General features: G+C 42.6%; 55 protein-coding genes and 1 tRNA gene. 34 read left to right on the top strand and 22 right to left on the bottom strand.

Annotated elements, in window-relative coordinates; genetic code table 11:
- Positions 1-50: 50 nt before the first annotated feature.
- Positions 51-140: transfer RNA gene (locus BLS28_RS01080), tRNA-Ser, on the bottom strand.
- A gap of 83 nt (positions 141-223) precedes the next feature.
- Entirely contained in the window at positions 224-2,293 is a 2,070-nt protein-coding gene (locus BLS28_RS01075) for an HD family phosphohydrolase (protein ID WP_091162418.1), read from the bottom strand.
- Positions 2,294-2,407: 114 nt separating this feature from the next.
- Between BLS28_RS01075 and BLS28_RS01070 the strand changes: the two genes are divergently transcribed.
- The 11 genes from BLS28_RS01070 (at position 2,408) to BLS28_RS01020 (ending at position 13,390) form a co-directional block, all read left to right on the top strand.
- A complete protein-coding gene (locus BLS28_RS01070) occupies positions 2,408-3,265 on the top strand; it encodes an SPFH domain-containing protein (RefSeq protein ID WP_090526686.1) in 858 nt (285 codons plus the stop codon).
- A 4-nt stretch (positions 3,266-3,269) separates the two neighbouring features.
- Complete coding sequence (locus BLS28_RS01065; protein ID WP_143020666.1) at positions 3,270-3,797, top strand: hypothetical protein; 528 nt, start codon at positions 3,270-3,272, stop codon at positions 3,795-3,797.
- 1 nt (position 3,798) lies between these two features.
- Positions 3,799-3,969, top strand: coding sequence for a type II toxin-antitoxin system antitoxin (locus BLS28_RS01060; protein WP_091162415.1), 171 nt, complete (start codon positions 3,799-3,801; stop codon positions 3,967-3,969).
- A gap of 215 nt (positions 3,970-4,184) precedes the next feature.
- Positions 4,185-5,363 (top strand): acetyl-CoA C-acyltransferase, encoded by a 1,179-nt coding sequence (locus BLS28_RS01055; protein ID WP_091162413.1) that lies wholly within the window; start codon positions 4,185-4,187, stop codon positions 5,361-5,363.
- A gap of 309 nt (positions 5,364-5,672) precedes the next feature.
- Positions 5,673-6,593: a hypothetical protein gene (locus tag BLS28_RS01050; protein WP_143020665.1), complete on the top strand. Its 921-nt coding sequence runs from the start codon at positions 5,673-5,675 to the stop codon at positions 6,591-6,593.
- Between the two features lie 121 nt (positions 6,594-6,714).
- On the top strand, positions 6,715-8,193 hold the full coding sequence (locus BLS28_RS01045; protein WP_091162409.1) for a POT-type proton-dependent oligopeptide transporter: 1,479 nt from the start codon (positions 6,715-6,717) through the stop codon (positions 8,191-8,193).
- Between the two features lie 117 nt (positions 8,194-8,310).
- Positions 8,311-9,042: a polyprenol monophosphomannose synthase gene (locus BLS28_RS01040; protein WP_091162408.1), complete on the top strand. Its 732-nt coding sequence runs from the start codon at positions 8,311-8,313 to the stop codon at positions 9,040-9,042.
- A gap of 203 nt (positions 9,043-9,245) precedes the next feature.
- Positions 9,246-10,268 carry a Holliday junction branch migration DNA helicase RuvB gene (ruvB, locus tag BLS28_RS01035; RefSeq protein ID WP_090526672.1) on the top strand — a complete coding sequence of 341 codons (1,023 nt, stop codon included), beginning with the start codon at positions 9,246-9,248 and terminating at the stop codon, positions 10,266-10,268.
- Positions 10,269-10,294: 26 nt separating this feature from the next.
- Positions 10,295-11,491: a Gfo/Idh/MocA family protein gene (locus tag BLS28_RS01030; protein WP_091162406.1), complete on the top strand. Its 1,197-nt coding sequence runs from the start codon at positions 10,295-10,297 to the stop codon at positions 11,489-11,491.
- A gap of 17 nt (positions 11,492-11,508) precedes the next feature.
- Positions 11,509-12,387: a hypothetical protein gene (locus BLS28_RS01025; protein ID WP_091162405.1), complete on the top strand. Its 879-nt coding sequence runs from the start codon at positions 11,509-11,511 to the stop codon at positions 12,385-12,387.
- A 115-nt stretch (positions 12,388-12,502) separates the two neighbouring features.
- The gene (locus BLS28_RS01020; protein ID WP_091162403.1) at positions 12,503-13,390 is read left to right on the top strand and encodes a polysaccharide deacetylase family protein; all 888 of its coding nucleotides are present in this window, start codon (positions 12,503-12,505) and stop codon (positions 13,388-13,390) included.
- 126 nt (positions 13,391-13,516) lie between these two features.
- Here BLS28_RS01020 and BLS28_RS01015 read toward each other — a convergent pair whose 3' ends face one another.
- Together BLS28_RS01015 and BLS28_RS01010 are read right to left on the bottom strand one after the other, a co-directional pair.
- Positions 13,517-13,705: a hypothetical protein gene (locus tag BLS28_RS01015; protein WP_091162402.1), complete on the bottom strand. Its 189-nt coding sequence runs from the start codon at positions 13,703-13,705 to the stop codon at positions 13,517-13,519.
- Between the two features lie 9 nt (positions 13,706-13,714).
- Positions 13,715-14,083, bottom strand: coding sequence for a SpoIIAA family protein (locus tag BLS28_RS01010; RefSeq protein WP_218134327.1), 369 nt, complete (start codon positions 14,081-14,083; stop codon positions 13,715-13,717).
- Positions 14,084-14,261: 178 nt separating this feature from the next.
- Between BLS28_RS01010 and queG the strand changes: the two genes are divergently transcribed.
- Positions 14,262-15,200 carry a tRNA epoxyqueuosine(34) reductase QueG gene (gene queG, locus BLS28_RS01005; protein WP_091162398.1) on the top strand — a complete coding sequence of 313 codons (939 nt, stop codon included), beginning with the start codon at positions 14,262-14,264 and terminating at the stop codon, positions 15,198-15,200.
- Positions 15,201-15,333: 133 nt separating this feature from the next.
- Here the strand turns inward: queG and BLS28_RS01000 are convergent, their stop codons facing one another.
- Positions 15,334-16,359 (bottom strand): 3'-5' exonuclease, encoded by a 1,026-nt coding sequence (locus BLS28_RS01000; protein WP_091162396.1) that lies wholly within the window; start codon positions 16,357-16,359, stop codon positions 15,334-15,336.
- A 125-nt stretch (positions 16,360-16,484) separates the two neighbouring features.
- On the opposite strand from BLS28_RS01000, the gene BLS28_RS00995 reads away from it, so the two are divergent.
- Together BLS28_RS00995 and BLS28_RS00990 are read left to right on the top strand one after the other, a co-directional pair.
- Positions 16,485-18,458, top strand: coding sequence for a DUF3858 domain-containing protein (locus BLS28_RS00995; protein ID WP_091162395.1), 1,974 nt, complete (start codon positions 16,485-16,487; stop codon positions 18,456-18,458).
- The gene (locus BLS28_RS00990; RefSeq protein WP_091162393.1) at positions 18,458-20,368 is read left to right on the top strand and encodes a DUF3858 domain-containing protein; all 1,911 of its coding nucleotides are present in this window, start codon (positions 18,458-18,460) and stop codon (positions 20,366-20,368) included. The genes BLS28_RS00995 and BLS28_RS00990 overlap by 1 nt, the downstream gene beginning before the upstream one ends.
- On the opposite strand, the gene BLS28_RS31290 is transcribed toward BLS28_RS00990, so the two are convergent.
- The 5 genes from BLS28_RS31290 to BLS28_RS00970 all read right to left on the bottom strand — a co-directional run bounded on the left by BLS28_RS31290 (position 20,355) and on the right by BLS28_RS00970 (position 26,854).
- Positions 20,355-20,483 carry a hypothetical protein gene (locus tag BLS28_RS31290; RefSeq protein WP_256337313.1) on the bottom strand — a complete coding sequence of 43 codons (129 nt, stop codon included), beginning with the start codon at positions 20,481-20,483 and terminating at the stop codon, positions 20,355-20,357. The genes BLS28_RS00990 and BLS28_RS31290 overlap by 14 nt on opposite strands.
- Positions 20,484-20,604: 121 nt before the next feature.
- Entirely contained in the window at positions 20,605-21,171 is a 567-nt protein-coding gene (locus BLS28_RS00985; protein WP_176844331.1) for a C40 family peptidase, read from the bottom strand.
- A 198-nt stretch (positions 21,172-21,369) separates the two neighbouring features.
- Positions 21,370-23,979 (bottom strand): DNA mismatch repair protein MutS, encoded by a 2,610-nt coding sequence (mutS, locus tag BLS28_RS00980; RefSeq protein ID WP_091162391.1) that lies wholly within the window; start codon positions 23,977-23,979, stop codon positions 21,370-21,372.
- Between the two features lie 143 nt (positions 23,980-24,122).
- Complete coding sequence (locus tag BLS28_RS00975; protein ID WP_091162388.1) at positions 24,123-26,057, bottom strand: LTA synthase family protein; 1,935 nt, start codon at positions 26,055-26,057, stop codon at positions 24,123-24,125.
- Between the two features lie 233 nt (positions 26,058-26,290).
- Entirely contained in the window at positions 26,291-26,854 is a 564-nt protein-coding gene (locus BLS28_RS00970; RefSeq protein ID WP_091162386.1) for a KilA-N domain-containing protein, read from the bottom strand.
- Positions 26,855-27,114: 260 nt separating this feature from the next.
- Between BLS28_RS00970 and BLS28_RS00965 the strand changes: the two genes are divergently transcribed.
- Positions 27,115-27,885, top strand: coding sequence for an oxygenase MpaB family protein (locus BLS28_RS00965; protein ID WP_091162384.1), 771 nt, complete (start codon positions 27,115-27,117; stop codon positions 27,883-27,885).
- A 3-nt stretch (positions 27,886-27,888) separates the two neighbouring features.
- Positions 27,889-28,674 carry a DUF817 domain-containing protein gene (locus BLS28_RS00960; RefSeq protein WP_091162382.1) on the top strand — a complete coding sequence of 262 codons (786 nt, stop codon included), beginning with the start codon at positions 27,889-27,891 and terminating at the stop codon, positions 28,672-28,674.
- 148 nt (positions 28,675-28,822) lie between these two features.
- Here BLS28_RS00960 and BLS28_RS00955 read toward each other — a convergent pair whose 3' ends face one another.
- The 3 genes from BLS28_RS00955 to BLS28_RS00945 form a co-directional block, all read right to left on the bottom strand.
- Positions 28,823-29,374, bottom strand: coding sequence for a sugar O-acetyltransferase (locus tag BLS28_RS00955; protein WP_091162380.1), 552 nt, complete (start codon positions 29,372-29,374; stop codon positions 28,823-28,825).
- A gap of 298 nt (positions 29,375-29,672) precedes the next feature.
- On the bottom strand, positions 29,673-30,041 hold the full coding sequence (locus BLS28_RS30700; protein ID WP_176844330.1) for a hypothetical protein: 369 nt from the start codon (positions 30,039-30,041) through the stop codon (positions 29,673-29,675).
- Positions 30,042-30,074: 33 nt separating this feature from the next.
- Positions 30,075-30,641: a DUF6252 family protein gene (locus tag BLS28_RS00945; protein ID WP_143020664.1), complete on the bottom strand. Its 567-nt coding sequence runs from the start codon at positions 30,639-30,641 to the stop codon at positions 30,075-30,077.
- A gap of 164 nt (positions 30,642-30,805) precedes the next feature.
- On the opposite strand from BLS28_RS00945, the gene ppnP reads away from it, so the two are divergent.
- From ppnP to BLS28_RS00930, 3 genes are all read left to right on the top strand, one after another.
- On the top strand, positions 30,806-31,087 hold the full coding sequence (gene ppnP, locus BLS28_RS00940) for a pyrimidine/purine nucleoside phosphorylase (RefSeq protein WP_091162376.1): 282 nt from the start codon (positions 30,806-30,808) through the stop codon (positions 31,085-31,087).
- 534 nt (positions 31,088-31,621) lie between these two features.
- Positions 31,622-36,139 carry a glutamate synthase large subunit gene (gene gltB, locus BLS28_RS00935; RefSeq protein ID WP_091162374.1) on the top strand — a complete coding sequence of 1,506 codons (4,518 nt, stop codon included), beginning with the start codon at positions 31,622-31,624 and terminating at the stop codon, positions 36,137-36,139.
- A gap of 3 nt (positions 36,140-36,142) precedes the next feature.
- Positions 36,143-37,621, top strand: coding sequence for a glutamate synthase subunit beta (locus BLS28_RS00930; protein ID WP_091162373.1), 1,479 nt, complete (start codon positions 36,143-36,145; stop codon positions 37,619-37,621).
- Between the two features lie 117 nt (positions 37,622-37,738).
- On the opposite strand, the gene BLS28_RS00925 is transcribed toward BLS28_RS00930, so the two are convergent.
- Positions 37,739-38,164, bottom strand: coding sequence for an SRPBCC family protein (locus BLS28_RS00925; protein WP_091162372.1), 426 nt, complete (start codon positions 38,162-38,164; stop codon positions 37,739-37,741).
- Positions 38,161-38,499 (bottom strand): ArsR/SmtB family transcription factor, encoded by a 339-nt coding sequence (locus tag BLS28_RS00920; RefSeq protein ID WP_091162370.1) that lies wholly within the window; start codon positions 38,497-38,499, stop codon positions 38,161-38,163. Before BLS28_RS00920 ends, BLS28_RS00925 begins: the two co-directional genes overlap by 4 nt.
- A gap of 330 nt (positions 38,500-38,829) precedes the next feature.
- Between BLS28_RS00920 and BLS28_RS00915 the strand changes: the two genes are divergently transcribed.
- A complete protein-coding gene (locus BLS28_RS00915; RefSeq protein WP_129569773.1) occupies positions 38,830-39,123 on the top strand; it encodes a hypothetical protein in 294 nt (97 codons plus the stop codon).
- A gap of 7 nt (positions 39,124-39,130) precedes the next feature.
- Here BLS28_RS00915 and BLS28_RS00910 read toward each other — a convergent pair whose 3' ends face one another.
- A complete protein-coding gene (locus tag BLS28_RS00910; protein WP_091162366.1) occupies positions 39,131-39,598 on the bottom strand; it encodes a CYTH domain-containing protein in 468 nt (155 codons plus the stop codon).
- Positions 39,599-39,694: 96 nt separating this feature from the next.
- On the opposite strand from BLS28_RS00910, the gene BLS28_RS00905 reads away from it, so the two are divergent.
- The 7 genes from BLS28_RS00905 to BLS28_RS00875 all read left to right on the top strand — a co-directional run bounded on the left by BLS28_RS00905 (position 39,695) and on the right by BLS28_RS00875 (position 47,695).
- Positions 39,695-40,636 carry a hypothetical protein gene (locus BLS28_RS00905; protein ID WP_091162364.1) on the top strand — a complete coding sequence of 314 codons (942 nt, stop codon included), beginning with the start codon at positions 39,695-39,697 and terminating at the stop codon, positions 40,634-40,636.
- Positions 40,637-40,709: 73 nt separating this feature from the next.
- Positions 40,710-41,648 carry a hypothetical protein gene (locus BLS28_RS00900; protein WP_091162362.1) on the top strand — a complete coding sequence of 313 codons (939 nt, stop codon included), beginning with the start codon at positions 40,710-40,712 and terminating at the stop codon, positions 41,646-41,648.
- A gap of 75 nt (positions 41,649-41,723) precedes the next feature.
- The gene (locus BLS28_RS00895; RefSeq protein ID WP_143020663.1) at positions 41,724-42,665 is read left to right on the top strand and encodes a hypothetical protein; all 942 of its coding nucleotides are present in this window, start codon (positions 41,724-41,726) and stop codon (positions 42,663-42,665) included.
- 158 nt (positions 42,666-42,823) lie between these two features.
- Positions 42,824-45,547, top strand: coding sequence for a hypothetical protein (locus BLS28_RS00890; protein ID WP_091162358.1), 2,724 nt, complete (start codon positions 42,824-42,826; stop codon positions 45,545-45,547).
- Between the two features lie 171 nt (positions 45,548-45,718).
- Complete coding sequence (locus BLS28_RS00885) at positions 45,719-46,123, top strand: DUF1761 domain-containing protein (RefSeq protein WP_091162357.1); 405 nt, start codon at positions 45,719-45,721, stop codon at positions 46,121-46,123.
- A 194-nt stretch (positions 46,124-46,317) separates the two neighbouring features.
- Positions 46,318-47,181, top strand: coding sequence for an aldo/keto reductase (locus tag BLS28_RS00880; RefSeq protein ID WP_091162355.1), 864 nt, complete (start codon positions 46,318-46,320; stop codon positions 47,179-47,181).
- 115 nt (positions 47,182-47,296) lie between these two features.
- Positions 47,297-47,695 (top strand): hypothetical protein, encoded by a 399-nt coding sequence (locus tag BLS28_RS00875; protein ID WP_091162353.1) that lies wholly within the window; start codon positions 47,297-47,299, stop codon positions 47,693-47,695.
- Positions 47,696-47,829: 134 nt separating this feature from the next.
- Here BLS28_RS00875 and BLS28_RS00870 read toward each other — a convergent pair whose 3' ends face one another.
- Positions 47,830-48,120, bottom strand: a complete 291-nt coding sequence (locus BLS28_RS00870; RefSeq protein ID WP_091162351.1) for a YciI family protein — start codon at positions 48,118-48,120, stop codon at positions 47,830-47,832.
- Positions 48,121-48,299: 179 nt separating this feature from the next.
- Between BLS28_RS00870 and BLS28_RS00865 the strand changes: the two genes are divergently transcribed.
- A complete protein-coding gene (locus tag BLS28_RS00865; protein ID WP_091162349.1) occupies positions 48,300-49,466 on the top strand; it encodes a galactokinase in 1,167 nt (388 codons plus the stop codon).
- 113 nt (positions 49,467-49,579) lie between these two features.
- Positions 49,580-50,110 (top strand): RNA methyltransferase, encoded by a 531-nt coding sequence (locus tag BLS28_RS00860; protein ID WP_091162906.1) that lies wholly within the window; start codon positions 49,580-49,582, stop codon positions 50,108-50,110.
- 83 nt (positions 50,111-50,193) lie between these two features.
- Here BLS28_RS00860 and BLS28_RS00855 read toward each other — a convergent pair whose 3' ends face one another.
- Positions 50,194-50,871: a GNAT family N-acetyltransferase gene (locus tag BLS28_RS00855; protein ID WP_091162347.1), complete on the bottom strand. Its 678-nt coding sequence runs from the start codon at positions 50,869-50,871 to the stop codon at positions 50,194-50,196.
- 101 nt (positions 50,872-50,972) lie between these two features.
- Between BLS28_RS00855 and BLS28_RS00850 the strand changes: the two genes are divergently transcribed.
- The gene (locus tag BLS28_RS00850; protein ID WP_091162345.1) at positions 50,973-51,632 is read left to right on the top strand and encodes a YdeI/OmpD-associated family protein; all 660 of its coding nucleotides are present in this window, start codon (positions 50,973-50,975) and stop codon (positions 51,630-51,632) included.
- A 76-nt stretch (positions 51,633-51,708) separates the two neighbouring features.
- Here BLS28_RS00850 and BLS28_RS00845 read toward each other — a convergent pair whose 3' ends face one another.
- The 3 genes from BLS28_RS00845 to BLS28_RS00835 all read right to left on the bottom strand — a co-directional run bounded on the left by BLS28_RS00845 (position 51,709) and on the right by BLS28_RS00835 (position 53,596).
- Positions 51,709-51,924 (bottom strand): hypothetical protein, encoded by a 216-nt coding sequence (locus BLS28_RS00845; RefSeq protein WP_090526601.1) that lies wholly within the window; start codon positions 51,922-51,924, stop codon positions 51,709-51,711.
- A 140-nt stretch (positions 51,925-52,064) separates the two neighbouring features.
- A complete protein-coding gene (locus BLS28_RS00840) occupies positions 52,065-52,616 on the bottom strand; it encodes a GNAT family N-acetyltransferase (RefSeq protein WP_091162342.1) in 552 nt (183 codons plus the stop codon).
- Positions 52,617-52,651: 35 nt separating this feature from the next.
- Positions 52,652-53,596, bottom strand: a complete 945-nt coding sequence (locus tag BLS28_RS00835) for a hydroxypyruvate isomerase family protein (RefSeq protein WP_091162340.1) — start codon at positions 53,594-53,596, stop codon at positions 52,652-52,654.
- 224 nt (positions 53,597-53,820) lie between these two features.
- Between BLS28_RS00835 and BLS28_RS00830 the strand changes: the two genes are divergently transcribed.
- Both BLS28_RS00830 and BLS28_RS00825 read left to right on the top strand, forming a co-directional pair.
- Complete coding sequence (locus BLS28_RS00830) at positions 53,821-54,306, top strand: hypothetical protein (RefSeq protein ID WP_091162338.1); 486 nt, start codon at positions 53,821-53,823, stop codon at positions 54,304-54,306.
- A gap of 46 nt (positions 54,307-54,352) precedes the next feature.
- Positions 54,353-54,550 carry a hypothetical protein gene (locus BLS28_RS00825; protein ID WP_090526592.1) on the top strand — a complete coding sequence of 66 codons (198 nt, stop codon included), beginning with the start codon at positions 54,353-54,355 and terminating at the stop codon, positions 54,548-54,550.
- Between the two features lie 69 nt (positions 54,551-54,619).
- Here BLS28_RS00825 and BLS28_RS00820 read toward each other — a convergent pair whose 3' ends face one another.
- Positions 54,620-54,949, bottom strand: a complete 330-nt coding sequence (locus BLS28_RS00820; RefSeq protein WP_090526590.1) for a YbjQ family protein — start codon at positions 54,947-54,949, stop codon at positions 54,620-54,622.
- Between the two features lie 396 nt (positions 54,950-55,345).
- Between BLS28_RS00820 and BLS28_RS00815 the strand changes: the two genes are divergently transcribed.
- Together BLS28_RS00815 and BLS28_RS00810 are read left to right on the top strand one after the other, a co-directional pair.
- Positions 55,346-55,837, top strand: a complete 492-nt coding sequence (locus BLS28_RS00815) for a D-glycero-alpha-D-manno-heptose-1,7-bisphosphate 7-phosphatase (protein ID WP_090526588.1) — start codon at positions 55,346-55,348, stop codon at positions 55,835-55,837.
- Between the two features lie 175 nt (positions 55,838-56,012).
- Positions 56,013-57,533 carry a hypothetical protein gene (locus tag BLS28_RS00810; protein WP_091162335.1) on the top strand — a complete coding sequence of 507 codons (1,521 nt, stop codon included), beginning with the start codon at positions 56,013-56,015 and terminating at the stop codon, positions 57,531-57,533.
- The last annotated feature ends 138 nt before the right edge of the window (positions 57,534-57,671 follow it).

The following is a 57,671-nucleotide window of genomic DNA, read 5'->3' as shown; positions in this document are numbered from 1 at the left end:
GCCTGCAATCATTTGATTTGCAGGCTTTTAATGCACTTTGTTATTGAAACTGGCGGAGAGAGAGGGATTCGAACCCTCGGTACCGTTTCCAGTACGACAGTTTAGCAAACTGTTCCTTTCGGCCTCTCAGGCATCTCTCCGTTTTGTTTTTTTAACTGTATCCCTTTTTCAGGGACTGCAAATATAGTAATTCAAGTATCCCCGCAAAAAAAAATTACATTTTTTAATAATCTATCCTAACATGATAAATACTCATCAGCATGCGCTTAAAAATAGCCTTGATTGTTTCTATATCTTTCAAAGTTATATTACTGTCTTTCAACTGGTTTTGATCAAGCTTGTATTTCACAATACGGTCTACCAGTACACTGATGGATTCTTCATCGGGCTCTTTTAATGAGCGCGATGCGGCTTCAACAGAGTCTGCAAGCATTAAAACGGCACCTTCTTTGGTAAAAGGAATGGGGCCGGGATAGCGAAAAATGTTCTCGTTAATGAATTTTTCCGGAAAATTTTTCAATGACGACTGGTAAAAATAATCCACGCGGGTATTACCATGATGGGTACGGATAAAATCAATCACCACCTCGGGCAGGTTGGACTTGCGTGCCATTTCAATCCCCCTGCTCACGTGGCGGATAATGATTTGGGCACTTTCTTCATAAGGCAGTTTATCATGCGGGTTAAAGCCCGAACTTTGGTTTTCGATAAAAAACAAAGGGTTCTCCATTTTGCCAATATCATGATAAAGCGCCCCCGCCCTAACCAGCAAGGCGTTGCCGCCAACTGCATAAATAGCGTTTTCGGCCAGGTTGGCTACCTGCAGCGAATGCTGAAAGGTGCCCGGTGCGTTAAAAGCCAGTTCGCGCAGCAATGGCGCATTGGTATTGGTTAGTTCGATGAGTGTAATTTCGGAAGTGATGGCAAAAACCTTCTCGAACAAATAAATAAGCGGGTAAGCCAGCAGGGTAAGCAGTACGCTAACTACAAACGGCAAAAAGTCCATCCAGTCGATGTTCAGGAAGTCGCCTTCTCGGATAAAGGTAATCCCTAAAAATGCTACGAAATAAGTAAAAATGATAATCACTGCCGAGATCAGGAACTGCTCTCTCCGTACCAGGTTTTTAATGCTATAAATTGATACCATGCCGGCCGTAATCTCATAATAGGCAAACTCAAAGCTATTGGGCACAAAAAATCCTGCTATCAGCACCACCAATAAATGGATGTTAAGTGCCAAACGGGTATCAAACAATATGCGAATGATGATGGGTACTATGCAATAAGGGATATAGTATAAATTAGTAGGAAACTGCAATTTTATAGCCAGCGATAAAGTGGCCAGCATGGTAGTAATTACCAATAATATTAAACTTACCAACCTGTTATCGGCGTAAATATCCTTACGGAAAAGATACAGGAAAATCATGAGCAGCGATATAGCTATAGCCACCAGGAAAAATTGCCCCAAGAGCACTAAGTTCCTGTTACCGTTAACACGGGCGTTATCCTCAAAGGCTTTTTTAAATGACTCAAGTTTTTGATAAACATCATCATTAACTACCGAGCCTTTGTAAACTATCACTTCTCCTTTTTGTACCATTCCGCGTGTTACCGAAAGGCCATCTATAACTTCCTTCTCCAGCCTTGAAGTAAGATTATTATCATAGGCAAGATTATTTTGGAGGCGGTTACTGATCACATCGAGCAGGAAGGCTTTATCTAAATCTGTGTGCCTGCTCAATACCTTATCACAATAAGCCTGCGCTTTTTCTTTGGTAAACAGCTCACTGGTGTTTTTATCAGTGGCCACATTCTTATCCAGGATCCGTATGGGGTAATTTTCGGAGCTTTGCTGATATTTGGCATTGGGTTTAAAAACCCCTGTATGGTAAATTTCGGTCAATAAATCGGTACCCACAGCAATGTACTTCGACTTGAGTTTGTCATTGATACCGGCATTATGCCATTTAATTTCCAGGTCGGCCTTAAAACCATCAATCTGCTGGTTTTGCATGGCGGCATCCAGCTGGTATATAGGCGTAATACTTTCCAGGGCCGATTTCTGATCGGCCATGATTTCCTGAGGTGTTTTTAATATGGCGAAATTATAGGGCGATACCAGGTCTTTCTGGTTCCAGATCCTCCCCTTTTCGTGCTCGTAGCTAAATTTTGCCTGCTTCGGTAAAAAGTAAACAATAAGCACGATACTAATCAGCATCATCAAAAACTTAACATTACGGGCGTATTTGCGCAGTAAAGCCTTTTGGCGCGAAGTGGATAGTTTTGCCATTTAAATGATTAACCTGTCAAAAATAATATAAGTTTCTGTTATATGCAGTTTTTCTTGCTTTTGTAAAAATAAATTTGATATCTTTATGATATCATTTTAAAATCAAACTAAATCATGAATCCTGAAAAAACCATCAACCCGCCATCCGGCTTTGCTGTGCTTATTGTATTCCTTGCATTACTGGTAATAGCTGCCCTTTGCTTTTGGGCGGGTGAAGAACCTATTGGCGCTATGTTAGCTATCATCGGCTTCGTTTTTCTGCTCCCGGGACTTGTTGTCGTTAATCCTAACGAATCAAAAGTGCTTACCCTTTTCGGCAAGTACCTGGGTACTGTAAAAAAAGATGGCTTTTTTTGGGTGAACCCTTTCACCGTAAAAAGAAAAGTATCATTAAGAGCCTTTAACCTTAACGGCCAACAACTGAAAGTAAACGATAGCATTGGCAACCCTATTGAAATCGCAGCGGTTATAGTATGGCAGATAAAAGATACCGCCGCTGCCGTATTTGCGGTTGAAAATTACATTCAATATGTAAATATCCAGAGCGAAGCTGCAGTAAGGCACCTGGCCAACTCTTTCCCTTATGATAACCTGGAGGATGAAACTGCAGCCATTACTCTACGCGGTGGCGCCGAACAGGTAAGCTCAATGTTGGAGAAGGAGTTGAACGAAAGGCTTGACCGCGCCGGCATTGAGGTATTAGAAGCCCGCATCTCCCATTTGGCCTACGCTCCTGAAATTGCCCATTCCATGCTGCAGGTACAGCAGGCATCGGCCATAATAGCCGCCCGTAAGCTGATAGTTGAAGGTGCCGTTGGCATGGTTGAAATGGCACTGAACAAGCTATCCGAAAAAAACATAGTTGAACTTGACGAGGAACGCAAGGCAGCCATGGTAAGCAATCTACTGGTTGTACTTTGCGGCGATAAAGCCGTTAACCCTGTTGTTAATACCGGTACTTTATACCATTAATACCATGGACCAATTCAGAAGCTTTGACCAACTCCGCGTGTCGGAATTACCAGTATTGAGGCATGGTTTTTGGCGACCATGGTACGAACTTACCGACGGGCAGTTTAGCTATGGGAAGCTTACCTATACCGGAGCTTTAAAACGCACTTGCTTACTCGAAACAGCAAATGGAGACTGGGTAGTAAAACGCAAGAACTGGATAGGCCGAAAACTTGTTATTGAGCAACCCGATGGCATAGAAACAGGTTTGGTGACACCAGAGATCTGGAGCAGTAAGATAACGCTCAATTTAAACAATGGGCTCGTGGCTACTTTTTATAATAAAAAGGTCCTTTCACGCACCTGCACCTGGGTAAATGAGCAATTGGGCGATATCCTGAATGTAGAAACCAAAATATGGAGCCGGAAAAAGCCATTTATTGTAAAAATGGACCTCGACATGATCAAAAAAATACCAGAACTGCCTTTGCTGGCGTTACTGGGCATAAATTTAGTTTTGTTAAAACAGGCCCAGGCAGCGGCCGCAAGTTGATATGGCCGAAAAGAAAGCATTTGTATTACGTATTAATCCCGACATGCTGAAGGAGATTGAAAGCTGGGCAGCCGAAGAATTCAGGAGCACCAACGGCCAGATCGAATACCTCATGCAACAAGCCCTGCATGCGAGGAAAAAAGGAGTTAAAAAGAAAAAAGAAGAAGAGTGATCAGAGGTTGGAGGTTAGAGATTAGTTGAATACCCATTATATAAATGGACAAAATGCCAGATTCTTAAGTCTTTTAATTCTGGTTCGGATAAGCGAAAACCCTAATCTCTAACCTCCAACCTCTAATCTCTTGCTCAACTAATTTTATTATGCATGCATAGTATTTTCTTTCATCCAAATCACTAAATTTGGCCACCAATTTTAATGAGGGACACATGAAAGAAGTAGTAATAGTAGCGGCTACACGCACACCTATAGGTAGTTTTGGAGGCAGCCTGGCTGCTATCGGCGCCACACAGCTGGGCGCGGCAGTCATCAAATCGGCAGTTGAAAAAGCGGGGTTACGGCCCGATCAGGTTCAGGAAATTTATATGGGCAATGTAATGTCGGCCAATGTTGGGCAGGCGCCGGCAACACAGGCAGCTATTTTTGCCGGGCTCCCCTATTTGCCCGCAACAACCGTTAATAAAGTTTGTGCATCGGGTATGAAAGCCATTATGTTAGCCGCCCAAAGCATAGCCATAGGGCAAAACGATATTGTTGTTGCCGGCGGCATGGAAAGCATGAGCAACGTACCCTATTACCTGGATAAGGCCCGCAACGGTTACCGTTTAGGTAATGGGCAAATCATCGACGGTTTGGTAAAAGACGGTCTTTGGGACGTTTACAACGACTATCATATGGGCTCAGCAGCCGAGCTTTGCGCTACCGACTGCAACATCAGCCGGGAGGAACAGGATGCATATGCCATATTATCATACCAGCGCGCCCAAAAAGCACAGGCAGACGGTAAATTTAAAGACGAAATTACCCCGGTTGGCCTTAAAGACAAAAAAGGCGATATCACCATGTTTACTGAAGATGAGGAACCCAAAACAGTTAAGTTTGACAAGATCCCCTCATTAAAACCCGTATTTAAAAAAGATGGTACGGTTACGGCCGCCAACGCCTCGACCCTGAATGATGGTGCCGCAGCTGTAGTGCTTATGAGCCGCGAAAAAGCGGATGAACTCGGTATAACCCCATTGGCTAAGGTGGTTTCCTACGCCGATGCACAGCAGGCGCCCGAATGGTTTACTACCGCACCGTCAAAAGCCATTCCGCTGGCACTGCACAGGGCGGGCCTGCAAAACTCCGATATCGACTTCTTTGAGATCAATGAAGCCTTCTCTGTAGTATCAATAGCCAACAACCAGCTTTTGAACCTCGACCCGGAAAAAGTAAACGTTAACGGCGGTGCTGTTTCATTAGGCCACCCTCTCGGCGCTTCGGGTGCACGAATCATTGTTACCCTTTTACACGTATTAAAGCAAAACAACGGCAAATACGGCGCTGCCGGTATCTGTAACGGAGGTGGCGGTGCCAGCGCAATGGTTATCGAAAATTTACGTTAGTACTTTATAAGTAACGTCATTATAAGCAAAATGTATTTTAGTGATGTTGCGCGTGGGGCGCGTTAGGGATTGCAGTGAAAAGCCCACAGCGCGGGTTGGGTCGCGGGCATGCAACGCGAGGACTTGTAACGGAAAGCCCGGGCCTCAGGCAACGCCCGTATTTATAAAATAGATTATAAAATACAACGCTAACCAACGGTCTACTATTACGTCATTATAAGAAACGAAACAATCTCATTCTATACAAAGAAACTTGCAAAGCCATCTCGCAAAGACATAAAAAAAAGCTCAACTAATTAAATTAAAATAGTGACAAAAAAAATCCTTCTTACTATCTTCTCCATACTGCTTTGCATGCAAACTTTTGCGCAATACCATGACGAAGGTACAAGGCTCAAAAAACTTAACGAATACCAGGATAGTCTTACCCACCTGGGCAAAAAGATTGTAAATGATGAGAACGATATGGAGCGTAAAAATGCCAATTACCAATTCATTAAAATATTGGTACAGGCGTTAAAGATCAACAATTCCTTCCTGTTTCCGTTTGATTCGGTTAAGAGTGTCAGTATTATTAACTCGCCCGACAACCGCTTCCGCATCCTGAGCTGGCATGTGATGAACCTTGATGGCAGCTACCGTTTTTACGGCACGGTGCAAATAAATACCGGCGGCCCGCTTAAAATGTTTCCGCTTGAGGATTATTCACCATTATTGAAAAACCCTGAAGATTCGGTAACCGATAGTCATAAATGGTACGGCGCTCAATACTATAAGATAATGCCTGTTTATGGCCCCAAACCTTATTATGTATTATTAGGCTGGAAAGGCAATACGGTAAAATCGACGAAAAAAGTGATCGATGTAATTTCGTTTAACAATGGCGTACCGCAGTTTGGGATGCCAGTATTTAATGGTAACAGCAAAACCCGCAACAGGGTAATATTTGAATACGCCCGGCAGGTATCTATGCTGTTAAGGTTTGTACCCGAGCAAAACATTATTGTATTTGATCATCTTTCGGCTCCCGACGGCCGGAGCAAGGATAAACCTGAAACCTTTGGCCCCGACCTGAGTTATGACGGCTATAAATTAAAAGATGGTCGCTGGACTTATGTAGAAAACATCGATATGCGCAACATTACTGATGGTACCAGTACCGATAATCAATATATCGACCCTAAAAAACAAGCCGCAAAAGATCGGGCACTGTTACCGGTGAGGCACTAAGAAATTAAATAACAGCAATAATCAAAAATTAACCATTTTGTTACAGAAAGTATCTCATTTTCGGTATTAAATTTCGGTTTATAAGATTTATATTACCTTTAGCAAATTTTTAAGTTAACTGATGCAAGAAAAAACTGCTCCCCTAAAATCAAAATTCCCCAAGAGCGTCCCTTACATTATTGGCAATGAAGCCGCTGAACGTTTTAGCTTTTATGGCATGCGTTCGATACTTACCCTTTTTTTGGTAAAACAATTCTTTAACCCTGCAGGTAATCCCGCGTTAGCCCAACAGGCTGATGCCCATGCCAATAAGCTGAACCATTTATTTGTTATGGTGGCTTACGCTTTACCATTTGTAGGCGGCATGGTGGCCGACTGGTTTACCGGCAAATACAAGCTCATCCTTTATATTTCTGTAGTATATTGCTTTGGACACCTGTTGCTGGCGATGTTTGATACAAGCCTTAGTGGCTTTGAAATAGGTATGCTTGTTGTCGCCATCGGTGCGGGTGGTATCAAATCGTGCGTTTCGGCCAACGTAGGCGACCAGTTTGATGCCAGCAATCAGGATTTGCTCTCAAAAGTTTACGGCTGGTTTTACTTTAGCATCAATGCAGGCTCTATGTTATCAACGATTGCTATCCCTACCATTTACAAATATTACGGCCCTAAATGGGCTTTTGGTGTTCCCGGGATATTAATGGGTTTGGCAACTGTTATATTTTTTATGGGCCGCAAAAAATATGTAAAAGTGCCTCCGCAGGGCGTAAACCGAAATAACCTGGTGTTTATTACATGGTATGCACTTACCCATTTAAGTAAAAAGAAACCAGGCCAATCATTACTTGATATTGCCAAAGAAAGCTATGATCCGGAACGGGTTGAAGGAGTTAAAGCAGTATACCGTGTGATTTCCGTATTCTTTTTTGCATTGGCATTTTGGGCTGTTTGGGACCAGTGCCTTTCAGAATGGACGCTATATGCCGCAAAAATGGATCGAAACATCAATCTTGGTTTTACCTCATTCCAGATAGAACCAGGTTCAATGTCTACATTTAATACCATTTTCCTTTTGTTATTCATACCACTGTTTAACTATGTAATTTATCCCAATTTAGATAAGATCGGGTTAAAAACAACACCTTTGCGCAGGCTGGGTGCCGGTTTGGTTTTAACAGCATTATCGTTTGTAGTTATCGGTTTTACACATGTTAGTATTGATCATGGTGGCTCACCATCGATGTGGTGGCAGGTGCTGGCCTTTTTAATACTCTCAGCTGCAGAAGTATTAGTGTCAATTACCGGGCTGGAATACGCTTATACCCATTCTCCAAAATCCATGAAAAGTACCATGTCGGGAATCTGGTTCCTGGTTGTTTCATTTGGCAACCTGATCACAGCTCTTGTTAACGGACTTATTGAAGACGGTGGCTGGTGGGCCAAAAATCTTGCGGGCGCCAACTATGAGTGGTTTTTCGTAAGTTTTATTGGAGTGTTTATCATCATCTTCATGTTTGTTGCGCCTCGCCTTAAAGAAAGAAACTATATCACCGACCCTTATATAGAAAACGAGGTTATCGCCGACACGAATAACCTATAAAATATGACTTCGAAAAAACAGGACTGCATGTGCTTTCCTGTTTTTTTGTTTTGATGCTCTATAAATTGATTATTTTCGCAGCTTAAACATTTAACTCATTTTCTAAAATAACGTTCAGTGCCTGATAGCGTCGTAATCATACCCACCTATAATGAAAAGGAAAACATCGAGCGGATGATCCGCAAGGTATTCTCTTTGCCTCATGATTTTCATATCCTGATCATTGACGACGGATCGCCTGATGGCACGCCACAGATAGTAAAAAGCCTGCAGGCCGAATATGAAGGTCGTCTTTTCATGGAAGAACGAGCCGGGAAACAGGGATTGGGCACTGCTTATATACATGGTTTTAAATGGTGCATAACCCATCATTACGACTATATTTTTGAGATGGATGCCGATTTTTCACACAACCCAGATGATTTGTTAAAGCTAAGGCAAGCCTGTATCGACGGTGCCGACGCGGCAATAGGCTCCCGTTATGTAACCGGTGTAAATGTGGTTAACTGGCCCATGAGCCGGGTGCTGATGAGCTACTTTGCCTCGGTATACGTTCGTTTTATAACCGGAATGAAGGTGCAGGATGCTACCGCCGGCTTCATGTGCTACAAGCGTAAAGTACTTGAAACCGTGAGCCTGGATAAAATCAAATTTGTTGGCTATGCCTTCCAGATCGAAATGAAATATACTACCCTTAAACACGGTTTTAAGCTGGTAGAAGTACCCATCATATTTACCGACCGCACGGCTGGCACCTCTAAAATGTCAACCCGAATTTTTCGCGAGGCATTTTTGGGCGTGATCCAAATGAAGATCAACAGCATCTTCAGGAAATATCCGGAGGGGTGATTTTTTAAAGGTGAAAGGGTAAAGGCGAAAGGTTAAAGGTTACATAACAAAACTTTAACTTTTTGTATTTAAAGCAAATTAATCTATCGACTGAAAAAAAACCTTTCGCCTTTTAGCTTTAACCTTTCGCTTCCTCAAAAGAAACAAACCTTTTACCTTTAACCTTTCACCTTTAGCCTAAAAAATTACTAATTTCGTTGGCAATGAATGAGCATCTTGACCCTGAACGCGAACGTCTCAGTCCGGCCGAACGTGATATTGAAAAAGTATTACGCCCGCAGCAATTTGAGGATTTTACCGGTCAGCATAAAATATTAGCCAATTTAAAGATCTTTGTACAAGCTGCCCGTCAGCGCGGTGAAGCGCTTGATCACGTGCTGCTGCATGGCCCTCCGGGTTTAGGTAAAACTACCCTTTCGCACATTATCGCCAATGAAATGGGTGTAGGCATTAAGATCACCTCAGGCCCTGTTTTAGATAAACCCGGCGATTTGGCTGGTTTGCTTACCAATCTTGAAACCGGGGATATCCTTTTTATTGATGAAATTCACCGCTTAAGTCCGCTGGTTGAAGAATACCTTTACTCGGCCATGGAGGATTTTAAGATAGATATTATGTTGGAGAGCGGCCCCAATGCCCGTTCGGTACAAATTTCGCTTAATCCATTCACCCTGGTAGGCGCAACTACCCGTTCCGGCTTGCTTACTGCGCCTCTAAGGGCCAGGTTTGGCATCAACTCGCGCCTGGAATATTACGATGCCAAACTGCTTACCACCATTGTACTACGCTCGGCATCGATACTTAAAACACCTATTACTGATGAAGGTGCTTACGAAATCGCCCGCCGCAGTCGTGGTACCCCCCGTATTGCCAATGCATTACTTCGCCGCACACGTGATTTCGCCCAAATAAAAGGAAATGGCAAGATTGATACGGAGATTGCCCAGTACGCATTGAACGCTTTAAATGTAGATAGTCACGGACTGGACGAAATGGACAACAAGATCCTGCTTACCATTATTGATAAGTTTAAAGGCGGTCCGGTAGGTTTAAAAACCGTTGCAACAGCAGTTGGTGAAGACGAGGGCACAATTGAAGAAGTTTACGAACCGTTTTTAATACAGGAAGGCTTTTTAATGCGTACGGCCCGCGGCCGTGAAGCTACTGAGGCTGCCTACAAACATTTAGGAAAGATAAAGCTGGGAGGAAATCCATCCTTATTTTGAGATAAACGTATACATCGCCACCAATCATGAAAACCAAATTAAAACAACTGCTCACTACAACTACGCTCTTTTTAAGCTGCATAACTATCGCATCGGCACAAACAACACCACCGCCACCGGGTACAGCACCAGCCCCTTCGGTTACGGCACCTGCCGATTCAGTTAACAAGGCAAAAAAAGACACCATACCAGTGATACACAAGCCCGTACCGACACTAAAAGTAGGTATTATGGGCTTAAACCATGACCATATCCACCTCATATTAAGTGAGTACCGAAAAGGGAACGTAAATATTGTAGGCATTGCCGAACCTGATAAAAAGCTTTGGGAAAAATTTGGCAAAGCATATAACCTGCCCGATTCCCTGTTTTTTGATGACCTAAGGAAAATGTGCACCACCCGTAAGCCTGCTATTGTGTTGGGTTACAACGCTGTTGGCAAACATGTGGATATTGTGGAGACCTGCGCACCCTTAGGTATTTCTGTAATGGTTGAAAAACCGTTGGCCGCCACCCTTGAGCAGGCTAAACGTATGGAGTTTCTGGCCCTTAAATACTACGTCAAAGTATTAACCAATTATGAAACTACCTGGTACCCATCGTTCCAGGATGCTTATAACACCGTTAAGCAGGACAGCATAGGTTTGATCCGTAAAATGGTGGTACATGACGGGCACCAGGGGCCACGCGAAATTGGCTGCAGCGAAGATTTTTTGAGCTGGTTAACAGATCCTGTATTAAATGGTGCGGGCGCACTGAATGATTTTGGTTGCTATGGCGCTGATTTGATGACCTGGCTAATGAAGGGCCAGCGCCCGATAGCAGTAACCGCCATCGCAAGGCATTATAAACCAACCGTATATCCGAAGGTTGAGGATGATGCCACCATATTGGTTGAATACGCCAATGCCACCGGGCAGATTGAAGCCTCCTGGAACTGGCCTTTCAGTATCAAGGATATGGAGATTTTCGGTGCTAAGGGTTATATCCATGCCTTCGATAAGGATAGTGTTGAAATAAAAGTTAATAACCGTGTAAGAGGTTATAAAGCTGCCCCACTGGTAGCACCAGCTGATGCGCCGGTAGCCTATTTTACTTCAGCCCTCGCAAATCCGCTCAGGCACCCGGATGACCGTTCATCATTAAAATACAATATGATTGTTATGCAAATCCTGGATGCCGCCAAGCGGTCAATAAAAGAAGGAAAGCGTATAGTTTTATAACAAACACAACAGGGCCGATGAAATACATAACTTTATTACTGTTATTTTCCTCGGCCTTGTTAAGCTGCGGAACCAAAAAAGACAAAGCATCCGCTGAGGTTTACCCAACGGTTAGTTACTTAAAGATCAAACTTGATGCTGCCGGGCACTTGCCTGCCAATCCCTACATCTTAAGGTTTAAAAACGACAAAAAGGAGATTGTTTTTTGTGGCGTTAACCATTTGCCAGATAACAACGACACCGAAAATCCGATGTTTAAGGGGATCGAAAAGGCATTTTTTGAATTCAGACCTGATGTATGTGTTAACGAAGGAGGAGATGTTTCAAAAAAGGTTTTCGCCTCAAAAAAAGAAGCCATTCAAAAAGATGGTGAAATAGGGCTTACCAAAACCCTTGCAGATAGCCTTAAAATTATAACCGTTAACGGCGACATGACCGATAGCCTTGAATTTAAAGAGCTATTGAAGAGATACACTACCAGCGAATTTTTAGCTTATATAGTTACCGAACGTTTAATGTGGGGCCAACGGCCTCCTGTTACCGATAGCGCGACATTTAAAGCAAATTATGCTAAATTTATACAAGGCTATATCATGAAAACAGGTGGAGTAAAGCTTTCTCCGGCTGAGCAAACCCTGGATTATTTTGAAGCCGCCTATCAAAAACTGCTTAACCGCCCTTTTAAGCTCGAGGAGCTGGAACCTACCAATCCGTTTGACCCCAAAGGAAAATTTCAGGAAATTGGCAGAGCCTCCAAAGAGATCAGGGATCAAAGCCTGCTTCGCACCATTGACAATCTGCTTAAAACCCATAACAAAGTGTTTGTAGTTTTTGGCGGATGGCACCTGCTTACATGCGAGCCGGGCCTGAAGCAGATCATCAATAAAAGCGAATAATTATCCGGTTATCACACTTAAAGTCTTAATTAATTTTGTTTACATCGCAAGGCTTGCGTGTTATATAATTATTATTTTAGCTGCCGTTAATTAAGGAATAAAACCAACCTATAATATGATAAAACAAACGTTAGCCATGCTGGCCCTTTGTGCTTTCGGCGCTGTTTCATGCCAGTCGAAGCCATCAGATAAATCAACTACTGCTACCCCGGTTGCTGAAGTTCCGGCTGCCAATGCTGCTTCACAAGGTGATGCCGCTGCCATTTTAGCCCGCAAGCAAGTCCCTATTCTCTGCTACCACCAAATTCGCGACTGGAAGCCTACCGATTCAAAAAACGCCAAGGATTATATTGTCCAAATTGCTGCTTTTAAAGAACACATCAAAATGCTGGCCGACAGCGGTTACCACACCATACTGCCCGATCAGCTTTATGCATACCTTACCAAGGGCGCGCCGCTGCCTAAAAAGCCTATCATGCTTACGTTTGATGATACCGACCTTGATCAGTTCACCATTGCCAATCCTACCCTTAAAAAGTATGGTTTTAAAGCGGTTTATTTTGTGATGACCGTATCGTTAGGCCGTCCGCATTACATGACCAAAGAGCAGGTAAAACAACTATCTGACGAAGGTAACGTTATTGCCAGCCACACCTGGGACCACCACCGTGTTGACCGTTATTCACATACATCAACCCTTAAGATCATTGGCAAAAATGGTAAAATAACCAATCGCCCGGTGGACGACTGGGTTACCCAAATCGAAAAACCAACTAAAACATTGGAAGAAATCACCGGCAAAAAAATGGACTACTTTGCTTATCCATTTGGCATCTGGAACAAAGCTGCTTTGCCTGAGCTTAGGAAACGCGGTTTTAAAATGGCTTTCCAATTAGCTGATAAACGTGATCAAGCCGATCCATTAATGACTGTGCGCCGTATTTTAGATAGCGGATACTGGAGCACCAAAACGTTAAGCAACAGTATCAGGAACAGCTTTTAGCCCCCCTAAAGGGTGTGGTTGGATAGCATTATTAATCTCAACACATTTAAACAAGAACTGCCTGCTCAAAGAGCGGGCAGTTCTTGTTTAATATCACCCGTATCTTCCCTTTAGAAGACGGACGGCTCACAAATCCTCACCCGCCGGGCCTTGTCCCATATTTGATGAGGGCATTTTGCTGATATCTTTCTCGCCGGGTTTCAAATGAAGTATTTCAGCAATAATCGTATCATCGCCGGTATTTTCACCTAACTCATCATTGTGCAGATCTGAATCATCATTATTCATCGCTGCTGTTTTATGTATTGTTTCCATAATGGTTATTTATTTAACTTCTGTTACCCACTTTACGGCTTCGTGCAATTCTTCCAGCTTATAGCCCGCAAACTTGCCCGGTAAAATATATTTAAACAAATGACTGAACTCCCGAACACCGTCCTGATCGGTTACAACAGCAACTTTGTTCCACCGGGTAAAATATTTAAGGCCCAGCCTGATATTGCCGCACCAGGCACCTGCTGTAAAATTTTTTATATTAGTTTCCAGCACCAGTAAAAAGTTTATTCGCCCAGTTTGTTTTACCTGTTGCTCAAGCAATGGTCTTAAGGCCTTTTCATAATCGCCAATAGTAACGTGGCCGGCTGCATGCATTCCTAACACATGCGCAGGCAAGTATTTAATATGCTCAAGCATGCTATAAATCCCTTTTTTTATCAGATACAAAAACTGCACCAATAGTAAACTTATAGCAAAACGGAGTAAACTATAATAACGAATAATCTCCTTATACAAGTATACCATGATTGATTAAACCTTATTGAAGAGCATAACCGTTCGCGCACCAATTTCAATTTATACTATCTTTGCATAAATGCAGCAAAACAAAGCCATATACAGTCAACTCATTAAAAACGAGGCACAAAAACTTGGCTTTTTGTTTTGTGGTATTGCCAAAGCAGATTTTTTAGAAGACGAAGCCCCGCGTCTTGAATCCTGGCTCAATAAAAACATGCATGGCGAAATGGCGTACATGGAAAACCATTTCGATAAGCGCCTTGACCCGCGTTTGTTGGTTGACGGGGCTAAATCGGTTATATCATTAGGCATTAATTATTATACCGATCAGCAGCAGGATGATCCGTTATCGCCCAAAATCTCTAAATACGCTTATGGAATTGACTACCACACGGTGATTAAAGATAAGCTGAGGCTATTACTGCAAATCATTAATGATAAAATTGGTGAAGTAGGCGGCCGTGCGTTTGTTGATTCGGCACCGGTACTTGATAAGGCATGGGCACGTAAAGCAGGAATGGGCTGGATTGGCAAAAACAGCAACCTGCTCAACAAAAAAGCCGGCTCGTTCTTTTTCCTGGCCGAACTGATCATTGACCTTGAACTGGAGTACGATATAGCTCCCACAGCCGATCATTGCGGCACCTGCACCAATTGTATCGACGCCTGTCCTACTGATGCTATTGTAGGGCCGTACGTAGTTGATGGCAGCCGTTGTATCTCCTATTTAACCATCGAACTTAAAAACGAAATTCCACAGGAGTTTAAAGGTAAGATGGATAACTGGATGTTTGGTTGTGACGTTTGCCAGGATGTTTGCCCCTGGAACCGCTTCTCGGTGCTAAATACCGAACCAGCCTTTACTCCGCACCCTGATTTACTGCACTTGAAAACCGCCGACTGGCAGGACATTACACAGGATATTTTTCAAAAAGTATTTAAAAATTCGGCCGTTAAGCGCACAAAATTTAGTGGATTGAAACGAAATATCGATTTTTTGAAGGTTAAAGGTTAAAGGTTAAAGGTTAACGTATCCTTCCTTTTCTGGTTTCAAAATAATATCAACAAAAAACCCTTGCAATTATTTATGCAAGGGTTTCAATAAAAAATCCTAAAATCCTTTAATCCTAAAATCAGGGTTCAAAATATTATCCTTTTTTAAACTTCAACGCTAACTGGGCCAGCATATCATCGTTAACCGGCTGGGCTGGCTCATCCTTCTTTTTAAAAGGTTTGTTTTGATACTGCTGATTTTTGGTATGATCGGGCTTGGTATACTCTTTTTTCTGGTACTCAGGTTTAGAAGCAGCGGGCTGTTGATCTGCCGGTTTTGGCTGGGCAGCTTTGTTGGCCTGGCGTTCGGCTGCTTTTTTGGCGTTCCAGCGGGTGTAAATTTCTTCGAGTTTGCGTTTAGTATAAAGCGGAAAATCACCCTGCATCATCCATGAGTAATAACTTGGCTCGGCGTTCAACACGTCTTCAACACGTTTGCCTTTATGTTTGCCAAAGTTTATCAACTCCTCGCCCTGTTCATTATAAACCATACGACCGGCAAAATCAACCGGTTTGCTCAGGTTAGTAAATGCGTGCAGCGCTTCAACATCGCCCACAACAGGGATTATTTTATTACCTTTTTTATCCTCCCACTCTACATTTTCATAACGCTCAATCTGCGCCAGCAAAACTTCCATGGTAGCGCGGGTATCTGCTTCGGCCGAATGGGCGTTTTCAATTACTTTATTGCAATAAAACTGGTAGGCAGCCTTTAACGTGCGTTGCTCCATTTGATGAAATATGTTCTGTACATCAACAAAATGGCGGGCATCCAGGTTGAAATCCACTCCGGAACGTAAAAATTCCTCCATAATCATGGGGATATCAAACTTATTTGAATTGTATCCGGCCAAATCGCTATCACCAATAAAATCGGCTATTTCCTGGCCAAGCTCTTTAAATTGCTTTTCGTTTTGTATGTGCTCATCGTAGATGCCGTGCACCAGCGACGACTCGAGCGGGATAGGAATGCCCGGGTGAACACGCCACGTTCTCACTTCTTCGCTGCCATCAGGATTAAGCTTGATAACAGATATTTCAACTATACGGTCGGCACCGATATTGGTACCTGTTGTTTCAAGATCAAAGAAAGCCAGGGGCCGTTTTAAATTTAATTTCATTTGTAAGTGTTCAGAGATGCAAAGGTCGCAAATGTCCTAAAATTAATCAGCAGAATAAATTTTTTAATTTATTTAATATACCAATTTATTATTTAATTTGATTATCCCTAATTATCACAATTTGTATGAACAAAATCACTCTTATTCTTTTGATTTTTATCAGCTTATCACTCAAAGCTGCCGCACAGGATTTTGAAACCGGAATCACCGACCAGGAGATTGAAATGGCCAAATATGATAAAGATCCGCAGGCAAATGCCGTTTTTTTTAACGAATTTGGCAAAACCAGAATTGATGAAGTCAGTGACCATATCAGGATGGTATTTACCTATCATACCAAAATAAAGATCTTCAGTAAAGAAGGCCTTAACAAAGGTACTATCGCAATTCCCATCCATAACGGCGATAATAGTTTTGAAGAAGTTCAAAACATTAGCGGAACAACTTATTACAAGGATGATAACGGCATAATTCAACAGGTCGAACTGGACACCAAAAAAGTTTATACCGTAAAAGATTATAAGTATGGCAGCACAGTAAAATTTGTATTACCTGCCTTACGCCCCGGCTGTGTCATTGAATATAAATACGAAGTTGTATCTCCGTATTGGGATTTATTTCATGGATGGAATTTCCAGGATGATGTTCCTAAAGTATACTCTCAATATGAAGTACATATCCCAGGCTTTTGGAACTTTAACGCGTCATTACGCGGAGCACTGAAACTCACTAAAAGCACTTCGGAAGTTGAACGCGAATGCTTCTCATCCGGAGGCTCCAAAGCCGATTGCTCGCACATTACTTATGCCATGAAAGATATCCCGGCCTTTGTTGAAGAAGATTATATGACGGCGCGTAAAAATTTCCTGTCAGCTATATTTTTCGAACTGGTTGAATGGACAAATCCTTATACCAATGTTAAAAGTGTTATAAGCAAGGAATGGAGTGACGTTGACCGCCAGTTAAAAATATCAGACGGATTTGGCTCCCAGTTAAAACGGACCAGCTTGCTTAAAGAACGCATAGCCCCTGTTATTGCGGGTAAAACGGATGATCTGGATAAAGCTGAAACCATCTACAATTGGGTACAAAAACAGTTAAAATGGAACGATTATATCGGTATAGAAAGTAACGAAGGTATTAAGAAAGCCCTTGATACTCACACCGGCAGTATCGCCGATATTAATCTGACACTTATTACCGCGCTAAGCGCTGCTGGCCTTAACGCCGATGCCGTATTGCTTTCAACCCGCGACCATGGAATGGTGAATAACCTTTACCCGGTACTTAGCGACTTTAACTACGTTATAGCCAGGTTAACTATTGGCGATCAAACCTACCTGCTCGATGCTACCGATCCGTTATTGTCCTTCGGTTTACTCCCTCTTAAATGTATAAACGATAAGGGAAGGGTGATTAGCCTTAATAAACCATCATACTGGATAGAGTTAAGCACTCAGCAAAAAGCGGCCACCACACGGATGTTCGATCTTACACTGCTTGATAATGGAAAGCTAAAAGGTACAATAACCAATTACTACAAAGGTTACGACGCTTACGAAAAACGCAAAGTCATTAAAAAGTTTAATACTGTTGATGAATATGTTGAAGATTTTGACGAGAAACAACCTAAATTAAAAGTACTTAAGTCAGACATAGCAAATCTCGACAGTCTTGACAACCCGCTACGTGAAACCTTTGAAGTGGAGATAGATGCATTTGATAATACCAATCATGATAAGCTTGCATTTAACCCTTATTTTTGGGAAAAACGCACCACCAACCCGTTCAAACTTGCCGAACGTGATTATCCTGTTGACTGGGCCTTTGCCTCAGACAAGAGGCTTGTTTTGGTGATGCACCTGCCTGCGCAATATATCATTGAAACCCCGCCCCAGATAGTAGCGTTTTCATTACCAAACAAAGGCGGCATGTTTGCTACCACGTTTGAGAGCCAGGACAATAACAGTTTTACCTTTTCAAACATTACCCAGTTTAACAAGTCGGTTTATGATTCGGCCGAATACCCTTATCTTAAGGAGCTGTTTAATAAGATCATTCTAACGGAAAAAGGAGATATGATCTTCAAGAAAAAATAATGAAAGCATTTTTAACTACCCTTTTTATCTTTTTGGCGGTAACCTGTGTAAAAGCACAGGAAAACTACGACGTATCGCTCATTTCAAAAGACCTTTTGCCTTATGCCAGCTCAATAGTGCGTAATGAGGAAGTTACTGTTGAGGTTAAAGACTTAGATAACACACTTTGTCACGTAAAACAAGTAATAACCGTACTCAATAAAAATGGTGACGATGACGTTGATATAGCGATATGGCATGACAAAAGTCGTTATATTAAGGATATAAAAGGAATGATTTACAACCAATGGGGCAAGCCCACAGGTAAATTTTCAGAAAGCGACTTTGATGATGACAGCAATCACGATGGCTTTTCACTTTTTACCGACCTAAAGATAAAACATTATCAACCCAGGGTAAATGATTATCCTTACACCGTAAGTTATGAGTATGATGTAAAGTCAAAACAATCACTTGACCTTGAGAGCTGGCAACCTATTCCTTCGGATGGTATAGCAGTTGAAAAAAGCTCGTATACATTTATCTGCAAGCCCGATTTTAAAATCAAATACAAACAAACCAATTTACCTGTTAAGGTAACAATTGGCACCAATAAGCTTGGGCTACAAACATACAACTGGCAAATTAGCAACCTGAAAGCTTTAAAGCATGAACCTTACAGCCCTGTTTACCGATCAATAATGCCCAGGCTGGAAATAGCGCCCGAAAAATTCATTTACCGTGGTATCAGTGGCTCATTTACCAACTGGAAAGAACTTGGGCAATGGCAATATGACAAGCTTAACGCAGGCCGCCAGCAGCTTTCGCCTCAAACAGTGGCGAAAGTAAAAGAGCTTACAAGTTCAATAACCGACCCTAAAGCCAAAGCGCGCAAGGTTTATGAATACATGCAAAGCAAAACGCATTACATTAGTATACAAGTAGGGATAGGCGGTTATCAACCCTTCCTGGCATCAGATGTTGATGCTCAAAATTATGGTGATTGCAAAGCCCTGGTTAACTACACGCAGGCCTTATTAAAGGCTATCAACATTGATTCATACTACTGCGTAGTGGAAGCAGGACCATCCAAAGTAAACTTTCAGCCCGACTTTGCAAGCATGGACCAGGGCAATCATGTTATTTTGTGCCTGCCTTTTAAAAATGATACCACCTTTTTAGAATGTACCAGTCAGAACATACCGTTTGGCTTTTTAGGCGATTTCACTGATGACCGTATTGTGCTGGCCTGTACACCGCAAGGTGGCAAATTAATGCATACGCCAAAATACACGGCCCAGGCTAATCTTGAACAACGCAAAGCCAATTTTACATTAAGTGCCAACGGTAACCTGTCAGGCACAATGGTTACCAATTTCAAGGGCACTAATTATGAAGATCGTGATCATGTGATCTATGAATCGAAAACAGAACAGATCAAAGATCTGAAGAAGATTTATCCCATTAATAACCTTGATATTGAAAGTGCAGATCTGAAGCAGTTTAAAGTTGAACAACCATACACCACCGAAACGTTAAAAATTTCGGCTACAGACTATGGCTCGGTATCTGACGGAAAAATAATTTTTCTGGCCAACCCGGCCAACCGTGTAAGTTCGCCGTTACGTGAGGTCCGTAACCGACATAACGATGTTTACATTAACCGTGGATATACCGATGAGGATGAGATCACTTATACCCTACCCGCAGGATACAAGGTTGATATGCGCCCTAAAAAAGTAAGTATCGAAAAACCTTTCGGAAAGTTTGAATCAAGTGCAACTGTAAATGGGGATAAGCTGGTATACAGTCGCAAGCTACAGATCATAGATGGTACATATAGTAAAGACACCTATCAGGACCTTGTTGATTTTTACCAGTCAATTGCGGATGTAGATAATGATAACGTTACCTTAGTTAAAGGTAACTAAATATCACGATACCGAGGATAATACCAAGCACCATGATCACATAAAGCATGATCTCGGTGCCTGCGAACCGCTTGTACTTAGTCCAGAATGAGTAATCTTTTTTTTTGTCGGCCATGATGGTGCAAAATTATTGAAAATTACTGCACAAATTGGCTCAAATTTTAACGAATTACATGAAGGCGATTTAAACTTTATATTGGTGTAGTTCGCAAAAATCCTCCTAAAATTTGTATTACCTAATTCATGCTTGTAGGTACATTTTCAATAGAACCTGCCCTCGAAAAGTACTTGTATAATGATGGATCGCGCAGTTTTACGATGATAACCCCGCGACGTGAGCTGGCATGTACTACGTAGCCATTTTGCAGGTAAACACCCACATGGCTAAACTGCTTTCCGTCGAAATCAAAAAACACCAGGTCGCCTTCCTTTAGCTCGTCTTCATATTTTCGTTTGATGACGGATATCTGCTTGCTGGTCATGCGGGGAATGGTAATACCATAAACCTGCTGTTCCAGCAAAAAAGTCAGCCCTGAACAGTCGATCCCGTCTTTATCTAATCCACCAAATTTATAGGGTGTTCCCATCCATTGATCAATAAAAGCGTAAAGGCGACCATTTTGAATACTGCCCTTATCAACCTCCATAATTTCGGAATATTTTGAAGCGATATCAGGTGACGGATTAACCACCTCACCCGGCTGGCCGCGCATAGCGGCCTTGCGCGAGTGACATGAACTTAATATAAATGGGGAAAGGAAAAGTATAAACAAATAAAAACTACGACGCAGGTATATGCTCATAAAGTAAAATTAACTTTAATGTTTATTGAGAGGATGCGGATGTTTTTAACATATTAACATGGGTGGAAGAAGTCTGCAAGGCCGATGTCCGAAAGTCCGGAAGTAAAAATGCATAACTCATTAAAACTGCTCCTGGCTTTCGGGCAAGAGGTCAAAACTTTCGGACTTTACGGACATCGGACTTTCGGACTTCGAAAATCAACTCTTCACCACCCTTTGGATTTCGTCCAGCTTCATCAATGCCTCAACCGGGGTTAATGTATTTACATCAAGGTTATTCAGGGTATCGCGTATCTTCACCAATACGGGGTCATCTATTGAAAACATCTGCATTTGTACAGCTTGTTTCTGAACCTTGCGGATACTTTCTTTGATATGCTCGCCGCCGGTGCGTTCATTTTCCAGTTTCTTTAAAATTTCATTGGCACGGGAAAGTACTTTTGAAGGCATACCTGCCAGTTTAGCCACGTGGATCCCAAAGCTGTGCTCGCTGCCACCCGGTACCAGTTTACGTAAAAAGATGATCTGCTGCCCCACTTCTTTAACCGATACATTAAAGTTTTTAACGCGGTTAAACGAATTGCTGAGTTCATTAAGCTCATGATAGTGGGTTGCAAACAGCGTTTTAGCCCTTGCCGTAGGGTGATTATGCAGATACTCGGCAATTGACCATGCAATGGAGATCCCGTCATACGTTGAAGTACCGCGACCGATCTCATCCAGCAGGATCAGGCTCCTGTCGCTCAGGTTATTGAGGATACTGGCAGTTTCGTTCATCTCCACCATAAAGGTCGATTCGCCGGATGAAAGGTTATCCGAGGCACCTACCCTGGTAAAGATCTTATCGACCAGGCCTATTGACGCAGCTTTAGCCGGCACAAAACAACCCATTTGGGCCATCAGTACTATCAAGCCTGTTTGCCTTAATAAAGCCGACTTTCCCGCCATATTAGGGCCCGTAATAATGATGATCTGCTGGGTTTCCGAATCGAGGTAAACGCTGTTGGTGATGTACTCCTCGCCTATCGGCAGGTTCTTTTCAATAACAGGGTGGCGACCGCCCTTAATGTCAAGTACCTTGCTTTCATTAATCTCGGGCTTAACGTAGTAGTTTTTAATGGAGATGGTTGCAAAGTTGAGCAACACATCCAAACGGGCTATCAGTTGGGCATTCAACTGGATAGGTTTAATATACTCGGCAAGCGAATAAAGCAGGTCGTTATAAAGCTGCGTTTCAAGCGCGAAGATTTTTTCTTCGGCGCCTAAAATCTGTTCTTCATATTCTTTAAGTTCGGGGGTAATGTACCGCTCGGCATTAACCAGCGTTTGCTTGCGGATCCATTCGGTTGGCACTTTATCCCGGTGGCTGTGTGTAACCTCCAAATAATAGCCAAACACGTTATTAAACGATACTTTAAGCGATGGGATGCCCGTTAATTCAGCTTCGCGCTTCTGAATCTCCAGCAGGTAACCTTTACCGCCGAAGGCGATCTTACGCAAACGGTCAAGCTCCTCGTTAATACCCTCGTTCATCACCGAACCTTTTACCAGCATCACCGGAGGCTCGGGGTTTAATTCACGTTCTATCTTTTCGCAAATTAGTGCACAGGGGTTAAGCTGCTCGCCAATGGCGCGTAACGGGGCACTTTGTGATGATTCGGCTATGCGTTTAATTTGGGCTATGGCGGTTAGGGCCTTTTTTAACTGGCAAACCTCACGTGGATTGGCTTTTTGTAAACCTATTTTTGAGATGAGCCTTTCCAAATCACCTATCTGGCGTAGATATTGGAGCAACTCTTCCCTCAGCTCTTCGTTTTCTATCAGGTATTCAACCACGCCTAAGCGGTCATTGATAGCTTTGATTTGCTTTAAAGGCATCACAATCCAGCGACGCAGCAAACGCGCGCCCATAGGCGAGCAGGTGTGGTCAAGCACATCAACCAGTGTCATGGCGTTTTCATTGGCCGAACCCACCAGTTCGAGGTTGCGAATGCTGAACCTGTCGAGCCAAAGATACCTATCCTCCTCAATCCTGCTGATGGCCGAAATATGCCCGAGGTTACGGTGTTCTGTCTCATTCAAATAATGAATAGCAACACCGGCAGCGATGATGCCTAAATTCAGTTTATCAATACCAAAGCCTTTGAGCGATTTTACACCAAAGTGCTTAAGCAACGTTTCAGTGGCGTAATCGCCGCTGTATGGCCATTCGTCAAGGGCATAGGTGTAAAAGCGATCGCCATAAGTATCTTTAAAATCGCGTGTACGGCTTTTGGGATAGATCACTTCACTGGGCGAAAAGCTTTGCAGCAGCTTATCAATATAATCGCTGTTACCCTGGGCGGTCATGAACTCGCCGGTAGAGATATCGATCAGGGCAATGCCTATCGTATTCTTTTCAAAATGCAGCGAGGCCAGGTAGTTATTGCTTTTTTGCTGAAGGATGTTATCGTTAGTGGCGACACCGGGGGTAACCAGTTCGGTTACACCGCGTTTAACGATGGTTTTGGTAGTTTTAGGATCTTCCAGTTGATCGCAAATGGCCACACGCTGTCCCGCACGTACCAGTTTAGGCAGGTAAGTATCAAGCGAATGGTGGGGGAAACCGGCAAGCTCAATATGTGTAGCGGCGCCGTTTGCCCGGCGGGTAAGCACGATGCCTAAAATACCGGCAGCCTTCACGGCATCTTCGCCAAATGTTTCATAAAAATCGCCCACCCTAAACAGCAATAAAGCACCTGGATACTTTACTTTGATAGCATTATATTGCTGCATTAAGGGGGTTTCTTTGGTAGTATCTTTAGCCAAGCGGTTACTCCTTCTGTTAATCGGGTAAAGTTAATGCATTAGCGGGGGTTTTAGGGTATTGTTGAAAAGTTGGGGTGGTGTGGATATGTAGCAAATAAGTGTACCTGCCACACTGATTAGGCGTATCCGCTTCTATCGAAACCCTACCTCGCCAACAGCTTCCCGTTCACAATCCTATCTGTATAATCTTGTATCAGGGCTTTACAATCCTGCATGCCTTTTTGCATTTCGGCATTGGGTTGCGCTGTCATCAGGTTTTTTTCCAGTCCTTTGTCGGCCACGGCAAAAATGCCGGTGAAGTTTTTGCCATCAAACAGGTAGGTATAGTTACCCTGCATAAACTGGTAGATGTTACCTGTTGAGTTGATCACCCTTGGCTGCTCATCAGGATGGTTGCCTACCAAACTCCTCCCCCATGATCTGAAGGGCTTGTTATAACCAATCAAATCCACCACAGTTGGGTAAATATCCATTTGCGATGCCAGATCAGTACGCACACCTTTCAGATTATAAGCGCTGTTGGCGCTGTAAAACAGGATAGGCACAGCAAAACGGTTAACCTGCTTACTATATTCAGGATAATAAGTTTGACTGGTATGATCGGCCGTGATCACAAAAATGGTATTGTTAAACCAGGGCTGGGTCTTCGCATAATTGAAAAAAATCCGCAGTGAATTATCCGTATACTGAACACATTTATCAATAGCCAGCGGACCACCCTTAAACCTCGCTTTATATTTTTCGGGCAGCTGATATGGATCATGGGATGACAGCGTGAACAGCGTAGCCATAAAGGGTTGTGTCTGATTGCTCAGCGTATGCCCCATAAACTGGAAAAAATATTCATCCCAAATGCCCCAGATGCCGTCAAAATCTTTATCGTCGTTATATTCGGTACGGCCATAATAGTGCTGATATCCCAAAATACTGCCGAAGCCCTGGAAGCCCATCGACCCGTTGGCTGCCCCGTGAAAGAACGAAGTCTGATACCCCATGCTGTCGCAAACCGACACTATCGACTGGATCTGCTGTTTGGCATATGGCGATGAGGTAAAAGCATTTTGAAACGAGGGAATCCCCGCCAATACCGACGACATGGCATGGATTGATTGCCTGCCCGTTGCGTAGGCATTGGTAAATATAAGACTGCTGCCGGAGATTGAATCCAAAAAAGGTGTATAGGATTTAAATCCCGGTATATTAACGTCGCGGTTCATACTGCCCCAATACTCGCGGGCCATACTTTCGAGTATAATGATCACCACATTAGGCTTATTAGCCGGCTTGGTGTTGTATTGTTTTATAGGTTTGATGTTGGTTTTAATATAAGCCTCATCCGTCCAGTGCTGGAGTTTGTAGTTGTTGGTGCCCAGTGTCCTGAAAATAGCGAACGAGGTATTCAGCACAATATCACCCTGGTTGGGCACCGTGATGTGTTTATAAGCATCAACCATATTAATAGGCCGGGTACTGTGTGCAAAATCGCCCCTAATGCCTCCGATAACCAGCGCCAGAATGAGCACGAACGATATTATAGATGATAAGAAATATACTTTTTTATCCCGTGCTGCGGCAGGTGTTAGCTTCACCCGGTTATAGAGCCAGATCCAGCAAAGTGAACACAATATGAATATGATAATGACATACCAGTAGGCTTCCGAAAAATGGGTAAACAATAGTTTTTTGTTGTTCTCATCGGCCAACACATCAAGTGTTGCCCTCGTTGAACGCACCTGGCTAAAGCGATAATAAATAATATCAACAAAGTTGGTAGCGTAGGCGAGTAAATTGGTAACAAAATATAGGATAGCCATACCCTTCTGAAAACCGGGCCGGGTGTTTACCGTTAGAGGTAAAACGCTAAGCAAGATGAATAAGCTGTTAATATAAAGCAGCGCCGTGGTATCAAAGGCCATACCGTAATAGCACAATTTGAGCAGCGCCCAAAAGCTGTCAACTGCAAACAGGTGCGTATTAAAAGTAAAGAATAATACCCTTGCAATAAAATAAAACAAATATCCCAAAAACAGCCTGTATAAAAGTACTTTATATTCGGCCAACCTCAATTTACTTTTCATGAAAAACGCATTGCTTTAGTTTCCCCCAAGACGTGACCAGCAAGGATTGATCAAATCCGAATTTCCCCGGGAGCTAATAAAAAGCGAAAGTAAAAAAAATAGGATAACAATTATTTAATGCTAAATCAACAGTGATTTAATGACATTAGATTAGCAAACCGGAGTGTTAAATATTTTTAAGAGAGGAAAACGAACCCTGGGAAAGCTGAGTCCCCTCTTTTATAAACAATATATCAAATAGCTTTCAATTGCCTGTATTGCCTTAAAGTGGCCTGGTTATTTCGTTTGATCCGGTAAGGCAGCTTTTTCAATTTTTCCTGTAATTGCATATAGGCCTGAAAATCGGCATTACCCTGTAGTTTCTTCACCAGTTTATCCAACTGATCTTCGAACTTTACAATCTGTTTATAGGCTTCGTTGTTATCTCTTAAGTTAGGCAAAAATTCCCGGATGGTGCTATACACCCAAACTTCAAACTTAGGGTTAAGCCAACCTGCAAATTTCAATGCTAAAATTTCGCACATCCATAGCCCATCCAGCTTATTCACAAATATCATGGCTTCCAGATCGGCAGAATTCTTTGTGCTGTTACCTTCAAAATTCGATTCATTAAAAGGCAAGGGCATGCTTTTCAATTCGTCAATAAAATCTTTAGTTTGTTTCAGCTTTAAAAACTCTGTTGGGTTTTTACCGAAGATTTTGCCCATTTCTGTGGCATTGATCATTAAATCTTTATCGCTGATATCAAACTCAACAACCTGATTATTAAATTCAAATTCAAAAACTGCATTTACCATACGCCTGTTTTAAACTATATCCCTAATTAAAATACAAGTATACCAACAACAATTTCAAAACTATAAAAATTAGCAAAAAAGTTTTAAACAATCAAAAAGCCATTAAAATTAGTAATCAATTAATAACTGAATCTGATACCAACTTTCTACCACTCTAAAATAAATCGCCTGTTTCCTATTGCAAACTCAAATCATTTTAATAACTTTGAAATACAAAGTACTTTTAAAATACAAAGTAAAAGCAACAAAAAACATATAACATGAACCTTTTTGTAGATGAAAATTCGATAGTGCGCAGGATTTGGGGCAAGGCAGATACCATCCTGTTCATTTTCGCCGGGGCCGCAGCCGAGTTTGCTTTAAATAAGGCTGTCGACTGGCTTTATTTCACGGGCAAACTTCCTGCTGATCCTTTAGCACGCCTGTTTAGCACCGTAGCCTATTCGCGGCAAATCATTTTTTCGGAGCGCGATGAAGCTTTAAAGGCTATTGATAAAATAAATGCCATTCATAAAGGTGTTGAAACCGCCCGTGGTTCCCAAATACCCGACTGGGCTTATCGTGATGTACTGTTCCTGTTGATCGATCTGTCCATCCGTTCATATGAATTACTGGAAAAGCCTCTTAGCGCAGCCGAAAAAGCCGAAGTGTTTAATGTATTTAACCGGGTTGGCGAACGAATGCAGCTAACAGGGATACCATCAGATTATCAACACTATCTTCAAATGCGCAAAGAACACCTTGAACACAATTTAATTAACAGCGCTTTCACTGCCGATTTATATCATCAGTATAAAAAACATCTTGGTTTTGCCAGGTATCAGATTCTGAAGCAGGCACAGTTGCTAACCGTGCCCACGCAGGTTAGCCAACAACTGCCGCTGGGTAAAATAGCCTGGCTTTGGCCTGTACTAAAGGTATATAAGGCAATAAAAAACCTTAAACCCGGAAAGTTTTTAAGGGATGCCCTTCTGCCGGTGCAATACAAAATCCAGATCCAGGGAATGGACCGGGCATATGCTTTAAATTAATCCATGAAAACCGCTATTAAATATTTCGGGATCTTTTTGCAGCAGCAGGCGCTCTCTTGCCTGTTCCCGGTTTTGGTATTTGCCATGCTGGCACTTTCGCATTTGTTTGCAGGCATTTTGCCCCGTTATGACTTTATGCTGATAGCCTGCCTGCTTATCCAGGCTGCTTTATATTACACCGGGATCGAAACTAAGGATGAAGTACTGGTAATTTGCATATTTCATCTGCTGGGCCTGGTAATGGAGCTCTTCAAAGTTCACTACGGCTCATGGGCCTATCCTGAATTTGCTTATCTAAAAATAGGCGGCGTTCCGCTATATAGCGGCTTTATGTATGCCAGCGTTGCCAGCTATATGTGCCAGGCCTGGCGGAGGCTTAACCTGCAAATACAAAACTGGCCTAACCGTTATATTGCCCGCACCATAGGTATTTTGATATACTTTAATTTTTTTAGCAATCATTTTATGCCCGATATCCGCTATGGCATAGGCGTGCTGATCCTTTATTTTTTCAGGCAGTCGGTAGTAGTTTTTCATTTACAGGAAAAAGCCTGTCGCATACCAACAATAATATCATTTATGCTTATAGGCTTTTTCATCTGGTTTGCCGAAAATATAGCTACCCGACTTGGGGCCTGGCGCTATGCCTACCAGCACCATGCCTGGACAGTAGTAAATTATCAGAAAATAAGCTCCTGGGCCTTCCTGGTAATTGTAAGCTTTATCATTGTTGCCGAACTGAAATTATTAAAAGACAGCACAAAGCCGTTACCGATGTTATCAGCTTGAACACTTTCACAATGTCAAGCTCGGTAATTTCAAGTAAAGGGGCTAAGCATAAAAGAAATTTCTTTTCTCAGCTGCTTTACGTATGTCTGAAATAGCTTGCTCCCAAAGCCGTCAAATCCGAAATCGAAATTCCGAAATTATAATGAAATCACAGATCTTTGATTACCCGGCATGGATTTCCTGCAGCAACTACATTTGCCGGAATACTTTTGGTTACCACACTTCCTGCACCTATTGTCGTATTATCACCTATGGTAACTCCAGGGCAAACAATTACACCACCACCCAGCCACACGTTGTTGCCAATAGTAATAGGTGCCGCATATTCGGGGCCTTTGATCCGTTCGGCAGCTATTACCGGGTGATAGGCTGTATAAAGCTGCACATTGGGCGCCAGGAACACGTTATCACCAAAGGTAACACGGGCACAATCCAATATAATACAGTTAAAATTCAGAAACAGGTTATCCCCGGCTATTATATTAAAGCCATAATCACAGTAAAAAGGCGATTGAATATCAATATTGCCTTTAAAGCTTCCCAGCAGTTGTTTTAACAGGGCTGTTTTGGTTTCCTTGTCATCATAGCTTGCGGCATTGTATTGTGTAAACAATTGCCGGGCTTTTGAACGGGCGGCAACAAGTTCGGCATCCCCGGCATTGTACAGTTCGCCGGATGTCATTTTTTCAAGTTCTGTCATAGGTAATGTTTGCAGGCAGGTTACATGCAAAGATAGGTGCTTAATATTTAAACCGGCAACTCATCAACAATACAAACTCTAAGTTGTATTACCAGGTCATTTACTGCAACAGGTGTGGTTAATGGGTTTGGACCTGGATTCATTTCAAATTTCAAAAACCATTCCTTTTTCGTTAAGTTATATTAATAGTTAACTTTTCATAAATAAAAAGAAAAAATATGAAAAATTTAAGAATAACAGCCGCAGCTATCGCCCTGTCATTAGCCGGCTCTTTGGTATTAGCTAACGAACACCAGGCTCAAAATACCGGTGCATCAGTAACAAAGTACACATTGACCACTGATACTGTGCCAGATAAAAATAAAAAGAAACCAAAAACGCCGGTACCCACACCAAAACCAACAGATCCTGTGCCAAGTCCAACGCCGACGCCGACACCTACTGATCCAAATCGGGTACCAACTCCTGCGCCAACGCCAAACCCTTCACCAACACCCAGTACACCTAACCCTACACCGCAGCCAAATACGCCTAACCCAAGCCCTATACCAAATACGCCAAACCCAACAACACCAAGCCCGACACCTAATCCGTCGAGCCCAACCAGGCCAAGTCCTGGCCAATAATTACGGATCGGTTTAAAAAAGAACGCCCCGGGATATTGCAACCCGGGGCGTTCATGTTATATTTTCTAATTTATTTAATTACTGACCTGGGTAAAGGTATAAGGCAGATTAGTGAATGTACCACCTAATATCTGCGACGTTTCAATAGATGCAATGGTACCATCATCATTATAGTTTACCTTTTTCGTGGTCATGCTATAGGTACCGGTTATCAGATTTTTTGATGGATCTATAGAGGTAATTATGATAGAACCCGAACCTGGCTCAACCACACCTACCTGATTAAAGGATGTACCGCTAGTTGATGTGAAATAAGCCATATTTACCCTGCTGGTAGCATCAACCTTATAAGTAGCCAGCGGAAAAGTATTGACATTGGTAGCATTAGCATCACTTAAAGTAATCGTCCATTTTACTCTTTTCAGGTCAGTAGTACCAACTACATTAAATGATTTTGTTTTAGCAGTAGCATCATAATTTATAGTAGCGGTAACATCATCAGGGATCCATGATGTACCATTTATAGTTGCGGCAAGTATTTGGTCGGAAGTAGTGGAAGCAGAAGTAACAACGTCCTTTTTACAGCCCTGGAATATTATAGCTGATAAAACGAACAGCATTAATAGTTGGATTTTCCTCATATATAAATTTTATGCAAATAACGATGTTTAAGAAGTAATAATCACAACCGAAATTACTTTTTTCACATATTTTAACATTCGCCGGCACGGCGGCTTTTAATAGTTAAGCCCCAATTATAATACAATTCATTTTATTTAACCATATTAGGCCGAAATTTTTAAACATGATCAACGTAAACGAATATTTTGAAGGTGCCGTAAAATCACTGGCATACACCACTCCGCAAGGGCGCTCAACTATCGGCGTTATTGAGCCCGGCGAATATGAATTTGGCACATCAAGCCACGAAACCATGACCGTAATTGAAGGCAGCCTTGAAGCTTTATTACCAGGCCAAAGCCAATGGCAAACATTTACCAACGGACAAGTATTTGAGGTTGAAGCAAATACTTCATTTAAAGTTAAAACAGAAGTGCAGAGTTCGTATTTGTGTACTTACAGATAGTTGATTTTGTCTGAACTCGATTTGAACAAATTTTGAAAATTTATAGAATTTGCATAGCATCATGTTGATTCCTTAAATTCTATAAATTCGAGTTCAGACAATAATTCGAAATCAAAAGTTATAGACCTATTGACTCCCGGAGCTTTATCTATACCTTGATAAGAGATCTTTCAAAATTCAACTTTCAGACTTGCCGACTTACCGCCCCCTGACTTTTCCCCTCCCAAATCCTACTAATCACATAGGGAAACACCACAAAATTTAATTTGGTTATAGCTAAAAAGTCAGCTTTAATAAATGTATTGCACAAGTTTGGTATAACTTTATATTGATTCTAAATAATTTTTTTCGTACTTTCATTTTGTACATCATAATATTTGTCTCTTTTTGTTGAGATAATGTTAAATAATTATGATTTAAATAATTGATTTTTTAGAAATCTTTAAAAATTACCGTAAATTTTATAATTTATTTGAGTTTTGGTAACTTCGTGGTTACACCCCTTATAAAATTGTAAACGGTTTAATTTAAACAATGGATCAAACTGATAGCCACCAGGGTCTTTACAGACCGGAATTTGAACACGATTCGTGCGGAACGGGATTTATAACCAATATCAACGGTCATAAAACCAACCAAATTATTGATAACGCGTTAACCATGCTCGAAAACATGGAACACCGCGGTGCGTGCGGATGCGACCCCGAGAGCGGGGACGGTGCGGGTATTTTAATACAATTGCCCCATGAGTTTTTAATGGAAGAATGCTCAAACCTTGAGATCAGCCTGCCGGAACCCGGCGAGTATGGTGTAGGTATGATATTTTTACCTAAAGATTCGGCCCAGAAAAAGGCCTGCCGTACAATTATTAATAATGCTATTGAAAAATTAGGTTTACATAAGCTGGGCGAGCGTAAGCTTACCGTTGATTCATCAGTTATTGGTGAAACAGCCCGCCAGGCCGAGCCTGATATTGAGCAAATTTATATCGCAAGGCCACATCATATTACCAACGCCGATGATTTTGAACGCAAATTATTCGTGCTCAGAAGGTATATCAACAAAACCATTACTGAAACGGTAGCCGGCGCTTCTGATAATTTTTATTTTACATCATTAAGCTGTAAAACAATTATTTACAAAGGGCAGCTTACTACCTACCAGCTGCGTAAATACTATACTGATCTTTCTGATCCGCGTATTGCATCGGGCTTTGCCATGATCCACTCGCGTTTCTCTACCAATACTTTCCCTTCATGGAAACTGGCCCAACCATTCCGCTTAATTGCGCATAACGGCGAGATCAATACCCTTACAGGTAACTTAAACTGGTTTTATGCCGGCCTGAAATCATACGCTTCGTCGTACTTTACTGCCGAAGAAATGGATATGTTGTTGCCGGTGATTGATAACAACCAGTCGGATTCTGCCTGTCTGGATAATATCATTGAAATATTGTTGCACTCCGGCCGTTCATTGCCACATGTAATGATGATGCTGGTACCTGAAGCATGGGATGGCAACGAAGCCATGGATCCGCTTAAAAAAGCGTTCTACGAATTTCACGCTACTTTGATGGAGCCATGGGATGGACCTGCCGCTATTACCTTTACCGATGGTAAACTGGTAGGTGCCCTGCTTGACCGTAACGGCTTGCGCCCGCTACGTTTCGTGATCACCAATGATGGTCGTGTAATAGCAGCTTCTGAAGCCGGTACCTTAGCTATTGACGAAAGCACCGTTTTACGCAAAGGCCGCTTACAGCCTGGTAAAATGTTATTAATCGATACTGAAAAAGGCCGCATCATCACTGATGAAGAGATCAAGCAACAAATTGCATCACAACAGCCGTATGGCCGTTGGTTAGAGAATTATAAAATTAACCTGAGCGAGCTTTCAGAACCGCGCCTGGCTTTCGCCAGCTTGTCTGAAGCCTCTGTATACCGTTACCAGCAGGTATTTGGCTACAGCCGCGAGGATATCGACACCATCATTAAACCGATGGCCCTTGATGGCAAAGAGCCTGTAGGCTCAATGGGAACCGATGTGCCTTTGGCTATCCTTTCGGACAAACCTCAGCACCTGTCAAGCTATTTCAAACAATTTTTCGCACAGGTAACCAACCCGCCAATCGACCCGATCCGTGAGCGTTTGGTGATGAGCCTTGCTACCTTTATCGGTAACAATGGCAACCTGTTAGATGAAGACAAAATGCATTGCCATTGCGTGGTATTGAAACACCCGATATTGAAAAACCACCAGTTAGAAAAACTGCGCAGTATCGATACCGGCCTGTTCCACGCCAAAACTTTGCAAACTTACTTTAAGGCTGATGGCCTGCCAGGCTCACTGGAAAAAGGCATTGCACGCCTTTGCCGCTACGCCGAAGATGCTGTTGATGACGGCTTCGAGGTATTGATCCTTTCGGATCGTGCGGTTGATTCTGAGCATGCCCCTATCCCTACCCTGCTGGCTGTATCAGCAGTACACCACCATTTGATCCGCAAAGGCCGCCGCGGTGCTGTTGGCCTGGTTGTTGAAACCGGCGATGCCTGGGAAGTACACCACTTTGCTTGCTTACTGGCCTTTGGTGCTACAGCTATCAACCCGTACCTGGCGCTTTCAACTATTGAAACCCTTAAAGATAATGGCAGCCTTGAAACCAGCTACGATATCAAAAAGCTGCGGAATAACTACGTTAAATCTATTAACGATGGCTTGTTGAAGATCTTCTCGAAAATGGGGATCTCAACCTTACAGTCATACCACGGCGCGCAGGTATTCGAGATCCTTGGCATAAATAAGACCGTTGTTGACAAATACTTCCATGGTGCAGTTACCCGCATAGGCGGTTTAGGCCTCGATGAAATTGCCCGTGAAGCACTTTGCAAACACAAAATGGGCTTTGAAGCTAAAGGAGCTGACAACCTGTTACCTGAAGGTGGTATCTACCAGTGGAAACGCCGAGGCGAAGCCCACTTGTTTAATCCTACTACCGTTCACCTGTTACAGCACGCCACACGTACTAATAGCTACGAGGTATATAAAAACTACGCTAAGGTAGTTAACGAGCAAACTGAAAAGCACTTCACCATCCGTGGTTTACTTGATTTTGCCCACCACCGCGAATCAATCAGCATTGAAGAGGTTGAACCGGCAGAAAGCATCATGAAGCGTTTTGCTACAGGTGCCATGTCATTCGGCTCTATCTCGCACGAGGCACACAGCACAATGGCAATCGCTATGAACCGTATTGGCGGCAAAAGCAATACAGGTGAAGGTGGTGAGGACGAAATGCGTTACGACAAATTGCCAAACGGCGACTCATTACGTTCGGCTATTAAGCAGGTAGCATCAGGCCGTTTCGGGGTAACTTCAAACTACCTTACCAATGCCGATGAGTTACAGATAAAAATGGCACAGGGTGCTAAACCAGGTGAAGGCGGTCAGCTGCCGGGCCATAAGGTTGACGATTGGATCGCTAAAACCCGTCACTCTACTCCGGGCGTAGGTTTGATCTCTCCTCCCCCACACCACGATATTTACTCTATCGAAGATTTGGCACAGCTTATCTTCGACCTTAAAAATGCAAACCGCGCAGCCCGTATCAACGTTAAATTGGTATCAAAAGCAGGTGTAGGTACTATTGCAGCCGGTGTTGCCAAAGCACACGCAGACGTAATCCTGATTGCAGGTTATGACGGTGGTACCGGTGCATCGCCAATAAGCTCTATCAAACACGCTGGCTTGCCATGGGAGCTTGGTTTAACCGAAGCTCACCAAACACTGGTACGTAATAAACTGCGCAGCCGTGTGGTACTACAAACAGACGGTCAACTGAAAACTGGTCGCGATTTGGCAATCGCAGCCCTGATGGGTGCCGAAGAATGGGGTGTAGCTACTGCTGCCCTTGTTGCAGGCGGCTGTATCATGATGCGTAAATGCCACCTGAACACCTGCCCTGTAGGTGTTGCCACACAAGATCCTGAATTGCGCAAATTATTTTCGGGCAAACCTGAGCATATCGTTAACCTGTTCCGCTTTATGGCTGAGGAGTTACGCGAGATCATGGCCGAGCTTGGTTTCCGTACTATTCATGAAATGGTTGGCCGCGTACAGTTCCTGAAAGTGAAAGATAACCTGCAAAGCTGGAAAGCCAAAAAGATTGACTTGAGCGGCATCCTGCACCCGGTTACCAACACCAAAGGTATGACCTTGTACAACAGTGAATCACAGGATCACGGCATGGCCAATATCCTTGACTGGAAACTATGGGAAGCTGCTAAACCTGCTATTGAAGATAAAACCCCGGTATTTGCTTCATTTGATGTGATCAACGTTGACCGTACCATCGGTACCTTGTTATCAAACGAGATTTCGAAAGTTTATGGTTCTGCAGGTTTACCTGACAATACCATTAACTTCAAATTCAAAGGCTCTGCCGGTCAAAGCTTTGCGGCATTCACCACTAAAGGTGTTTCTTTCGAGCTGGAAGGCGAAGCTAACGACTATGTAGGTAAAGGTCTTTCGGGCGCTCAGATAGCCGTTTATCCGGCAGCTAACGCAACCTTCGTACCTGAAGATAATATCATCATTGGTAACGTAGCCCTTTATGGTGCTACATCGGGTGAATTGTTTGTAGGCGGTATGGCCGGCGAGCGTTTCGCGGTACGTAACTCTGGCGCTACCACTGTTGTTGAAGGTATCGGCGACCACGGTTGCGAGTACATGACCGGTGGTCGTGCGCTTATCCTTGGTAATACAGGCCGCAACTTTGCAGCCGGTATGAGCGGAGGTATAGCATGGGTTTACAATCCTGAAGGTACGTTTGCAGAAAACTGCAATACCGAAATGGTTGACCTTGATCCGCTAAGTGTACAAGACGAAGAGCAGATCCTCACCCTGCTGCGTAAACACATCACCTTAACCGGCAGCAAGCTGGCGCAAAAGATACTAAACAACTGGAATGAAGCATCAACCCAGTTTGTGAAAGTATTCCCGAGAGAGTATAAAAAAGTATTAGAGAAATTACAATATCAAACCATAGGCTAAGAAATGGGAAAACCTACAGGATTTCAGGAGTTTAATCGCGAACTTCCATCAAAAGTTCCGGCTGCTGAACGCGTTAAGAACTATAACGAATTTGTGAATTTATATACTGAAGAGAAGCTTAACCAGCAATCGGCCAGGTGTATGAATTGCGGTATCCCTTTCTGCCATTCGGGATGCCCCCTTGGTAATATCATTCCTGAGTTTAACGACGCCGTGTATCGTAAAAACTGGGAAGAAGCTTACCATATATTATCATCAACTAATAACTTCCCTGAGTTTACGGGCCGCATTTGCCCTGCCCCATGCGAATCTGCATGCGTGTTAGGCATCAACAAGCCGCCTGTTGCTATTGAGGAAATTGAGCGCCACATCATCGAGATCGCTTATGAGAAAAACCTTGTAAAACCAACTGCACCGCTTGTTAAAACGGGCAAAAAGGTAGCCGTTGTAGGTTCGGGCCCTGCGGGTCTTGCTGCAGCAGCCCAACTGGTGAAAGTTGGCCACACCGTTACCGTTTACGAACGTGATGACCGTGCAGGTGGTTTATTACGCTATGGCATCCCCGATTTTAAACTGGAAAAATGGGTTGTTGAGCGCCGCGTTGAAGTAATGGAAAAAGATGGCGTTGTATTTAAATACAACAGCGAGGTTGGTGTAAACGTAGTCGCTGATGAACTGGTACGTAACAACGATGCCGTGATTTTAGCAGGCGGTTCAACTATTCCGCGTAACCTTAACATTCCGGGCCGTGAGTTAAAAGGCATCCATTTTGCAATGGATTTCCTGAAACAGCAAAACAAACGTGTTAGCAATATTGAGGTTACTGCCGAAGATATTATAGCTACAGGTAAAGACGTGGTGGTAATTGGCGGTGGTGATACCGGGTCGGACTGCGTGGGTACTTCAAACCGTCAGGGTGCTGCATCGATCAAACAATTTGAGGTGATGTTCCAGCCGCCGGCTCAGCGTACACAGCATATGCCATGGCCTACTTATCCAATGGTACTGAAAACTACCAGCTCACACGAGGAAGGTGCCGACCGTTTCTGGGGTGTTAATACTTTAGAGTTTTTAGGCGATGAAGAAGGTAACCTGCGTGCCCTGAGAGTAGTTGATGTTGAATGGGAACAGGATTTTATGGGTCGTCCGATAAAATTCCATATAGTTGAAGGTTCGGAGCGTGAAATCCCTTGTCAGCGTGTATTCCTGGCTATGGGTTTCTTACATCCACAGCATGATACTTTCATCAGCCAGCTTGGCGTTGAAATTGACGACCGTAAAAACGTTAAAGCGAAAGAGGGTGTCTACCGTACCAACGTAAGCAAAGTGTTTACAGCAGGCGATATGCGCCGCGGACAATCACTAGTAGTTTGGGCTATATCTGAAGGCCGCGAAGCTGCCCGCAAGGTTGACGAGTTTTTAATGGGCCACTCTCTGCTGGAAAGTAAAGACGCTGTTAACCAGTTCGACCAGGTGTTTTAATGTTAGAGATTGGAGGTTTGAGATTAGAGGTTAGTTATTTTTAACTTACAAAGTAGATATCTCCTTATCATATTGTTTTAATTATGAAGCCGGGCAAACGCCCGGCTTTGTTGTTTTTTACTTTTCCAGATACTCTTTAAGCGAAATACCTGTAATATGTGTCCAGCCGGCAACAAAATTTTCTTTTTTGAAGGAATCCAACGGCGGGAAAGTTTCCAGACCGCTATGGGTGAGGATTAATTTGGTGCCATTCCCTTCAGGAAAAAGTTCCCACGTAACTTCCGAGTCGCCTTCATAGCCATCATATCGCCAGGTATAAGCAATGGTTTTGCCCTCAACAACTTTAGTTACCCGGCACAGGTGACGGTATTGAAAATTATCCTTATCTCCCGCCGTAAATTCAAATTCAAATCCTACCTCGGGTTTAAATTCGGCAAGGTCAAAATACCATTCTTTCATTTTTTCTTTAACGGTAATGGCTTCCCATACCTTTTGAATGGGCGCCGAATAAACACGTTCAATTACAAATGGTTGTGTGCTCATAGTTTGCTGTTTTTATGGTTATCTGTATTTTGTTCGTCGGTTAAAAAAGCGTCGAGGGCATCCAGCTTCTGCGTCCAAAACCGGCGGTATTGCTCTGCCCAGTCTGTAACTTGCTTTAACTGTTTCAAATCGGCATGGCAATAGCGTTCCCTCCCCTGTTGCTTAATAATGAGCAAACCGCATTCGGTTAATATTTTTATGTGTTTGGATACGGCCGGCCGGCTGATATCAAAATTATCGGCCACGGCATTAAGGTTCATTTGCCGGCTGGCCAGCAGGTTAATGATCTCACGGCGGGTTGGGTCGGCGATGGCCTGGAAAACATCTCTTCGCATAGTAACAGAACGGAAACATGAAACCGTTCGGTTACAAATATAAATGAAACCATTTGGTTACGCAATATTTATTTTAATTTTCTTAAAAAGACGCAACACGCACCTACAGGGTGCTACTTTACTTACAACATACTTATTTACAAGCATATGCAATACACCCCTATCCTCAAATCATTTCATTATTCGCCAAATAAGCGATATGGTTAGCAAGCGGCAGCGCCTATACCATAGGTAATTTTACGTAGTGAAAATTGGGTGATTATACCTATTTCGGGGTATTGCTTTTTACCATATTTTTATCCACCTGAATGTTTAATGCAATTTAATACAATGGCAGTACGTATAGTATCTATAAAAACCGACAGCGCACCGCACGATAACCCGTATGTGGCCATCGACTCACTTGAATGGATCAACGAGCGGATCAATGTAAAAGGCCTCACCGAAAGGTCGAAACTTTATGACTGGATAAAACATGAGGATGGTGAGGCTTACATTATTGATGACAAAGGCAATAAAACCAGCTTGATCCCTGCTCTTTGTCCCAAGGGCAACAAGTATGTTAAGACCGTTTACGACGAATCGAAACCCGACTATCTGCTCGGCTTACCGGAATGCGCCTGAAAAGTTGCTACCAGTTTTTAAAAGGATAAATGCTCAACCTGGCATTATAATACCGATCATCGCCGGTTACCTCAGTTGTTACCCATGGCGGCAGTTCAAACTCTTCATCCTCGCTGCCAAGTTCAATTTCGGCCATCAGTAAGCCCTGGTTATCGCCTAAAAATTCGTCAACTTCCCAAAGTTTACCGGCATAAGTAATGCGGTAGCGGTATTTTTCCAACTCGGAAGTGGCAAAATTATCAAGCAACTGAACGCCATCGGTTGCGGGAATAGTGTATTCAAACTCGCTCCGGCTAAAACCTGCTGTACTCCCTTTTATAGTGATATATGCTTCTGTATCAGTAACCCGCACCCTAATTGTTTTCTTTTCATCACTAAAAATGTACCCCTGCCTGAAATGCATTGCCTCAGGCTTTGTTACCAGCTGCCATTTCTCCTGATCTACCAAAAATTTACGTTCTATTTCAATTGCCATCAGCTTATATCAGATTTACTTACAATCTGCAATTTTAGCATTATTTAACATTTGGGAGTTGGTAAATATCATATATTTATAATATATCGAACCTATATGCTAATTGCTAAACCTTTTACAAATTTAACCTGCATTGTATTGACTTTGTTTTGCCTTGGCTGTAAACACCGCAACATTGTTAAACATGACGGCGAAAAAGATCTGATCTCATTTAAACCTGTCTTTGGCATCAGCTATACCGAAATTGCGCGGCGTTCACAAAACGGGCTATCATTTAACCATTTTGGTTACCAGTTAGAACCGGAATGGAAAATGCGATTTGTTTCAAATGATTCGACCAGCATCTATAGCCCAACAAAAAAACAGTTCATCAATTTTCCCCTTACCCGTGGTTATGACTCTATTTTTAATACGGCCCGCACCTGGCTCAAAGTTAAAACCATGACAAAAGACAGCATGATCATTGAATTGCTAAAGGCCTATGCAGATTCGGTTGACACTCGCGGCGCTAAAGTTTACATGGTTTTTTATGCGGATAAGTATATAAACAATGTACTTCATGGCGATTTAAGCAAATGCAAAAGCCCGAGTAAAAAAGACTCTGTTTACATACAATCATTAACCAATGCAGCCAATAAAGATTTTACCAAAGCATTTGCCGCAAGACAACCTGTTGAACTCGAAAGCAAAAGCCCGCATGTTACTTTTAGTAAACGCCATACAGAGCCAACCATGCTTAACAACTTCGATACTTCTTATGATTATATGAACCCCGAGTTTGATATTACCATCGATAAAGCCTACAGCAATTTTTACTATTCATTCTCCATGTTTATTGATCCGGCAGGGCAAATACATTATGGAAAACCCCTTACGGTATTTACAGAAAAAAGCTACGAGGAAAATTATATTCACCTCTCTACAGCGGTAATGAACAGTTACCTTAAATACTACCTGAACTTTATTCCCGGTAAAACACTTGGTATAGTGCATACCAGCGAGATAGCCGTTCATGTTACAGGAAACCGGGGCGTGTAGATTTAAGTCACGGGGTTATGTAACCTCCTCATTTTAGCGTTCATAATACGTCATATATTTAACAAATACCTATATGATAACTAACAAACCTATAGCAAAATTAACCTGCATCGTTTTGGCTTTGCTTTGCATGGGCTGCAAACAACGTAACATTGTTAAACACAATGGCGAAAAAGACCTGATTTCCTTTAAACCTGTATTGGGTATCAGCTATACAGAGATAGCGCGCAGATCAGATAATGGGCTGTCATTTAATAACTCCGGTTATCAATTAGAGCCGCAATGGAAAATGCAATTCGTTTCCGATGACTCAACAAAGATTTATAGCCCGGCTAAAAAACAATTCATCAATTTTCCGCTTACCCGCGGATATGATTCTGTTTTTAATACCGCCCGCACCTGGTTAAAAGTTAAAACCATGACTAAGGATAGCATGATCATCGAAATGCTTAAAGCCCGCGGCGATTCGGTTGATACCCGTGGCGCAAAGGTTTATATGGTTTTTTATGCCGATAATTATATTAAAAACACACTTCACGGTGATTTGAGTAAATGTAAAAGCCCAAACCGCAAAGACTCGATATATATAAAGCGATTAGCCGACGTTGCCAACAAAAACATTGAAAAAGCCTTTGCAGCGCGGCAACCGGTCGAGCTTAGCAGCAGCAGCAACCGGATAAAAATAAAAAAACTCCATACCGAGCCAACCATGCTCAACAATTTTAATCCATCCGACTATATGCGACCCGAGTTTGACATTACCATTGATAAAGCCTATGCAAACTTTTACTATTCGTTCTCAATTTTTGTTGACCCCGTGGGGCGGATGCATTATGGTAAACCCCTACGGGTATTTTTCGAAGAAACTCAAAGGGTAAGCAATACCCATCTTTCAAAAGCCGTAATGGAGACTTACCTCAAGTTTTATCTTGATGTAAAGCCGGGCAGTACGCTTGGCATTGTGCATACCAGCGAGATTGCAGTAAACGTTACCGGCAAAAGTAGCTTGTAATGATATCGGTCCATTTTTTAACCATTTATCAAATTATCTATATCTTTAGCAGCAATGCTACTTATCAATTTCAAAATGTTAAAAACGGCAGCATTTGGGCTGCTCTTCATCATATCTGCCTTTATTTCAGGTTGCGGCAGCGGTCCTTCAGGTAAAAAGAAAAGAGAGCTGATCTCCTTTAAACCTTACAATGGCATCAATTATTCCGAAGTATCCAGGCGTCAAAAAAACGGTCTTTCGTTTAACGAATACGGTTATCAATTGGAGCCACAATGGAAGCTAAAATTTGTTTCAGAAGATTCGATAAGCATTTTCAGTCCAACAAAAAATGCTTTTATTAATTTCCCGCTAACACGTGGCTATGATTCAATCTTCAACGCAGCGCGTTCATGGTTAAAGATAAGGCAGATCAATAAGGACAGCATAACCATGGAGATCCTGATCCAGAAAGGGGATTCACTTGATGTTAAAGGCACCAAGGTGTTCATGCGCTTTTTTGCCGATAATTATGTAAAAAACGTTTTGCACACCGATACCACTACATTAAGAAGGCCAAGCCATGCCGATACTGTATTCATCCGTTCGCTTGCCGCTAAAGCAACCGCAGATTATACCAAGGCTTTTGCAGCCAGACAGCCGGCTATTATAACCAGCAAAAGCCCGCTGGTAACAGTGTCCCGCCGCACTACCAAACCGGACATACTTAATAATTTCGACAACTCTGATGACTACCTCGACCCTACTTACGACATTGTGATCAAAAATGCCTATAAGGATTTCTATTTTTCCTTCACCATGTATGTTGATGATAAGGGCAAGTTGTACTACGGCGCCCCGCTTGTTGGATTTAACGGCGACCAGGAAAGAGAGGCTGATTATATCCATACCTCAAAAGCGGTTGTGGACAGCTACTTTAAATTTTACCTTAATGTAAAGCCTGGTACTACCCTGGGCATCATCCACTCAAGCATCGTCTCGGTACATGTTGAGGGCAAGGCCAAAACTGCAGCCAAGTAACAATTGTGCTATTTTTTACAAGTGTATAGCTTTTAGCGTTTAACTTTCGCAAGCGGCTAAAAAAAGCATTTGTAAAAAAGTGTTAAATAAACAGCCGCTAAAAATGCAATACGGCTAAATGTTTATATTAGCCCCTGTTACTTCTTTAACTTATATTGATGATCATACGTCGATTTTTACTCCTATTATGCCTGTTAACCGCATTTGGCGCATCTGTTTTTGCCCAGCAGGATAGCATCCCCCTAACAACCATAATCGAAAAAACAAGCAAGTTTATCAGCAGCTACCCTATCGAGAAAGTTTACCTGCATACAGATAAACCTTATTATGCTGTTGGTGATACCATTTGGTTTAAAGCCTATGTAACCATTGAAAAGCGCCAGCCATCAGCACTAAGCCGTATAGTTTACGTCGACCTGATTAACAACCGCGATTCCGTAGTTGAGAGTCAGCGCATTGCAGTTACAAACGGTTTTGCAAGTGGTAACATTGTGCTTAACGGCGATACTTATAAACAGGGAGCTTACCGCCTGCGAAGCTACACCAACTGGATGCGTAATTTTGACCCGGATTATTTTTATGACCATACTTTTAGTGTTGGCAATGCCATAGATAACCAGGTACGCACCAACATCACTTATAAAAGTTCAAGCAAAAGAACTGGCGTTAAAGTTGATGCCACCATCCTTTACAAAGGGCCGGACAACAGTCCGTATGCCAACAAAAAAGTAAACTGGCAACTGATGAAAAACGGCGACCCCGTAAGCAAAGGCCACGGCGTTACAGACGATAAAGGCGTATTGCAGGTTGACCTGCCCGAAAGCCAGGCCGATGTAATTACCGGCGGTATCCTGGTTACATCCATTGACGTTGGCGACCGTAAAACTATCAGCAGCAGCTTTTCTATGCGTACAGCCGTTAAAGGCTATGATGTGCAGTTTTTTCCGGAAGGAGGGCAGCTAACCAACGGGATCCGCACTAAAGTTGCTTTTAAGGCTATAGCCTCAAGCGGACTGGGCGTAGATATCAAAGGAACCATTGTTGATGATAAAGGCGCTGAGGTTGCCCAGATCAGCAGTGCTCATTTAGGAATGGGCATCTTCGCTATCACTCCTGACATCGAAAGATCGTACAAAGCAAACATTACTTTCCCCGATGGATCACAGGCTACCTATAATTTGCCTCGCGTACAATCAATGGGAATAAATATTGCCGTTTACAACAATGATCCAACCAATCTCACTGTAAAAATATCGGCTAACGATTTGTTTTTTCAGCGCAAACAAAACAAAAGTTTTTACCTGGTAGCGCAAAGCGGCGGTGTTATTTACTATGCAGCGCAAACTGTACTACAAAGCACGGTTTATTCGGCCAATATCCCTAAAAGTAAGTTCCCTACGGGTATTGTGCAGGTAACGTTGTTTTCATCGGGCGGATATGCTCTGTGCGAACGGATTGTGTTTATTCAGCATAACGACCAGATGAACCTGGCCCTTAAAACTGATAAACCATCATACACTACAAGGGGCAACGTTAAGATCACTGTATCGGCAAAAAACAATACAACCCCGGCCGAAGGCAGCTTTTCGGTAGCTGTTGTTGATGATGGTACAGTACCGTCAAATGAAGATGCAGAATCAACCATATTGAGTAATATGCTGCTCACCTCCGATCTGAAAGGATACATCGAAAAACCGAACTATTACTTCAATAAAACCGATGATGAAAAACTGGCCAACCTGGATATTTTGATGCTTACCCAGGGTTACCGTCGTTTTGATTATGAGGATATACTGGCTGACAAAAATCCGCCTATATACCTTATGCCGGAGCAAGGCATTGACATAACAGGAACATTGAGGACCAATGCAGGTCTCCCGGTAGCCAAAGGCAGCTTAAGGTTGCTGATTCCAGATAAAAACTTTTCGGCAGAAACAATTACCGATATGTCGGGCAATTTTAAATTCTCAAACGTGAATGTGCCGGATACATCAAAAATTACACTGAGTGCCCGCAACAATCCTAACGGACGCAACATGGTCATATCGGTTAATGGCGAAGCTTATCAAAAACTGAGCAAAAACAACAACATTCCCGATGAGATCCTGAACATTGACAGTACTTTCCGCCCTTATTTACAAAACAGCTATAAGCAATATCAAAGCTCACGTACCATAAAAGAAGTTGTTGTAAAATCAACCAAGATCGTAAAAAAAGCCAGCCATGCTGATTATGGCACGTTCTCAGGTTTACCTATGCAGGCCGATCATGAAGTATCTGCACAGCAATTACAGGGCTGCCCTTTGTTGTTAAACTGTTTATCAACCATGGCAATGGGCCTTACATATATCGACAACAATTTTTACGTTACCCGCGATTACAATGCCGGCGGCCGCACCCCGGTGCAGGTATATGTAGGCAGCCTGCCTGTTGATGCCAACTTTTTATCGAGCATCCCATCGAGCGAGGTCGAATCTGTGGAGATCTTTTTAAATGATGGGGTAAGCGGCATTAACCGTAGTACCCAAACCAAGGGCGTACTGGTGATTAACAAAAAGGTTGTTAAAAAACAAAAGATAACCCTCGCACAATTACAGGAACTTATCCCCAAACAAAATGTGATCACTTTTGCAGTGCAGGGTTACACTAAAGCCAAAGAGTTTTACTCGCCTAAATATGATGTAACCAAAGCAGGCACACTTGGCGGCGACTTACGTAATACTATTTATTGGAAACCTAACGTAATTACCGATAAAGCAACCGGCACTGCAACCATCAGCTTCTTTAACAGCGATCAGCGCGGCTCATACCGTGCTATAATTGAAGGGATTGACGCCGAAGGTAATATCGGCCGAAGTGTGATACATTATAACGTAAAATAAGATACAACCCCGGTTATTATATTTTGAAAACCCTGATCGCTTAAGCAGCAATCAGGGTTTTCCATTTATACCTATTCAGTGTTTTTTTTAAAAGCTTTAAGCCTTGTGCATTCAGCTTTTACCTATTAATAGTTTATATTAGTACAACCAATTAATTTAAACATTATCATCATGAATTTTCAACTTATCAACTGGCTGGCCGTTATGGTTGCAGCATTATCCGCGTTTTTAGTTGGCGGTATCTGGTACTCTCCTGCCCTGTTTGCCAATGCATGGATGGCAGATAATAAACTAACCAGTGCCGAATTACAGGCTTCCAACAAAGGCAGGGCCTTTGGCTTCACAGCTTTCTTTTCAATTATTATGGCTGTTAACCTTGCTATGTTTTTAGCCGATGCAAAAACCGATCTTGCCTGGGGAGCTACAGCAGGTTTCCTTGCCGGTATCTGGACATTCTGCGCTATTGCAATCCACAGCCTTTTTGAGCTCAAAAGCTGGCGGCTGATATTCATAAACGGCGGCTATAGCGTAGTGTCTTTAACCCTGATGGGGTTGATATTAGGTGCCTGGAGATAGGATGATTATTCACTAATAGAAAACGATTTTATGCGAATTACACAAATAGTCAACGAGCGTTAATTCGTGTAATTTATTTACACCCATTAGTGCAATTGGTGTAGATTCAAAATGACATTGATGTTATACATTTTATGAACAATACTGGTGATTTTTAGTTGAACTTTACAGTAGTCAATCCAAAATACATTACCATGGCAAGCACAACAAGTTCATTTGAAAAGACATTCACCATTGGTGGCGACATTACCATTAATCGTTTAGGTTACGGCGCAATGCGTATTACAGGTCCTGGCATCTGGGGACCGCCGAAAGATAAAGACGAAAGCATCCGTGTATTAAAACGCGCTGTCGAGCTGGGCGTAAACTTCATTGATACGGCCGATAGTTATGGGCCAAATGTATCGGAAGAATTAATTGCCAAAGCCCTGCACCCGTACCCTACCGACCTCCTGATAGGTACCAAAGGCGGCTTATTACGTACCGGTCCCAACGAATGGCCTGTGGATGCTTCGCCAAAGCATTTGAAGGAAGCTCTTGAAGGCAGCCTGAAACGCCTCCAGGTTGATCGTATAGATCTGTACCAGCTACACCGCATCGACCCTAAAGTTCCAGCCGAAAAATCATTTGAGTTTTTGCAAAAAGCACAGCAGGAAGGTAAGATCAGGCATATAGGCTTATCTGAAGTAAGCGTCGACGATATCAAGCTGGCCCAGCAATACTTTGAAGTAGTATCAGTACAAAACATGTACAGCGTTGATAACCGCAAATGGGAGGCCGAACTGGAATACACCCGCGATCATAACATCGCCTTCATTCCATGGTTCCCGCTTGGCGGCGGCAACGTACAGGGCGAAGACATATTAAGCCGTATTGCGGCCAAACATGATGCTACCATTCACCAGGTGGCATTAAGCTGGTTATTGCATCATTCGCCAAACATCCTGCTTATCCCCGGCACATCAAGTGTTAAACATTTGGAGGAGAATATGAGAACCGCCGATATTCAGCTGTCAGATGATGATATAGATGTATTGAACAGCCTGTCTGAAGTATAAATAAAACATTTGAAGAGCTAAAATTAAAAGGATGTCATTAATTTGGCATCCTTTTAATTTTGAATCAAATTGAAAAGGATGAACACCGGCAGCTATTATGAAACATTAGTCCTGAATGAAAAGTAAAGAAGAAATACTAAACAACTATAACACTACAGGCAAGGATGGCCTGCCTGAAATATCAGCCGAAGACCTGCTCAACGCCATGGAAGCCTACAAACAACAATGGGCCGAAGCGGCTTTTAATGCAGCAAGGAAACACCGCAACGAAGCTTACGAGTTTGAAACTTTTAATGATTTTATGGCGAGCACCCAGGCTAAGGAACAGGCACAGGATGACTTCGGTGCTATGATAGCCGCGGTAGCTGATAATGTAGTCGCCAATTTTTTGCCGGAAGACAGTTCGGTAAACCAGTTTGATTTTAATTTTACGATGCAGGGCAAGGGTTATACTGCTTTTTATGCCAAAGATGCTCAGGGATACTGGCAAATGAGCAGATGGTCGGAACAGTAGGCAGTGGGCAGTTTTGAATTTGCAGTGAAAATCTGTTTGACATTCTGTGATATTCGCTGTCCGAAGTCTCTGACTTCGAACAGCGGAGCTTCTTTTCGTCATTGCAAACTGTACACTAATAACTGCAAACCGGCTTAAACGTCTGCCACTTTAAAGGGCTTTACATCAACGCTTTCCCATACTTTTTGAGTAACATACGGATCATTTTGTTTCCAGGCTTCCATCTCTTCATCGGTTTCAAACTGTACTATCATGGTTGAGCCTATCATCTTGCCTTCTTCGTTCAGCATAGCTCCTCCTAACACAAAATTACCATTGGCTTTTAAAGCCCTGGCACCATCAAGATGATGAGGGCGGGCACCTAACCGACGTTCAAATGCTTCGGCATCGGTATAATCATAGGCGGTAACGAGGTATTGTTTCATGGATATCTATTTTAATTGGTACTTAAATACATGCCTGCAGCTTTGGCGCCTGCATGTTTTATCAGATCCGAATATCTGCAAAACTATCCCATTAAAATGAATTAAAAATTAAATTAAATTTATAACTGTAAAGTTGACAATTTTTACAATATTTGTTTTCCGAAAAACCAACCTGAATAATGAAGAATAATTTGCACCAGGAATTTATTAAGATCTTTAACAAAGAAGCAGACAACGCGTACTTTTCGCCCGGTCGTGTAAACCTTATTGGCGAACATATTGATTATAACGGTGGTTTGGTTATGCCATGTGCTATTACTTTTGGTACTTATTTACTAACCTCCCCTAATGAGGATGGCATCTTCCGGTTCAGGAGTTTAAATTTTAGTGAGCAAAAAGATATTCCGCTGCAAATCAGTTATGAAAAAACCGGTGAAAACTGGTTTAACTTTCCTATCGGTGTTATTGACCGCTTTATAAAGGATGGTCATCCGTTAAAAGGCCTGGATATGCTATTTTATGGCGATATCCCAATTGGCTCAGGTTTGTCATCATCAGCTTCAATCGAGGTGGTTACCTCCTATGCACTTAACGACCTGTTTAACAGCGGCTACAGCAAGCTCGACCTGGTTAAACTGTCAAAAGATGTAGAAAACAACTTTATAGGTGTTAACTGCGGTATCATGGACCAGTTTGCAGTTGCCTTTGGCGAAAAGAACAAAGCCCTGATGCTTAACTGCGATACCCTGGATTACCAGGCGGTTGACAGCAATCTTGGCGATTATGTACTTGCCATTATCAACACTAATAAACCCCGCAAACTGGCCGAATCAAAATACAACGAACGCGTAGAAGAATGCCAGGCAGCCCTAATGGCCTTGCAACAGCAACTGGACATTAAATATCTTTGCGAGATCAATAGCGCTACTTTTGAACAATACAAACACCTGATAACCGATCCGGTTGTGCTGAAACGCGCAAAACACGTAATTGAAGAGAACGACCGTGTAAAACTGGCCGCAACAGCCCTTGCAGATAACAACCTGACCGAATTTGGCAGGCTGATGTACGCCTCACATGATTCCCTGCGCGATTTATATGAAGTAAGCGGTGTTGAACTGGACGCGGTTGCCGAATACAGCAAAACCAACCCTGATGTTGCGGGCGCCCGTATGACGGGAGCAGGTTTTGGCGGTTGTGCTATAGCATTGGTAAAAGGTGATGCTTTCGACAAATTCAGCAAGGAAGTAACCGAATATTACACGCAAAAAATTGGCTATGCACCTTCAGTTTATAGCTCGCTTATTGGCGATGGTGTAGGCGAACTGGCTTCAGTAGCTAACTAACCGCTTTTTTGTATTTTTGCATTTGGTTCATAGTTGATAGTTCATGGTTCATAGCCTGTTATTAAACAAATATTGGCTATGAACTACGGTCTATGAACCATGAACTAAAGAGTATGCGCAAATTAAAATTGGACGAGCTGAACCGGGCTACGGTTGATGAATTTAAAGCACAGGATAAATTGCCGGTAGCAGTAGTGCTGGATAATGTGCGGAGTATGCACAACATCGGCTCTATTTTCCGCACCTCCGATGGTTTTGCAGTTGAACAAATCTGCCTTTGTGGTATTACAGCCCAGCCCCCTCACCGCGAAATTGAAAAAACAGCCCTTGGCGCAACCCAATCAGTAAACTGGACTTATTACGAAACTCCTTTGCAGGCTGTTGAACAATTACGTAACGATGGCTACCAAATCATAGCCATTGAACAAGCCGAAAACAGCACCATGCTTCACGAGTTTAAACCTGCCGAAGATGGCAAATATGCCCTGATTTTTGGCAACGAGGTAAACGGCGTAAGCGACGAAGTAATGCAAGCGATTGACGCCTGTATCGAAATCCCCCAGTTTGGCACCAAGCATTCGTTTAATATTGTAGTATCGGCAGGGATAGTGCTCTGGGATTTTTTTGCCAAAATGGCGATATAGAACCTCACCCAAACCCTCTCCAAAGGAGAGGGCTTAAAAAATGCTTCTTAAAGTCTCCCCCCTCGGGGGAGATTTAGAGGGGGTTACTTCCTCAGCACATAAAACGACATTTCCTTCCTCGTTACAAAACCGAGCTTTTCATACACTTTAATAGCCCTTTCATTTTCACTTTTCACATGTAGAAATGGAATTTCAGAAGCAGTTTTAATGCGTTTAGCTTGATTTAACAACAACTTTCCGGCATAACCACGCCCCAGATAATCGGGATGTGTACAAACAGCGCTAATCTCGGCATAAGGTGCAGGGTTTAAACGCTGACCGGCCATAGCAACCAACTTATCGCCATCAAATATGCCGTGATAATGTCCAAACTCAATAGTTCGCTCTATAAAGGGACCAGGATTGGTCAATTGGGTAAGTTCAAGCATCTGGGGCACATGTTGAGCTGTAAGCGGTAGCAAATCTTCATCAGCAAAATTAGCAGGTACTTCTCCCTCAAAAACCATCTGCAGGCATTTCAGGTAATGTACTATTTTCCACTGCTCCGGGATCACAATATCGTGCGGGGCAATAAAGATAAAATGGCTCTCAAAAGGAATTATATCGTAAAGCAGGTTAAAATTTTCAGCAGATATTTCAGGAATAGCAACAAAAGGCGAAACCTTCTTCGGGAAATATTTAACTATATTATTACCGCCCGCAAAAGCTTTATTACCGGTGCTAAGGGCGTTCCAGGCCGGGTTATCAAGTACATGTTCCATCAAGGCAAAGCTATTAAAAATACCATGCAGCAGGGTTTGGGCTTGTCATTCAATTTTAATTTATTGCTTACATTAGCTTTATCCATTATAAAACGTTTACAATGAATGCCCTTGCTAAAAAACTGCTGATCAAACCAAATTCACGCTGGTTGTTGCAAAATGCGCCCGCAGGTTACCAGGATAGCTTGTCTCCCCTGCCGGATAATGCCAGCCTTGTATTTAACACCGAAGGCGAATTTAACGGTATCCAGCTATTTGTGACCAACAGTACAGAACTGACATCCGAACTTAAGGTAATCACCCCCTTACTTAAAGACGATACTGTTTTCTGGATTATCTACCCTAAGAAAAGTTCAAGTATCCAAACAGATCTGGAAATGATGAGCAGTTGGGACGCCCCGGCTCTGTACGGCTTACGGCCTGTAGCATCAGCTGCTGTTAACGAAGTATGGACTGCATTACGCTTTCGGCCGGTTGAATCTGTAAAAGTTTCTGAAGGACGAAATGAGGCTGTACGAAATAATGAGTACGGCGATTATATTGACGTGGATAATAAAATAGTAACCCTCCCTGATTACTTAAAAGAAACATTGGAGCAACATCCGGCAACGCTTGACTACTTTCAATCGCTGGCTTACAGCCATAAAAAGGAGTATGTACTTTGGATCCTTACAGCCAAACAGGAAAAAACCCGCCAGGACCGCTTAACTAAAATGGTGGAAATGCTGCAGAATAAAAAGAAGAATCCTTCGGATAAATAGAAAGTTTCAAATGGTTACTAAACAAAAGCGCCCTGCATTTTCAACAAATACAGGGCATTTTTATGTTTAGTTTTATTTACCAGCCAGAGCCTTTTTTAGCATTACCATTTTTGATATGCTCTTCGGCAGTTGCTTTGCCCATGATGGCAGCCATTTTGTTACCTTCACTGTCAGTTCCTGTTGCAATGTACCTGCCCGATTTTACGTCGATAACGGGATTGATCATCGGTACATTTTTAGTTTTTGTTTTCACTGAATAAGCGGTGATGCCACTTCCTTTTTCTGTTGCCATGATAAGTTTCTTTTGTTTTTTAATGTTAACCCCATTTAAACTGAATTGTTTTCAGCACAGGTATAATTGGTTTCTATGCGTAAACATGCATCATTTTTTTTTAATTAAAAATAGCTGGGATAAATAATTTGTTAACAGATTTAAGTTTGTGTTAATAACGAATAAACCATCGTATCCTCAAAACGACCGTTATACAAATGATCTTCCTTAAAATAAGCCTCCTGCACAAAATTGTTTTTGAGCAATAATTTAATTGATGCGAAATTCGCCGGACTTACATAAGCTCCTATAGAATGCAGTTTCATCACATTAAAACCATAGTCGATAGCGGCGGTTATTGCCTCCTGCATGAGCCCCTGCCCCTGGTATACCGGGTTTAAAAGGTACCCGATCTCGGCACGGTGACTGTCTTTCTCTATCCGCCAAAAACCTATGCTCCCAATATATTTATTATTGTTTTTCAGGCAGATACACCAGGTAATACCATCGTTTTTGCCAAGCAGGTCTTCTATCACGTCTATCAGCGAAATGGCATCATCAATGGTTTTGTTGATTGGCCGATGAATGTACTGCATCACGGTTTCGTTCGATCTCATTTCAAACAAATCGGCAGCGTCATCACGGGTAAAACGCCTTAATATAAGGCGCTCAGTTACCAAAACAGGAAACGGATTAAAGTTGGGACTAAGCATAAATAATGTTAATAACCGGCTGCAATAGCGGCATTTTAAATAAAACTGTCCGCTTCGCGATACGCTTTAATTAATGCAAGCTCACCTTCTTTTCCTGTTCCGGCTGTGCCATGCTCCATACCCATTACGCCTTTATAGCCTTTATTATAAATGTGTTTGAATATGTTTTTATAATTAACCTCGCCGGTTCCCGGTTCTTTACGGCCGGGGTTATCTCCTATCTGGTAATAGCCTATCTCATCGTAAACCAAATCAAGTGTCGGGATAATATTACCCTGGTTACGTTGAACGTGATACATATCATACAGGATCTTACATGACGGACTTCCCACAGCCTTACAGATGGCATAAGCCTGGTCGGGTGTACGCAGGAACAGATCTGGATTATCACTTAGCGGCTCCAAAACCATAATAACGCCGTGCGGCTCCAGTATAGCAGCTCCCTTTTTTACGGCTTCAATAACATTGCCTGTTTGCACGCCGATAGGGAGTTTCCGCGCAAAATCGCCGGGGACTACAGTAACCAGTTTGCTGCCTATGCGTTTGGCTACCTCAACCGCCTGCTTACAGGAGGCGATGAACTTTTCAACCTGGTCGGCATTGCCTGTTGCCAGCATGTTACTATCGTTGCCCAAGCCTGGCTGCACAAAAACGCCCATTGCCATGCCCAGCTTCGCCAGCGTATCACCTATCTTTTTTTGCTGCTCAACCGGTCGGCCGCTCATGCCGTTATCCTCAATAGCGCGGAAACCTTTATCGTAAGCAAATTTTATCTGGTCGATAAAATCATCGCCTGCATGGCTTTTAAACATGCCGTCATGAATACCATAGTTAAGATTAAAAGGTTTATCGCCGACTACAGCAGCTACTTCTCCTGTAGGTTGAGCGCAACCGGTAAGCGCGGAGGCTTTTAAAACACCTGTGGTAAAAAGTGAAGCCCCGGCCAGTACCGAGCTTTGAACAAAGTTTCTGCGTTTCATGAGGTTTTTTGGGTTGGTTTACTGGCTAAATATAGTCATTGTGACAGTTAATTAAACAGCACAAGGCTTTTTACTATCACAATTAATCGGATTATGCAACCCCTTAAACTTGCCGGCCCGTAATAGTATATAGTCGTTACATTGTAACTATTTCGTGGCGGTAGCCCGGAGTGATTGAACCTTTTAGTATTTTAATTGTCATAACAAAAAAATTAACCACAGTTATGAAATTTCAATTAGGCTTTGTTTCCCTTATCACAATAACGGTTGCCTCTTGCTCGGGCAATCATTCAACAAATGATGCCGACACGGCAATAAAAAAGGAAGACACTGCCATGGCTAATGCACCCGACGCGCCGGCTGTAAATATGGAGTATTGCTTTTATACTACTGAAGGTACCGCCAGCCAGGATACTACAAAAGTTAACCTGCATATTAACGGCAATAAAGTTACCGGCGATATGGACTGGCTGCCCAAAGAAAAAGATGCCCGCAAAGGCAGCCTGATGGGCAATTTAAACGGCAATGTTATTAAAGCCTTATGGACTTACGGGCAGGAAGGCCGCACGGATACGCTGAGCGTAGAGTTTCAGCTAAGGGGTAACCAGCTTGCCCAAAAGCCTTACAGGTACGATCCCAAAACCGGCAAGCAACAAACCAACAGCACAGCTGATTATACAATAATTTACAGCATGAAAAATTGCCGTTAATTTAAACGCAATTTATAAATTAGCTAAAAAATAAAAGGTCAAGAAAATGGAAAAGCGCGAAACCAGTATACTATATCTTGTTTTAGGATTATATAGTTTAATGATAAGCTGGTATTACAATCACAGTGTTATTTTACTTATTATCCATTACATATTTTGGCCTGTTTACCTGATATATGAGCTGTTGATAGGCCACCTTGCCCACGGCATGTGGAAAACCATCCCACTTTCATATTTTAAATAAAGTAAAGCAGTACTCTATAAAACAGAAAAACCACCCTAAAATCATACCAGGGTGGTTTTTCCTTTTTTATTAAACCTTTTCAACCACGACAGCGGTACCGTAAGCAAGCACTTCTGTAACGCCCTGCATTACTTCGTTGGCATCATAACGCATGTTAATAATGGCATTGGCACCAATAGCCTGCGCGTGCTGAATTAAAAGCTGGTAAGCCTCTTCGCGTGCGTTTTCGCACAGTTCAACATAAATTGAAAGCCTGCCGCCAAACAGCGATTGAAAACCGCCGGCAATATTGCCCAAGGCGCTGCGGCTGCGCACCGTAATGCCGCGTACAACGCCTAAATGCCTGGTAACCCTGTAGCCATCTAAGGCTGTACTGGTAGTAATAAGTGATGTATCCATTTTTAGTTTAAGTTTGTTAGCCAGCAATTTAACCGGCCTGATTTTTATTTAGATGTAGTATGGTTAACGATATTACGTAAATATCTGTTTTTATTTTTTGAGATCAATGGTTGTGATCAGAGATTAGTGGCTGGAGGTTAGAGATTAGTTTCTTTGCATATACAATCGCTAATGATATCTGAATTAAGAGCAAATCCTAAAATCCGTTTAATCCAGGTCAGAAACATAGCCGGTATCCGCTATTAACCAACGCAAACTCCGTTTTCAATTTAAGTAATCGAAGCAAACTACCCATGCTCCTTAAACCACCAACCATGATCTATGAACTATAAACCATGGTCTATAGACCATCGACTATGGACTAAAAAACGTACCTTCGCCAAAAAATTAAAATAGATGCCTGATAAAATTAAAGCTGTTTTTTTAGATCGTGATGGTGTGTTAAACCAGGAAATGGGTGATTACGTTCGCCGTTTTGAGGATTTCCATGTACTTGATAACTTTGATGCCCTTAAAACCCTGCAGGATCGCGGCTATATGCTGCTTGTTGCTACCAACCAGGGTGGTTTGGCCAAAGGCTGGTATACCGAAGAGGAACTGGCAAAAATGCACGCTCACCTGAAACAGGTTTATCATGAACACGGCGTTGAACTTACCGACTTTTTTTACTGCCCGCATCACCCCAACTTTACCGGCGACTGCGATTGCCGCAAACCAAAACCGGGGCTCCTGCTGCAAGGCATAGCTAAATATAACATTGATCCGTCAAAATCTTACTTTATAGGCGACCGTGAACGCGATGTTGAAGCGGGAACTGCTGCCGGGGTAAAAGGCATCCTGATTGACAGCGACCAGCCGATCAGTACGGTGCTGGATCTGATACTGTAAAAGCAAAAACATATGTCATTGCGAGCGTAGCGCGGCAATCTCGTAGCCAATGCATTTCCGATCTGCTTGGCTACGAGATTGCTTCGTCGTTCCTCCTCGCAATGACATAAAAATAAAGCCCTTTCCCTAAAACATTTTCTTCTCTCCCGCTTTTTACAAATATTTATATTATCCTATGCAAAAAAGCCGCTACTTAAAAAACCTTGATGCTGTAATAGCCGCCTTAATCGGCTGGTTTATATTAAGCTTGTTTTTCAGGTATAGCGGTGTAGGAGTTTCTCCGGATAGTATCATGTATACCAGCGCGGCCAGGAGCTTTAAAGACCACGGTACCCTGCTAACGTTTAACCATGTACCTATTGTTGACTTTCCGGTTTTCTATCCTATTTATCTTGGTATAATTTCAGTTATCACCCAGATAGATCCTGTTAAGTTTGGCGCAATGTTGAATGGCATCATGTTCGCCACACTCATTTTCACCAGCGGCTGGATCATGGAACACTTTGTACCTGCCTCAAGAATTTATAAATGGCTGATGCTGGCGGCAATTATCCTCAGTCCACCGTTGTTACAGGTATATTCATACTTATGGTCGGAGACCTTGTTCATTCTTGAGATCCTGTTTTTTTTGGTTGCTTTCCGCGAATACCTTTTAAAACACACGCTTAAAGCACTTATAGTGGCAGCCGTTATAGCAGCAATAAGTTGCATAACCAGGTATGCGGCAGTTACCATTGTAGGTACAGGCGGTTTACTTTTGCTATTGGACAGGGTATTGCCCCTTAAAAAGAAGATTACCCATATCATTGTTTACGGGCTAATTTGTATCTCGCTATTGGTAAGTAACCTCGTATTCAATGCTTTTGTGACAGGTACAACAACCGGTCCGCGGGAGCCATCTATCACTCCGTTTAGCAAAAACCTGTATTACTTCGGCACCGTAATGTGCGACTGGATGGGTCTCACTCCCAATCAATACTGGGCTGCTACACCTATAGCTATTATTATTTTCCTGGGCTTTATCGCTGCCCTGGCATTTAATTATTATCGCCGCAAGCTGGATAGCTTTGAAAATTTGGCCATTACTTTCGCATTGGTTTACGGGGCTTTTATTGTGCTCTCATCTACTTTCTCAAGGTATGAACGGATCAATCACCGCCTGTTATCGCCATTGTACATTTCGGCTTTATGGGGATATACCAGTTGGGCTTTGCTCCTGCTGAAAAAAATAAACAATACCACTACCCGGCGCATTATCGGTGCTGTAATGATTATGCTGATGCTGGGTTTTATCACCAGCGAATTTTTGATAGATAAAGCCCGGTACAACGACCAGGTAGCCGACGAATACGGTAACCCCGGCTATACCGACGAAAGCTGGATAGATTCGGAATTTGCAGCCTATTTAAGGGGTACAGACCACAGCCTGTTTAAACCCGGCGTCAAAATCTATACCGACGCGCATGAAGCCGTTTACTTTTTCTCGGGCATGTCATCATACCTGGTGCCGCACCGTTTCTTTACTAAGGATATCGATAAGTTTTATAAGGTGAAACATTATTATCTTATTTGGTTTAATGTATTGGAGAACCCTGAACTGATCAACCTGAAGGATATTCAAAAAGTTAAAAACCTTAAAAAGATCAAGGATTTTGGCGAAGAAGGGGCGATTTATGAATATAAGTCTGAACCATGATTTATAGGATTTTAGGATTACCATGAATTCCATTCCCACCGTTATTGGTGATGACACGCTCCCGCCATTGTTGGTGTTGTCACCAACAACTTGTTCCCGTATCTTTTTATGAACCTATAAGGCCGCTATGCATAGCGT

The organism is Mucilaginibacter gossypii, from assembly GCF_900100945.1.
Taxonomy (GTDB): Bacteria; Bacteroidota; Bacteroidia; order Sphingobacteriales; family Sphingobacteriaceae; genus Mucilaginibacter; species Mucilaginibacter gossypii.
Note: the sequence above shows the minus strand (reverse complement) of the source record. Positions and strands in the feature narration are given on the sequence as shown.

Bases quoted from the DNA above. Each gene is read 5' to 3' on its own strand.
- BLS28_RS00885 (WP_091162357.1), top strand. From the start codon at position 45,719: ATGAATTTTCAACTTATCAACTGGCTGGCCGTTATGGTTGCAGCATTA.
- BLS28_RS00905 (WP_091162364.1), top strand. From the start codon at position 39,695: ATGCTAATTGCTAAACCTTTTACAAATTTAACCTGCATTGTATTGACT.
- ruvB (WP_090526672.1), top strand. From the start codon at position 9,246: ATGAATGAGCATCTTGACCCTGAACGCGAACGTCTCAGTCCGGCCGAA.
- BLS28_RS00840 (WP_091162342.1), bottom strand. From the start codon at position 52,616: ATGCTTAGTCCCAACTTTAATCCGTTTCCTGTTTTGGTAACTGAGCGC.
- BLS28_RS00975 (WP_091162388.1), bottom strand. From the start codon at position 26,057: ATGAAAAGTAAATTGAGGTTGGCCGAATATAAAGTACTTTTATACAGG.
- BLS28_RS01045 (WP_091162409.1), top strand. From the start codon at position 6,715: ATGCAAGAAAAAACTGCTCCCCTAAAATCAAAATTCCCCAAGAGCGTC.
- BLS28_RS00845 (WP_090526601.1), bottom strand. From the start codon at position 51,924: ATGGCAACAGAAAAAGGAAGTGGCATCACCGCTTATTCAGTGAAAACA.
- BLS28_RS00990 (WP_091162393.1), top strand. From the start codon at position 18,458: ATGAAAGCATTTTTAACTACCCTTTTTATCTTTTTGGCGGTAACCTGT.
- BLS28_RS00920 (WP_091162370.1), bottom strand. From the start codon at position 38,499: ATGCGAAGAGATGTTTTCCAGGCCATCGCCGACCCAACCCGCCGTGAG.
- BLS28_RS01025 (WP_091162405.1), top strand. From the start codon at position 11,509: ATGAAATACATAACTTTATTACTGTTATTTTCCTCGGCCTTGTTAAGC.
- BLS28_RS01000 (WP_091162396.1), bottom strand. From the start codon at position 16,359: ATGAAATTAAATTTAAAACGGCCCCTGGCTTTCTTTGATCTTGAAACA.
- BLS28_RS00890 (WP_091162358.1), top strand. From the start codon at position 42,824: ATGATCATACGTCGATTTTTACTCCTATTATGCCTGTTAACCGCATTT.
- BLS28_RS00955 (WP_091162380.1), bottom strand. From the start codon at position 29,374: ATGACAGAACTTGAAAAAATGACATCCGGCGAACTGTACAATGCCGGG.
- BLS28_RS00870 (WP_091162351.1), bottom strand. From the start codon at position 48,120: ATGAAACAATACCTCGTTACCGCCTATGATTATACCGATGCCGAAGCA.
- BLS28_RS01075 (WP_091162418.1), bottom strand. From the start codon at position 2,293: ATGGCAAAACTATCCACTTCGCGCCAAAAGGCTTTACTGCGCAAATAC.
- BLS28_RS00820 (WP_090526590.1), bottom strand. From the start codon at position 54,949: ATGGATACATCACTTATTACTACCAGTACAGCCTTAGATGGCTACAGG.
- BLS28_RS00865 (WP_091162349.1), top strand. From the start codon at position 48,300: ATGAAGAATAATTTGCACCAGGAATTTATTAAGATCTTTAACAAAGAA.
- ppnP (WP_091162376.1), top strand. From the start codon at position 30,806: ATGATCAACGTAAACGAATATTTTGAAGGTGCCGTAAAATCACTGGCA.
- BLS28_RS00810 (WP_091162335.1), top strand. From the start codon at position 56,013: ATGCAAAAAAGCCGCTACTTAAAAAACCTTGATGCTGTAATAGCCGCC.
- BLS28_RS00850 (WP_091162345.1), top strand. From the start codon at position 50,973: ATGAATGCCCTTGCTAAAAAACTGCTGATCAAACCAAATTCACGCTGG.
- BLS28_RS00880 (WP_091162355.1), top strand. From the start codon at position 46,318: ATGGCAAGCACAACAAGTTCATTTGAAAAGACATTCACCATTGGTGGC.
- BLS28_RS00830 (WP_091162338.1), top strand. From the start codon at position 53,821: ATGAAATTTCAATTAGGCTTTGTTTCCCTTATCACAATAACGGTTGCC.
- queG (WP_091162398.1), top strand. From the start codon at position 14,262: ATGCAGCAAAACAAAGCCATATACAGTCAACTCATTAAAAACGAGGCA.
- BLS28_RS01010 (WP_218134327.1), bottom strand. From the start codon at position 14,083: ATGCTTGAGCATATTAAATACTTGCCTGCGCATGTGTTAGGAATGCAT.
- BLS28_RS01015 (WP_091162402.1), bottom strand. From the start codon at position 13,705: ATGGAAACAATACATAAAACAGCAGCGATGAATAATGATGATTCAGAT.
- BLS28_RS00855 (WP_091162347.1), bottom strand. From the start codon at position 50,871: ATGGAACATGTACTTGATAACCCGGCCTGGAACGCCCTTAGCACCGGT.
- BLS28_RS00945 (WP_143020664.1), bottom strand. From the start codon at position 30,641: ATGAGGAAAATCCAACTATTAATGCTGTTCGTTTTATCAGCTATAATA.
- gltB (WP_091162374.1), top strand. From the start codon at position 31,622: ATGGATCAAACTGATAGCCACCAGGGTCTTTACAGACCGGAATTTGAA.
- BLS28_RS00985 (WP_176844331.1), bottom strand. From the start codon at position 21,171: ATGAGCATATACCTGCGTCGTAGTTTTTATTTGTTTATACTTTTCCTT.
- BLS28_RS01060 (WP_091162415.1), top strand. From the start codon at position 3,799: ATGGCCGAAAAGAAAGCATTTGTATTACGTATTAATCCCGACATGCTG.
- BLS28_RS00965 (WP_091162384.1), top strand. From the start codon at position 27,115: ATGAACCTTTTTGTAGATGAAAATTCGATAGTGCGCAGGATTTGGGGC.
- BLS28_RS31290 (WP_256337313.1), bottom strand. From the start codon at position 20,483: ATGGCCGACAAAAAAAAAGATTACTCATTCTGGACTAAGTACAAGCGG.
- BLS28_RS00960 (WP_091162382.1), top strand. From the start codon at position 27,889: ATGAAAACCGCTATTAAATATTTCGGGATCTTTTTGCAGCAGCAGGCG.
- BLS28_RS00910 (WP_091162366.1), bottom strand. From the start codon at position 39,598: ATGGCAATTGAAATAGAACGTAAATTTTTGGTAGATCAGGAGAAATGG.
- BLS28_RS00860 (WP_091162906.1), top strand. From the start codon at position 49,580: ATGCGCAAATTAAAATTGGACGAGCTGAACCGGGCTACGGTTGATGAA.
- BLS28_RS00825 (WP_090526592.1), top strand. From the start codon at position 54,353: ATGGAAAAGCGCGAAACCAGTATACTATATCTTGTTTTAGGATTATAT.
- BLS28_RS00930 (WP_091162373.1), top strand. From the start codon at position 36,143: ATGGGAAAACCTACAGGATTTCAGGAGTTTAATCGCGAACTTCCATCA.
- BLS28_RS01065 (WP_143020666.1), top strand. From the start codon at position 3,270: ATGGACCAATTCAGAAGCTTTGACCAACTCCGCGTGTCGGAATTACCA.
- BLS28_RS00895 (WP_143020663.1), top strand. From the start codon at position 41,724: ATGTTAAAAACGGCAGCATTTGGGCTGCTCTTCATCATATCTGCCTTT.
- BLS28_RS00995 (WP_091162395.1), top strand. From the start codon at position 16,485: ATGAACAAAATCACTCTTATTCTTTTGATTTTTATCAGCTTATCACTC.
- BLS28_RS00915 (WP_129569773.1), top strand. From the start codon at position 38,830: ATGGCAGTACGTATAGTATCTATAAAAACCGACAGCGCACCGCACGAT.
- BLS28_RS01055 (WP_091162413.1), top strand. From the start codon at position 4,185: ATGAAAGAAGTAGTAATAGTAGCGGCTACACGCACACCTATAGGTAGT.
- BLS28_RS00970 (WP_091162386.1), bottom strand. From the start codon at position 26,854: ATGGTAAATGCAGTTTTTGAATTTGAATTTAATAATCAGGTTGTTGAG.
- BLS28_RS00925 (WP_091162372.1), bottom strand. From the start codon at position 38,164: ATGAGCACACAACCATTTGTAATTGAACGTGTTTATTCGGCGCCCATT.
- BLS28_RS01030 (WP_091162406.1), top strand. From the start codon at position 10,295: ATGAAAACCAAATTAAAACAACTGCTCACTACAACTACGCTCTTTTTA.
- BLS28_RS01020 (WP_091162403.1), top strand. From the start codon at position 12,503: ATGATAAAACAAACGTTAGCCATGCTGGCCCTTTGTGCTTTCGGCGCT.
- BLS28_RS00835 (WP_091162340.1), bottom strand. From the start codon at position 53,596: ATGAAACGCAGAAACTTTGTTCAAAGCTCGGTACTGGCCGGGGCTTCA.
- BLS28_RS00875 (WP_091162353.1), top strand. From the start codon at position 47,297: ATGAAAAGTAAAGAAGAAATACTAAACAACTATAACACTACAGGCAAG.
- BLS28_RS00815 (WP_090526588.1), top strand. From the start codon at position 55,346: ATGCCTGATAAAATTAAAGCTGTTTTTTTAGATCGTGATGGTGTGTTA.
- BLS28_RS00900 (WP_091162362.1), top strand. From the start codon at position 40,710: ATGATAACTAACAAACCTATAGCAAAATTAACCTGCATCGTTTTGGCT.
- BLS28_RS01070 (WP_090526686.1), top strand. From the start codon at position 2,408: ATGAATCCTGAAAAAACCATCAACCCGCCATCCGGCTTTGCTGTGCTT.